The 56309-nt window shown below is 61.7% G+C and carries 50 protein-coding genes, 2 tRNA genes and 8 pseudogenes (2 of these 60 cut by a window edge); 27 read left to right on the forward strand and 33 right to left on the reverse strand.

Going from position 1 to position 56309, the window contains the following annotated elements:
• Together ppk1 and hemB are read right to left on the reverse strand one after the other, a co-directional pair.
• Positions 1-673: the start of a polyphosphate kinase 1 gene (gene ppk1, locus ACFQDL_RS10375; RefSeq protein WP_379908952.1), read on the reverse strand. The gene continues 1514 nt to the left of window position 1, outside the view; only the first 673 of its 2187 coding nucleotides appear in the window; it begins with the start codon at positions 671-673; the stop codon falls past the left edge of the window.
• A 208-nt stretch (positions 674-881) separates the two neighbouring features.
• Entirely contained in the window at positions 882-1895 is a 1014-nt protein-coding gene (hemB, locus tag ACFQDL_RS10380; RefSeq protein ID WP_379908953.1) for a porphobilinogen synthase, read from the reverse strand.
• A 142-nt stretch (positions 1896-2037) separates the two neighbouring features.
• Here hemB and elbB point away from each other — a divergent pair.
• The 5 genes and pseudogenes from elbB to ACFQDL_RS10405 all read left to right on the forward strand — a co-directional run bounded on the left by elbB (position 2038) and on the right by ACFQDL_RS10405 (position 5807).
• Positions 2038-2690: pseudogene (gene elbB, locus ACFQDL_RS10385) on the forward strand (isoprenoid biosynthesis glyoxalase ElbB).
• Positions 2691-2806: 116 nt separating this feature from the next.
• Positions 2807-3688 carry a phosphate/phosphite/phosphonate ABC transporter substrate-binding protein gene (locus ACFQDL_RS10390; RefSeq protein WP_379908954.1) on the forward strand — a complete coding sequence of 294 codons (882 nt, stop codon included), beginning with the start codon at positions 2807-2809 and terminating at the stop codon, positions 3686-3688.
• Positions 3682-4347 (forward strand): hypothetical protein, encoded by a 666-nt coding sequence (locus ACFQDL_RS10395; RefSeq protein WP_379908955.1) that lies wholly within the window; start codon positions 3682-3684, stop codon positions 4345-4347. Before ACFQDL_RS10390 ends, ACFQDL_RS10395 begins: the two co-directional genes overlap by 7 nt.
• A gap of 17 nt (positions 4348-4364) precedes the next feature.
• Positions 4365-4424: pseudogene (locus ACFQDL_RS10400) on the forward strand (hypothetical protein); the annotation flags it as partial.
• An 18-nt stretch (positions 4425-4442) separates the two neighbouring features.
• On the forward strand, positions 4443-5807 hold the full coding sequence (locus tag ACFQDL_RS10405; RefSeq protein WP_379908956.1) for a putative bifunctional diguanylate cyclase/phosphodiesterase: 1365 nt from the start codon (positions 4443-4445) through the stop codon (positions 5805-5807).
• Positions 5808-5818: 11 nt separating this feature from the next.
• Here ACFQDL_RS10405 and ACFQDL_RS10410 read toward each other — a convergent pair.
• From ACFQDL_RS10410 to hisB, 6 genes and pseudogenes are all read right to left on the reverse strand, one after another.
• A pseudogene (locus ACFQDL_RS10410) lies at positions 5819-8913 on the reverse strand (efflux RND transporter permease subunit).
• 3 nt (positions 8914-8916) lie between these two features.
• Complete coding sequence (locus ACFQDL_RS10415) at positions 8917-9939, reverse strand: efflux RND transporter periplasmic adaptor subunit (protein ID WP_379908957.1); 1023 nt, start codon at positions 9937-9939, stop codon at positions 8917-8919.
• Between the two features lie 354 nt (positions 9940-10293).
• A pseudogene (hisF, locus tag ACFQDL_RS10420) lies at positions 10294-11066 on the reverse strand (imidazole glycerol phosphate synthase subunit HisF).
• An 11-nt stretch (positions 11067-11077) separates the two neighbouring features.
• Positions 11078-11815 carry a 1-(5-phosphoribosyl)-5-[(5-phosphoribosylamino)methylideneamino]imidazole-4-carboxamide isomerase gene (hisA, locus tag ACFQDL_RS10425; RefSeq protein WP_379908958.1) on the reverse strand — a complete coding sequence of 246 codons (738 nt, stop codon included), beginning with the start codon at positions 11813-11815 and terminating at the stop codon, positions 11078-11080.
• A gap of 113 nt (positions 11816-11928) precedes the next feature.
• Positions 11929-12579 carry an imidazole glycerol phosphate synthase subunit HisH gene (hisH, locus tag ACFQDL_RS10430; RefSeq protein ID WP_379908959.1) on the reverse strand — a complete coding sequence of 217 codons (651 nt, stop codon included), beginning with the start codon at positions 12577-12579 and terminating at the stop codon, positions 11929-11931.
• Between the two features lies 1 nt (position 12580).
• Positions 12581-13174, reverse strand: a complete 594-nt coding sequence (hisB, locus tag ACFQDL_RS10435; protein WP_379908960.1) for an imidazoleglycerol-phosphate dehydratase HisB — start codon at positions 13172-13174, stop codon at positions 12581-12583.
• A gap of 159 nt (positions 13175-13333) precedes the next feature.
• Between hisB and ACFQDL_RS10440 the strand changes: the two genes are divergently transcribed.
• From ACFQDL_RS10440 to ACFQDL_RS10485, 10 genes are all read left to right on the forward strand, one after another.
• A complete protein-coding gene (locus tag ACFQDL_RS10440; RefSeq protein ID WP_379908961.1) occupies positions 13334-15490 on the forward strand; it encodes an AsmA family protein in 2157 nt (718 codons plus the stop codon).
• Positions 15490-16530, forward strand: a complete 1041-nt coding sequence (mutY, locus tag ACFQDL_RS10445) for an A/G-specific adenine glycosylase (RefSeq protein ID WP_379908962.1) — start codon at positions 15490-15492, stop codon at positions 16528-16530. The genes ACFQDL_RS10440 and mutY overlap by 1 nt, the downstream gene beginning before the upstream one ends.
• A 92-nt stretch (positions 16531-16622) precedes the next feature.
• Complete coding sequence (locus tag ACFQDL_RS10450; protein ID WP_379913005.1) at positions 16623-16904, forward strand: oxidative damage protection protein; 282 nt, start codon at positions 16623-16625, stop codon at positions 16902-16904.
• Between the two features lie 55 nt (positions 16905-16959).
• Positions 16960-19755: a monovalent cation/H+ antiporter subunit A gene (locus ACFQDL_RS10455; RefSeq protein ID WP_379908963.1), complete on the forward strand. Its 2796-nt coding sequence runs from the start codon at positions 16960-16962 to the stop codon at positions 19753-19755.
• Positions 19755-20105: a Na+/H+ antiporter subunit C gene (locus ACFQDL_RS10460; RefSeq protein ID WP_379908964.1), complete on the forward strand. Its 351-nt coding sequence runs from the start codon at positions 19755-19757 to the stop codon at positions 20103-20105. The genes ACFQDL_RS10455 and ACFQDL_RS10460 overlap by 1 nt, the downstream gene beginning before the upstream one ends.
• Positions 20106-20217: 112 nt before the next feature.
• Positions 20218-21735, forward strand: a complete 1518-nt coding sequence (locus tag ACFQDL_RS10465; protein WP_379908965.1) for a monovalent cation/H+ antiporter subunit D — start codon at positions 20218-20220, stop codon at positions 21733-21735.
• Positions 21735-22226, forward strand: coding sequence for a Na+/H+ antiporter subunit E (locus tag ACFQDL_RS10470; protein WP_379908966.1), 492 nt, complete (start codon positions 21735-21737; stop codon positions 22224-22226). The genes ACFQDL_RS10465 and ACFQDL_RS10470 overlap by 1 nt, the downstream gene beginning before the upstream one ends.
• Positions 22220-22489, forward strand: coding sequence for a K+/H+ antiporter subunit F (locus ACFQDL_RS10475; protein WP_379908967.1), 270 nt, complete (start codon positions 22220-22222; stop codon positions 22487-22489). The genes ACFQDL_RS10470 and ACFQDL_RS10475 overlap by 7 nt, the downstream gene beginning before the upstream one ends.
• A 9-nt stretch (positions 22490-22498) precedes the next feature.
• A complete protein-coding gene (locus ACFQDL_RS10480) occupies positions 22499-22849 on the forward strand; it encodes a Na+/H+ antiporter subunit G (RefSeq protein WP_379908969.1) in 351 nt (116 codons plus the stop codon).
• A gap of 106 nt (positions 22850-22955) precedes the next feature.
• Positions 22956-23031, forward strand: a tRNA-Phe gene (locus ACFQDL_RS10485).
• 375 nt (positions 23032-23406) lie between these two features.
• Here the strand turns inward: ACFQDL_RS10485 and ACFQDL_RS10490 are convergent.
• Positions 23407-24306, reverse strand: a complete 900-nt coding sequence (locus ACFQDL_RS10490) for a LysR family transcriptional regulator (RefSeq protein WP_379908970.1) — start codon at positions 24304-24306, stop codon at positions 23407-23409.
• Between the two features lie 104 nt (positions 24307-24410).
• Between ACFQDL_RS10490 and ACFQDL_RS10495 the strand changes: the two are divergent.
• Both ACFQDL_RS10495 and ACFQDL_RS10500 read left to right on the forward strand, forming a co-directional pair.
• Positions 24411-24811, forward strand: a pseudogene (locus ACFQDL_RS10495) (GlcG/HbpS family heme-binding protein).
• On the forward strand, positions 24808-25842 hold the full coding sequence (locus ACFQDL_RS10500; protein ID WP_379908971.1) for an LLM class flavin-dependent oxidoreductase: 1035 nt from the start codon (positions 24808-24810) through the stop codon (positions 25840-25842). The pseudogene ACFQDL_RS10495 and the gene ACFQDL_RS10500 overlap by 4 nt, the downstream one beginning before the upstream one ends.
• A 517-nt stretch (positions 25843-26359) precedes the next feature.
• Here the strand turns inward: ACFQDL_RS10500 and ACFQDL_RS10505 are convergent.
• Both ACFQDL_RS10505 and ACFQDL_RS10510 read right to left on the reverse strand, forming a co-directional pair.
• The gene (locus tag ACFQDL_RS10505) at positions 26360-27172 is read right to left on the reverse strand and encodes a transposase (RefSeq protein ID WP_379908972.1); all 813 of its coding nucleotides are present in this window, start codon (positions 27170-27172) and stop codon (positions 26360-26362) included.
• The gene (locus ACFQDL_RS10510) at positions 27169-27633 is read right to left on the reverse strand and encodes an IS110 family transposase (protein WP_379908973.1); all 465 of its coding nucleotides are present in this window, start codon (positions 27631-27633) and stop codon (positions 27169-27171) included. The genes ACFQDL_RS10505 and ACFQDL_RS10510 overlap by 4 nt, the downstream gene beginning before the upstream one ends.
• 170 nt (positions 27634-27803) lie before the next feature.
• On the opposite strand from ACFQDL_RS10510, the gene ACFQDL_RS10515 reads away from it, so the two are divergent.
• On the forward strand, positions 27804-28433 hold the full coding sequence (locus ACFQDL_RS10515) for a ceramidase domain-containing protein (protein WP_379908974.1): 630 nt from the start codon (positions 27804-27806) through the stop codon (positions 28431-28433).
• Between the two features lie 264 nt (positions 28434-28697).
• Here the strand turns inward: ACFQDL_RS10515 and ACFQDL_RS10520 are convergent, their stop codons facing one another.
• The gene (locus ACFQDL_RS10520) at positions 28698-29117 is read right to left on the reverse strand and encodes an Lrp/AsnC family transcriptional regulator (protein WP_379908975.1); all 420 of its coding nucleotides are present in this window, start codon (positions 29115-29117) and stop codon (positions 28698-28700) included.
• 228 nt (positions 29118-29345) lie between these two features.
• Between ACFQDL_RS10520 and ACFQDL_RS10525 the strand changes: the two genes are divergently transcribed.
• Both ACFQDL_RS10525 and yjeH read left to right on the forward strand, forming a co-directional pair.
• Positions 29346-29570, forward strand: a complete 225-nt coding sequence (locus ACFQDL_RS10525) for an amino acid permease (protein ID WP_379913494.1) — start codon at positions 29346-29348, stop codon at positions 29568-29570.
• Positions 29570-30637, forward strand: coding sequence for an L-methionine/branched-chain amino acid transporter (gene yjeH / locus ACFQDL_RS10530; protein WP_379913007.1), 1068 nt, complete (start codon positions 29570-29572; stop codon positions 30635-30637). Before ACFQDL_RS10525 ends, yjeH begins: the two co-directional genes overlap by 1 nt.
• Before the next feature lie 532 nt (positions 30638-31169).
• On the opposite strand, the gene ACFQDL_RS10535 is transcribed toward yjeH, so the two are convergent.
• The 10 genes and pseudogenes from ACFQDL_RS10535 to ilvC form a co-directional block, all read right to left on the reverse strand.
• On the reverse strand, positions 31170-32780 hold the full coding sequence (locus ACFQDL_RS10535) for an alkaline phosphatase (protein ID WP_379908976.1): 1611 nt from the start codon (positions 32778-32780) through the stop codon (positions 31170-31172).
• Positions 32781-32926: 146 nt separating this feature from the next.
• Complete coding sequence (choV, locus tag ACFQDL_RS10540) at positions 32927-34120, reverse strand: choline ABC transporter ATP-binding protein (RefSeq protein WP_379908977.1); 1194 nt, start codon at positions 34118-34120, stop codon at positions 32927-32929.
• Positions 34121-34122: 2 nt separating this feature from the next.
• Positions 34123-34968, reverse strand: a complete 846-nt coding sequence (gene choW, locus ACFQDL_RS10545; protein WP_379908978.1) for a choline ABC transporter permease subunit — start codon at positions 34966-34968, stop codon at positions 34123-34125.
• Between the two features lie 84 nt (positions 34969-35052).
• Positions 35053-36000 carry a choline ABC transporter substrate-binding protein gene (locus tag ACFQDL_RS10550; RefSeq protein WP_379908979.1) on the reverse strand — a complete coding sequence of 316 codons (948 nt, stop codon included), beginning with the start codon at positions 35998-36000 and terminating at the stop codon, positions 35053-35055.
• A 139-nt stretch (positions 36001-36139) separates the two neighbouring features.
• A pseudogene (betB, locus tag ACFQDL_RS10555) lies at positions 36140-37596 on the reverse strand (betaine-aldehyde dehydrogenase).
• Positions 37593-38222, reverse strand: a complete 630-nt coding sequence (betI, locus tag ACFQDL_RS10560; RefSeq protein ID WP_379908980.1) for a transcriptional regulator BetI — start codon at positions 38220-38222, stop codon at positions 37593-37595. Before betI ends, betB begins: the two are co-directional and overlap by 4 nt.
• A 245-nt stretch (positions 38223-38467) precedes the next feature.
• A pseudogene (locus ACFQDL_RS10565) lies at positions 38468-39068 on the reverse strand (DUF938 domain-containing protein).
• Positions 39069-39385: 317 nt separating this feature from the next.
• Positions 39386-39727 (reverse strand): annotated as a pseudogene (locus ACFQDL_RS10570) (diguanylate cyclase domain-containing protein); the annotation flags it as partial.
• Positions 39709-40914, reverse strand: a complete 1206-nt coding sequence (locus tag ACFQDL_RS10575; protein WP_379908981.1) for a sensor domain-containing diguanylate cyclase — start codon at positions 40912-40914, stop codon at positions 39709-39711. The gene ACFQDL_RS10575 and the pseudogene ACFQDL_RS10570, both read right to left, overlap by 19 nt.
• 194 nt (positions 40915-41108) lie before the next feature.
• On the reverse strand, positions 41109-42125 hold the full coding sequence (gene ilvC, locus ACFQDL_RS10580; protein ID WP_379908982.1) for a ketol-acid reductoisomerase: 1017 nt from the start codon (positions 42123-42125) through the stop codon (positions 41109-41111).
• Positions 42126-42300: 175 nt separating this feature from the next.
• Here ilvC and ilvY point away from each other — a divergent pair, with 175 nt between their 5' ends.
• Positions 42301-43191: an HTH-type transcriptional activator IlvY gene (gene ilvY / locus ACFQDL_RS10585; protein WP_379908983.1), complete on the forward strand. Its 891-nt coding sequence runs from the start codon at positions 42301-42303 to the stop codon at positions 43189-43191.
• Between the two features lie 65 nt (positions 43192-43256).
• Here the strand turns inward: ilvY and ACFQDL_RS10590 are convergent, their stop codons facing one another.
• Positions 43257-43679 carry a c-type cytochrome gene (locus ACFQDL_RS10590; RefSeq protein ID WP_379908984.1) on the reverse strand — a complete coding sequence of 141 codons (423 nt, stop codon included), beginning with the start codon at positions 43677-43679 and terminating at the stop codon, positions 43257-43259.
• Positions 43680-44360: 681 nt separating this feature from the next.
• Here ACFQDL_RS10590 and ACFQDL_RS10595 point away from each other — a divergent pair.
• Positions 44361-44437, forward strand: a tRNA-Arg gene (locus tag ACFQDL_RS10595).
• A gap of 254 nt (positions 44438-44691) precedes the next feature.
• Here the strand turns inward: ACFQDL_RS10595 and ACFQDL_RS10600 are convergent.
• The 9 genes from ACFQDL_RS10600 to ACFQDL_RS10640 all read right to left on the reverse strand — a co-directional run bounded on the left by ACFQDL_RS10600 (position 44692) and on the right by ACFQDL_RS10640 (position 51358).
• Positions 44692-45087 carry a terminase small subunit-like protein gene (locus ACFQDL_RS10600; RefSeq protein ID WP_379908985.1) on the reverse strand — a complete coding sequence of 132 codons (396 nt, stop codon included), beginning with the start codon at positions 45085-45087 and terminating at the stop codon, positions 44692-44694.
• Between the two features lie 802 nt (positions 45088-45889).
• Entirely contained in the window at positions 45890-46108 is a 219-nt protein-coding gene (locus tag ACFQDL_RS10605) for an AEC family transporter (RefSeq protein ID WP_379908986.1), read from the reverse strand.
• Positions 46090-46824, reverse strand: coding sequence for an AEC family transporter (locus ACFQDL_RS10610; RefSeq protein WP_379908987.1), 735 nt, complete (start codon positions 46822-46824; stop codon positions 46090-46092). The genes ACFQDL_RS10605 and ACFQDL_RS10610 overlap by 19 nt, the downstream gene beginning before the upstream one ends.
• 158 nt (positions 46825-46982) lie before the next feature.
• Entirely contained in the window at positions 46983-48068 is a 1086-nt protein-coding gene (locus ACFQDL_RS10615) for a Bug family tripartite tricarboxylate transporter substrate binding protein (RefSeq protein WP_379908988.1), read from the reverse strand.
• The gene (gene aroQ / locus ACFQDL_RS10620) at positions 48058-48486 is read right to left on the reverse strand and encodes a type II 3-dehydroquinate dehydratase (RefSeq protein ID WP_379908989.1); all 429 of its coding nucleotides are present in this window, start codon (positions 48484-48486) and stop codon (positions 48058-48060) included. The genes ACFQDL_RS10615 and aroQ overlap by 11 nt, the downstream gene beginning before the upstream one ends.
• Before the next feature lie 23 nt (positions 48487-48509).
• The gene (locus ACFQDL_RS10625; RefSeq protein WP_379908990.1) at positions 48510-49778 is read right to left on the reverse strand and encodes a TRAP transporter large permease; all 1269 of its coding nucleotides are present in this window, start codon (positions 49776-49778) and stop codon (positions 48510-48512) included.
• Positions 49775-49969, reverse strand: a complete 195-nt coding sequence (locus ACFQDL_RS10630; protein WP_379913009.1) for a hypothetical protein — start codon at positions 49967-49969, stop codon at positions 49775-49777. The genes ACFQDL_RS10625 and ACFQDL_RS10630 overlap by 4 nt, the downstream gene beginning before the upstream one ends.
• 26 nt (positions 49970-49995) lie before the next feature.
• Positions 49996-50253 carry a TRAP transporter small permease gene (locus ACFQDL_RS10635; RefSeq protein WP_379908992.1) on the reverse strand — a complete coding sequence of 86 codons (258 nt, stop codon included), beginning with the start codon at positions 50251-50253 and terminating at the stop codon, positions 49996-49998.
• An 88-nt stretch (positions 50254-50341) separates the two neighbouring features.
• A complete protein-coding gene (locus ACFQDL_RS10640; RefSeq protein ID WP_379908993.1) occupies positions 50342-51358 on the reverse strand; it encodes a DctP family TRAP transporter solute-binding subunit in 1017 nt (338 codons plus the stop codon).
• Positions 51359-51854: 496 nt separating this feature from the next.
• Between ACFQDL_RS10640 and ACFQDL_RS10645 the strand changes: the two genes are divergently transcribed.
• Positions 51855-52709, forward strand: coding sequence for a shikimate dehydrogenase family protein (locus ACFQDL_RS10645; protein WP_379908994.1), 855 nt, complete (start codon positions 51855-51857; stop codon positions 52707-52709).
• A 137-nt stretch (positions 52710-52846) separates the two neighbouring features.
• On the opposite strand, the gene ACFQDL_RS10650 is transcribed toward ACFQDL_RS10645, so the two are convergent.
• The gene (locus tag ACFQDL_RS10650) at positions 52847-53767 is read right to left on the reverse strand and encodes a LysR family transcriptional regulator (protein WP_379908995.1); all 921 of its coding nucleotides are present in this window, start codon (positions 53765-53767) and stop codon (positions 52847-52849) included.
• Between the two features lie 152 nt (positions 53768-53919).
• Here ACFQDL_RS10650 and ACFQDL_RS10655 point away from each other — a divergent pair, with 152 nt between their 5' ends.
• The 4 genes from ACFQDL_RS10655 to ACFQDL_RS10670 form a co-directional block, all read left to right on the forward strand.
• On the forward strand, positions 53920-54855 hold the full coding sequence (locus ACFQDL_RS10655) for a ketopantoate reductase family protein (protein ID WP_379908996.1): 936 nt from the start codon (positions 53920-53922) through the stop codon (positions 54853-54855).
• A 25-nt stretch (positions 54856-54880) separates the two neighbouring features.
• Positions 54881-55162, forward strand: coding sequence for a hypothetical protein (locus ACFQDL_RS10660; protein WP_379908997.1), 282 nt, complete (start codon positions 54881-54883; stop codon positions 55160-55162).
• A 150-nt stretch (positions 55163-55312) separates the two neighbouring features.
• A complete protein-coding gene (locus ACFQDL_RS10665; protein ID WP_379908998.1) occupies positions 55313-55813 on the forward strand; it encodes a MaoC family dehydratase in 501 nt (166 codons plus the stop codon).
• Position 55814: 1 nt separating this feature from the next.
• On the forward strand, positions 55815-56309 hold the 5' portion of the coding sequence (locus tag ACFQDL_RS10670; protein ID WP_379908999.1) for a CaiB/BaiF CoA transferase family protein. It continues 750 nt past the right edge of the window; only the first 495 of its 1245 coding nucleotides appear in the window; it begins with the start codon at positions 55815-55817; its stop codon lies beyond the right edge, outside the window.

Consider the following 56309-nt stretch of genomic DNA (forward strand, 5'->3'; position numbering starts at 1 on the left):
GCGCCGGAATGATCGCCAGCCCGGTCTCGCGACCGAAGGCATCCTTGCCGTCGAGCTGCACGATGAAGTTCAGGCTCTTGTTGACCAGACGCGGGAACGGATGCGACGGGTCCAGCCCGATCGGACTGATGACCGGCACCACGTTCTGCTCGAAGTAATCCTTGACCCAGGCACGCTGCGCCTCGCTCCAGTCGGCGCGGCGGATAAAGCGAATGCCCTGGGAGGCCATCTCCGGGAAGATGATCTCGTTGAGGATCTTGTACTGGCGCGCGACATTGAGGTCGCAGATCTCGCGGATACGTTCCAGCACCTTCTGCGGATGCATCGCATCGGGGCCGACGGCCTCGCGGCCGTACTTGAGCTGTCGCAGCTGATCGGCGACGCGGATCTCGAAGAACTCGTCCAGGTTGCTGGAGAAGATCAGCAGAAACATCAGCCGCTCGAGCAGTGGATAGTTCGGATCCAGTGCCTGCTCCAGTACCCGCACGTTGAACTGCAGATGGCTCAGTTCGCGGTTGATATAAAGTTCGGGCGCCTTCAGATCGACCGGCAACTGCTCCACCGGCTCGGTAATGGCCAGGCTCTCGCGCGACTCCAGCAGCGCCTGGGTCGCCTCGGCCTGATCCAGTAGTACCACCTCTTCGCCGGCCGCGTCCGCTATCGGATTATTCATCCCCTGTACTCCTCGCTATCCATTGCTCCGGCCCCGCGAGCAACGGGTTATGACACCGCAGCGAAACCGGCGTCCCAGCCTGTTTCGCTGTCGCCCTGAAAATTGGGCGGGATTTTGCGAAATCCCTTTATTTTCAAGGGCTCGCATTGGCTTCCAGCCAATGGCGATGCATCCTTGCATCGCTCTTGGCCCAGTATTTCATACTGGGCTAAGCTTCGTTCAGCAGCTGCGCTGCCTTCTTGGCAAAATAGGTCAGCACGCCGTCGGCGCCGGCACGCTTGAAGGCCAGCAGCGACTCCAGCATCACGGCGCGCTCGTCCAGCCAGCCATTCTGGAAGGCCGCCATGTGCATCGCGTATTCGCCGCTGACCTGATAGACAAAGGTCGGCACCTGGAACTCGTCCTTCACCCGGCGCACGATATCGAGATAGGGCATACCGGGCTTGACCATCACCATGTCGGCGCCTTCGGCCAGGTCGAGGCCGACTTCGTGCAGCGCCTCGTTGCTGTTGGCCGGATCCATCTGGTAGCCGAACTTGTTGCCCTTGCCCAGATTCGCCGCTGAGCCGACGGCATCCCGAAAAGGCCCGTAGTAAGCGCTCGCATACTTGGCAGAATAGGCCATGATTCGTGTATTGACGTGACCTTCCATTTCAAGCTCTTCCCGGATCGCGGCGATGCGGCCATCCATCATGTCGCTCGGGGCCACCACATCGGCACCGGCGGCGGCATGGGAGAGCGCCTGGCGCACCAGCGTCTCGACGGTACGGTCGTTGATCACATAACCGCGCTCGTCGATAATGCCGTCCTGACCGTGAATGGTGAACGGATCGAGTGCCACATCGGTGATCACGCCCAGGTCCGGACAGGCATCCTTCAGCGCCTTCACCGCACGCTGCGCCAGGCCGTCGGGATTATAGGCCTCCTCGGCGAATTCCGACTTGGCGCCGGCCGGTGTCACCGGGAAAAGCGCCATGGCCGGCACTCCGAGGGACTCCAGCAGGCGCGCTTCCTTCACCAGGCGGTCGATGCTCATGCGCTCGACACCCGGCATCGACGCCACCTGCTCGGTGCGGTTGTCGCCTTCGATGACGAACACCGGATAGATAAGATCGTCCGGGGTGAGGCGGGACTCGCGCATCAGCCGGCGGGAGAAATCGTCGGCGCGCATCCGCCGCAGGCGGGTATCAGGAAAGTAACGCTGGCTGTCGTTAAAGGCCACGGGGCAGGCACCTCTCGTTGGACTGGCAATTGGACGCAAATCTGATGACAGAATAATGACAGCTCCGGCCAGGTGCCGGAACAGGCTGTATCTGGACTATGATAAGCCAGCCTGCGTGAACCAACCAACAGGGAGATTCAGGATGAAAAAAGTCGCAGTCATTCTTTCGGGATGCGGCGTCTACGACGGCTCCGAAATCTACGAATCGGTACTGACGCTGCTGCGCCTCGAACAGCAGGGCGCACAATACCAGTGCATGGCACCGGACATTCCCCAGCTGCATGTGATCGACCACCTCAGTGGCGAGCCGTTGCCGGGGAAAGCCGCAACGTGCTGCAGGAAGCCGCACGCCTGGCCCGCGGCCGGATCATCGATATCAGCACCGCCAGTGCCGACGACTACGATGCCCTGATCGTGCCGGGCGGTTTCGGCGCCGCCAAGAACCTCTCGGATTTTGCCCTCGCGGGCGACCGGTGCAGCGTCAACCCGGATGTCACGCGTTTTGCCCGGGCGATGCACGGGGCCGGCAAGCCGGTCGGTTTTATCTGCATCGCCCCGGCCCTGATTCCGCAGCTGCTGGGCAAGGGTATCCGCTGCACCATCGGAAACGACGAGGGCGTTGCCGGAGCGATCGAGCGCATGGGCGGCGTGCATGAGAACTGCGGTGTCGATGCCATCGTCGAGGACCAGCAGGCCCGGGTCATCACCACCCCGGCCTACATGCTGGCCGGCTCCATCCTCGAGGCCGCTTCCGGCATCAACAAGCTGGTCGACCGGGTTCTGGAGCTGGCCTGAACGCCGGACGGCCCCCTGCCCGCCGGAATTGATCGCAAATCCGGCGGGTCTTTTTTAGCGACAGGTTTCCATTACTTTTGTAGCTTCGGCAGTGCTGCAGTGACATGGAACCGACGTTGCGACTTTTCAAACAGCTTCTCCTGATTATGCTGCTGGTCGCCAGCCCCTTGGGGCAGGCCAAACCCCTCGTGCTTGGCCAGATCAGCGACCGCCCCGGCAAGGATCTGGACGAACTGAGACCGATGGTCGACTATGCTGCGGCCCACCTGACCTCGCTGGGCATCAGCAGCGGCGAGGTTCGACTCTTCGACAGCGCCGAAGCCTTGATCGCCGCAATGCAGGCAGGAGAGGTGGACTGGGTGACAGAGACCCCCTACACCGCCGCGCGACTGGTTCGCGAGGCCGGCGCCCGGCCGCTGCTGCGCAAATGGAAACGGGGCCAGCAGTACTATCAGACCCTGATCTATACCCATGCCGACTCCGCGATTCGGGAAATCGGCGATCTGGCCGGCAAGCGGATCGCGTTCGAGCATCCCGAGTCCTTCAGCAGCTACTTCGTGCCGCGCCTGATACTCGAGCAGGCGGGGTTGCAGCTGACCGCGCTCGAAACCATCGGTCAGGCACCGGATACTGACCGGGTCGGCTACCTGTTCAGCCGCAACGAAAAGAACAATGCCCTCTGGGTGCACAAGTCCCTGGTCAGTGCCGGGGCCCTGAACAACAGTGACTGGGAGAACCCGAAACGAGTGCCCGACGCCCTCCGGCAGGACCTGCGGATTATCTACCGTTCTGTGCAATATCCCCGCGCCATGGAGCTGGTTTCACCCGGTCTTGCCCTCGAGCTGGCCGACGGGCTGCGCAAACTGCTCCTCGGCATGGCGGGCTCCGGCGCCACCGATATTCTGGCCCGTTACGAACACACCACCGGCTTCGCCCCCTTGCAACCGGGCGATCTGCAACTGCTGCATGATATCTATGAGAACAGCCGTTCATGGTAACGCCGCTGCGCCGATCTCTCAGCACCCGCTACGGCGCCACGCTGGCGCTTATCACTTTCGGCACCTGCAGTCTGTTGCTGCTGTTCGCGCTCTATGTGCTGCAAACCGTCTATGAACAGGTCAACCTGACAAGTCAGCAGGCGATCGAGCAGAGCGTTGCCCGGCAGCTGGCACGAGACGCGCTGCTGCTGGGGGAAACGCTCGCCGAAAACCTGGAGCAGCCGCTCTACCACAGCGACTTCAGCGCCATCGAGGAAATCCTGCAGCATCTGAGGGAAAAGGCGGATATCGGTTACATCTATGTCTACGGCTCCGATCGCCACGTCATCCATGACGGCACCGCGGAAATACTCCACTACGGCGCACCGGTCGACCAGATGATCCCGTCCGGGCTCGGCGACGACTTCAGTCCCTCGGCACGGGAACTGGACCGGCTCATGCACGTTGCCTATCCGATCCGCTCCGACAGCACCACCTTCGGCGCCGTGCGCTTCTCGGTGTCCTACAGCGATGCCCAGGCCGATATCGAGTCAATGTCGACACGGCTCAGGCTGTCATTCGAGACCGTGCGACAGCAGGTCATGGCCGGGTTGCTGCTGGCGTTCCTGGCGCTGATGGTGCTGACGCTGCTGCTTTCCTCGGCGCCAGCCGGCGCCTGACCCAGCCACTGCTGGAGCTGGCATCGCGCAGCCGCAACTTCAAGGCCAACGACGACAGTATCCGCTTCAGCCTGCAGCGGGACGATGAAATCGGAGTGCTGGCGGACGCCCTCGAGCAGATGCGCCTGCGCGTGCATCACAGCCACAAGACCATTTCCCGCATGGCCTACCGCGATCCGCTCACGGGATTGGCGAACCGGCATTTGCTGCAACAGGAGCTGGAGCGCCTGATCGACTGGGGCGGCGAAAGGCTGGCAATGCTGTTTATCGACCTGGATCATTTCAAGCGTGTCAACGACAGTGCCGGGCATGCCGTTGGCGACCAGGTATTGAAAACCGTCGCCGCCCGGCTGGAACGCCTGGTGGAAAGCCTGCAGCGGGAAAGCCCGCCGCTGCTGGCGCGCCTCGGCGGCGACGAATTCACCCTGGTGATACCACACCTCGAACATCCGGACAGCGCCGGCACCATTGCCGATCGCATCGCCGGGCTGCTGGCCGAGCCGCTTGCAGTCTGCGGCCAGCAGTTCCAGGTCACGGCCAGCATCGGCATCACCCTCTACCCGGACGACAGCAACAGCCTGATTGACCTGATGCGACATGCCGATATCGCCATGTACGCAGCCAAGCAGGCAGGCAGACACCGTTTCTGCTTCTTCGAACCGACAATGAACCTGCAGGTGCACGAGCATTTGACGGTGCTGCAGGGAATAGACCGGGCGCTGAGCGAAAACCAGCTGTTCCTGGAGTACCAGCCGATATTCGACCTGCAGCACGACCGCCTGACCGGTGCCGAAGCGCTGCTGCGCTGGCGGCACCCGGAGCAGGGGCTGATTCCGCCAGGACGCTTTATCCCCATCGTCGAAGAAACCGACCGTATCGAAGCCCTCACCCTCTGGGTGCTGACACAGGCCTGCCGGGAGTTGCGCGATCGCTTTCTGCCGCAGGCGCCGGACTTCAAGCTCACGTTCAATGTTTCGGGAGTCGCACTGCAGTCGGACAGTCTGCGGGATGGCGTGCTCGAGATCCTGGCGCACGAGGGGGTTCCGGCGGCCAACCTGCGTATCGAGATCACCGAAACAACGATGATGCGCGATGTCGGCAAGAGCAGTGAAACCCTCCGGCACTGGCAGCAGGCCGGGCTGCGGGTGCTGATCGACGACTTCGGCACCGGCTATTCGTCGCTCAGCTACCTGACCAACCTGCCCATCGACGGTCTCAAGATCGATCGCAGCTTTATAGACGACCTGCACCCCGGCGGCCAGTTCCCGGTTGTCGAGGCGATCCTGGCGCTGTCCCGTTCACTGGGCATCGAGACCATTGCCGAGGGCATCGAAACCGATGCTCAGCTGCAGGCGCTGCGCCAGATGCAGGCAAGCCACGGCCAGGGCTACCTGCTCGGACGGCCGATGCCTGCGACGCAGCTGCTGGCACGGCTGGACGAGGCCCGGCGGGATTCGTGACGCGTAACGCGTCACCGACTACCCGCCCGGCGGCGACGCACGGCGCCGGTCATCGAGAGCCGGTACAGCGTCGGGATCACCAGCAGCGTCAGCACCGTCGAAAATGCCAGGCCGCTGACGATGGCGGTTGCGACCGGCCCCCAGACCAGGGACTCGCCGCCGAGCCCGGTCGCCAGCGAAAACAGCCCGGCGATGGTGGTCAGCGAGGTTATCAGGATCGGTATCACCCGTCGGCGGGCGGCATACAGCGTCGCATGCAGCACGCTCATGCCGCTGTCGATGCGGCTGTTGGCGGCCGAGATCAGCACGATGGCCGCATTGACCGCGATGCCGGCCAGCGCCACCACGCCGTACATCGTGAACAGACTGAGCGGATTCTGGCTCAGCAGCAGCCCCAGCACCACCCCGGTAAAGGCCATCGGCACCGTTGCCAGGATCATCACCGGCTGCCAGTAGCTGCCGAACTGGGTGCCCAGTATCAGGTACATCAGTCCGACGCCGAAAATGAACAGCACCGCGATCGCATCGATGCTCTCCTGGATATCGTCCAGCTCGCCGGAAAAGTCGAGATCGACATTGGCGAATCGCCCCTGCAGCTCCTGCTCCCAGTAGTCCTGCAACAGCCGGTTGGCGGCCACCGTATCGAGCTCCCCGTCCTTCGCCAGATCCGCCTCGAGGGTGATGGCGCGGCGAAAGTTGTAGTGACGGATATTGCCGAGCCCGGGCCTGCGTTCTGCTTGCACCAGGGTCGACAGCGGCACCGGCCTCCGTCGGGCGTCGGCAGACGGAAATCGAGCCACTGATCGATCTCCTCGTAACGCTGCGGCCGGGCACGCACCCGCACCTCGAGTTTGTCGCCCTGGTACTGCATATCACCCACGACCTCGCCGTCCACCAGCAGGCTGGCGCTGCGCAACACCTCGGACGGCGACAGTCCCGCACGGGTAATGGCATCGTAATCGGGCGTCAGGTGCAGCGTCATGCGCCCGCCCCCGGCATCGTCGCTGATATCGATGATCGCCTCGATGGTCGCCATCCGCGCCAGCAGCGCATCGGCTGCGGCCCGTATCTCGCCATAATCGTCGCCCCGCACCTTGATGTTGATCGGTTTCGAGACCGGCGGCCCTCCGGCCAGGCGCAGGAAGGAGACGTTGACGGGACCTGCCAGGGTATCGATATCGGGCCGGATCGCCGCGATCAGCTCATCGACGGAGCGGTTGTCGTCACGCCTGGGCTGCAGCCCGACCAGTACCTGGCCGTAGTGCTCGCCGAACTGCGGTGCCGTCTCGGTGAACTGCTGGCCGGCATAGCCGACCACGGCGCGCATGTCCGCCGGTTGCAGGTGGGCGCGCACCCGCTGCTCGGCCTCGCGCACCTTGTCCAGGGTCTGTTCCAGCGGCGTCTGGGGCGGCATCTCGATATTGACGTAGAACAGCCGCAGCGGATCGGAGGCGAAGAAATCCATCTTGATCAGCCCTGAGCCGACCACCCCCAGCGAACCGGCAAAGAGCGCCACCATCAGCGATAGCGTCAATACCGGGCGGCGCAGCGCCCTGATCAGTACCCGGATATAGAAGATCTGCACCCGACGGGTCGTGCGGATGCGCCAGCGCTGCATGCGCCCGGGGTGACTCAGGTCGATACGCGCCACCGTGATATGGGCCGGCAGCATCCAGAACGCCTCGATCAGCGAGATCGCCAGCGCGATGGTCACCACCATCGGAATCACCCGCATGAAATCGCCGAGAATGCCGGGCAGCAGCATCAGTGGCAGGAACGCCGCCATCGTCGTCAGCACGGCACTGGTCACCGGCGGACCGACCTCGCGCAGCGACGCCACCGCGGCGTCGAGCACCGGCTCGCCCTGCTGCAGCCGCTGGTAGATCGACTCGACCACGACCACCGCATCGTCCACCAGCATGCCAAGCACGATCACCACGCCGAGCAGCACCGTGACATTGAGGGTCTCGCCGATGCCCCAGAGCACCCAGAAGGTGCCGGCCAGCACGAACGGAATGCCGATGGCGGTCAGCAGCGCAATGCGTGTGCCCAGGAACAGCCAGGCGACCAGCAGCACCAGCAGCAGGCCGATGAGGGCGTTGTTCTGCATCAGGCCGATGGCATTGCGGGTGGGAATGGTCTGGTCGTCGACCATCACCAGCTCGACGCCGGTCTGAACGCTCAGCTCATTGCGCTCGTCCATATAGGCCTGGACCCGCTCGACCAGTTCCAGGGTATTGGTTTCACCCTGCTTCATCACCGCCATCACGACCGCGGGCCGACCGTCGATGACGGCGTCCTGACTGGCCTTTTCCCGTGCCCGCACCACCTCGGCAACCCGCTCCAGCGCGATCTCGCTGCCATCGAGGCCCACCAGCGGAATCTGCTTCACACGGTCGGGGGCGGCGTCCCTTCCGGCCAGGCGCACCAGCCAGCGGGTGCCGCCGACATCGACGGTGCCGGCTGAAATATCGCGGAACCAGAGCGCCACGCTGTCGGCGAGCCGCGTCGGCGACAGCTGCAGTGCCTGTAACGCGGCGGCATCGAAGTTCACTTGCAGCTCGGGATCGTCGAGGCCGATCGGATCGACCCGGTCGACGCCGGCCAGGCTCTCCAGGTCGCGCTCGATGCTGCGCGCCTGCAGGCGCAGGTTCTCGTCGTCGGCCTCGGCGGTCACCGCCAGGGTGACGCTGGGAAAGGCATTGGCAGTGGTCAGCTCGAGGATCACCGGATCGACCGCCGCGGCCGGCAGTTCATCCTCGACGTTCTGGATTTCCCGACGCAGGTCGTTGACCCGCTTGTCGAAGGTGCGCGCATCGATATCCTCGAAGCGCACCAGCAGGCTGGAAACGCCTTCGCGGCTGTTGGACGACGCGAACTTTATATCGGATAACCCCTCGATCGCTTCCTCGAGGGGGTCGGTGACCCGGCGCTCGACATCCTCGGCCGAGGCGCCCGGCAGCACCGTGGTGACGACGATCCAGTTGAAGTTGATGGTCGGGTCCTGCTGCCGCGGCAACAGGTTGTAGGCCAGGGCGCCGACGACGAGTACCAGCACGAACAGCAAGTTGGCCAGCACATGGTGGCCGATCAGGCGCCTGAGCATTCCCTACTCCTTCGCATCCATCACGGCACCTTCCTGCCGCTCGACCGCGTCGCCGTCGGTGACCGCGTGCTGGCCTTCGATGATGACCAGGGTGCCGGGCGGCAGATCCACTGCCGCCGCCTGTCCCTCCAATGCCCGCGGCAGCGGCGCGAAGCGAGCCCTGCCGGTGTCGAACAGCATCAGTCCGAGCTGGCTGTCACGCCTCACCAGCAGCGACGCCGGTACGCGAGGCTCGCGGGGCTGCCAGACCAGCCGGCCGCTGGCGCCGGCCAGCGCAGGCTCGTCCGTGAACTCCAGCCGGACCCGCCGCGTGCGGGTCCGGCTGTCGACCAGCGGCAATATCGTGCGCAGCTTCAGCGGGTAGCGGTGACCGCCATTCTCGAAAAGAACAGAACCTGCCTGGACCAATGTTTCCGTTCGGTCCAGCGGCAGCTCGGCCTCCACCTCGAGCCCGGTGTCGCGCAGCAGCCGCAGCAGCGGCGTGCCCGCCGAGGCCAGACTGCCTTCGGTCGCCAGGCGTTCGCTAACGACGCCATCGAACGGAGCCTTGACCAAGCAACGTTTAACCGCGAGACGGGCGCTGTCGATCTGCAACCGGGCACTGGTTTCGTCGGCAACGAACCGGTCCAGCTCGCTGCGGCGCTGATCCAGCAGTTCCTCCGAAACATTACGTTGCTTGGCCAATGTTTCGGCACGATTGAGCTGTTGCCGTGCAAGACGGATACGGGCCAGCAGGGACTGCAGTGAACTTTCGGCCTGCTGCAGCGCCAGTTCGTAGTCCCGGCAGTCCAGCCGCACCAGCAGTTGTCCTTGCCGCACGGCATCACCGACCCGTACCGGAATCGACAGGACCTGAGCGCCGATCTGAGCACTGAGCAGGCTGTGATCCTCTGCCACCACTCGCGCCGGGGCATGGTACTCGACCCGGATCACCAGACTTTCGAGCGACGCCACCCGCACCGTGGCCGCCTGGGCGACGCTGGCCAGCAGACCAAGTACCAGCGGTAAGATGCCGCGATAGTGCATAACTAGTCCTTCAGTTTTGCGGTTAAAGTAGGATGGGTGGAGCCGCAATGGTACTGCGTTTTCGGATTGCAGCGGACTATTTGCGGCGCAACCCATCGATGCCTGCGGCCTCCGAGGTGCTGAACCGGCACAGCACAGCGAACCGTCCAAAAGCCCGGCTCAATCCTGTCCGTGCCGGTCGAAAACGAAGGCGCCGTTGGCATCTATGATGGGTTTCACCGCCGTCAGGGCTCGATCCAAATCGCAAGGAATGTGCCGATGGCGGCTCCACCCATCCTACATCCTGTTGCAACAAAAAAGCCGCTTTCGGCGAACCTGCAGCGGCTTCTTGTACGCAGGCAACAGCGGCCCGGCTCAGAGCCGCACTTCGATGCCGTGTTCCCGCATATAGGCCTTGGCCTGCGGAATCGTGTATTCGTTGAAATGGAAGATCGAGGCGGCGAGTACCGCATCGGCCTTGCCCTCGATGCAGCCGGCAACCAGATGATCGAGGTTGCCGACGCCGCCGGAGGCGATCACCGGCACATGGACGGCTTCCGAGATCGCACGGGTGACGCCAAGGTCGAAGCCGTTCTTGGTGCCGTCGCGGTCCATCGAGGTCAACAGGATCTCGCCGGCGCCGTAATCAACCATCTTGCGCGCCCATTCGACCGCATCGAGACCGGTCGGCTTGCGCCCGCCGTGGGTGAATATCTCCCACCTGTCCGGTTCGCCCGGCATCGATACCTTCTTGGCGTCGATGGCGACGACGATGCACTGGGAGCCGAAGCGCTCCGCCGCCTCGCGCACGAACTCGGGGTTGAAGACCGCCGCGGTATTGATCGAGACCTTGTCGGCGCCGGCATTGAGCAGCTTGCGGATATCCTCGCAGGTGCGGATACCGCCGCCGACGGTCAGCGGGATGAACACCGGGAGGCCATGCGCTCGACCGTATGCACCATGGTGTCGCGACCTTCATGGCTGGCGGTGATATCGAGGAAGGTGATCTCGTCGGCGCCCTGCTCGTCGTACTTGCGGGCGACCTCGACCGGATCGCCGGCATCGCGGATATCGACGAACTGGACGCCCTTGACCACACGGCCGTTCTCGACGTCGAGGCAGGGGATGATGCGTTTCGCCAGAGCCATGGGGTCTCTCCTCAGTTGCCGGACCGGTCGCAGTACTGCTGGGCTTCGGCCACGTCAAGCGTGCCCTCGTAGATGGCACGGCCCGTGATGGCGCCGAGAATGCCCTGGTCGGCAACGGCCGCCAGTGCCTTGATGTCATCCATGTTGGTCACGCCGCCGGAGGCGATGACCGGGATACCGCCTTCGCGCGCCAGCTCCACGGTGGCCTCGACATTGACGCCCTGCATCATGCCGTCGCGGCTGATATCGGTATAGACAATGGACGAGACGCCGTCGTTGCGAAAGCGCCTGGCCAGATCCACGGCCTTGACCTGGGAGACCTCGGCCCAGCCGTCGGTGGCGACGAAGCCGTCCTGAGCGTCGAGGCCGACGATGATGTGGCCCGGGAACTGTCTGCACATCTCGGTCACGAAGTCCGGCTCCTTCACCGCCTTGGTGCCGATGATGACGTAATCGACGCCGGCCTTGAGGTAGGCTTCGATGGTCTCGGCACTGCGGATCCCGCCGCCGATCTGGATCGGCAGCTCCGGATAGGCCCGGGCGATGGCGCTGACGATTTCGCCGTTGACCGGGGTGCCGGCGAAAGCGCCATTCAGATCCACCAGGTGCAGGCGCCGGCAGCCGGCCTCGACCCACTTGGCCGCCATATCGACCGGGTTATCGGAGAAAACGGTGGAATCGTCCATCCGGCCCTGGCGCAGGCGCACGCACTTGCCGTCTTTCAGATCAATCGCAGGGATAATAAGCATGTTGGTCTCGCTGTTTGAGATGAAGTTAACAGTGTCCAGTTACCAGTTCGAGTTTCAGACACGGCGCCCTTCTGTAAGCTGTTTTCTGTAAACTGTTAACTTTCTTCTAGCTGTTAACTGTCTTTGCCGTCCCAGTTCAGGAAGTTCCTGAGCAGCTGCAGTCCGGGTTTGGCGCTTTTCTCCGGGTGGAACTGCACCGCGAACACATTCTTGTGATGCAGCGCCACGTCGAAGTCCAGCCCGTAGTTGCAGGTACCGGCGACCTGGTCGCGGTTGTCCAGCCTGACGTAGTAGCTGTGAACGAAATAGAAGCGGCTGCCGTTCTCGATACCGGTCCAGAGTGGATGGTCGAGGCTCTGCTCGACGCAGTTCCAGCCCATGTGCGGAACTTTCAGTTTCTCGCCGGCTTCGTCCTTGAGGTTGTCGCCGAAAAAGCGCACATGGCCGTCGAACTGGCCGAGGCACTGGACGCCATTGTTCTCTTCCGAGTCCTGCATCAGGGCCTGGTAGCCGACGCAGATGCCGAGAAAAGGCTTGCCGGAGGCAATGGCCTCGGCCACTTCCCGGTCGACGCCAAGGCGACGGATCTCGGCCATGCAGTCGCGGATCGCACCGACGCCCGGCAGCAATACACGATCCGCGGTTCGGACCTGTTCGGGATCGGCAGTCACCCGCACCTCGACGCCGGGCTGGACGAACTCCAGCGCCTTGGCGACCGAATGCAGGTTGCCCATACCGTAATCGATTACCGCTATGCTCGACATCTTAGAGGCACCCTTTGGTCGACGGCATCTGATTCGCGGCGCGCTCGTCGATCTGCAGCGCGAAGCGCAGCGCCCGGCCGAAGCCCTTGAAGATGGTTTCGGCCTGGTGGTGGGCATTGAAGCCCTTGAGGTTGTCGATGTGCAGCGTGACCGCCGCATGGTTGACGAAGCCCTGGAAGAACTCCCAGAACAGCTGGGTGTCCATCTTACCGATGGCGGCGCGGGTGAACTCGACGTCCATGTGCAGGCCCGGGCGTCCGGAAAAATCGATCACGACCCGGGACAGCGCTTCGTCGAGCGGCACATAGGCATGGCCGTAACGCATGATGCCCTTCTTGTCGCCCACCGCCTGGGCGAAAGCTTGGCCCAGCGTGATGCCGATATCCTCGACGCTGTGGTGGTCGTCGATATGGAGGTCGCCGTCACAGTGGATCTCGAGGTCGATCAGGCCATGGCGCGCTATCTGGTCCAGCATGTGCTCGAGAAAGGGCACCCCGGTGTCGGCTTTCAGTTTGCCGGTGCCATCGAGGTTGACCGAGACGGTGATCTTCGTCTCGAGGGTATTGCGGGTGACCGTGGCGGTACGCTCTGCCATGGGGCTCTCCAGAAAGCGTGAATCAGGCGGGGAATTATACATCTAAGTGGATCGCGGCGCACGAGCTGAGGACCCCGGGCCGGCAACATCAGGCACAACCGTTGCATCCTTGCGGGAACCCATTATGCTGGCGCCCACTGAACTTGAATGGAGGCAGGCATGAAAGGTTTGACGAAACTGCTGGCGGGCCTGGTGGGCCTGGCGGTCGTACTGATCGTGGCAGCAGGGATCCTGCTCGGTTTTTTCATCGATCCCAATGACTACAAACCCCAGATCGAGAAGCTGGCGCGCGACAAGGCGGGCCTCGAACTGTCGATCGGCGGCGATATTCACTGGACCTTTTATCCCTGGCTCGGTCTTGAGATCAACAAGGTCCAGCTGCATTATCCGGACCAGCCGGAGTTGGCAAAGCTGGAGCAGGCGAAGGTCTCCGTCAAGCTGTTGCCGCTGCTCTCCAAAGAGGTGCAGATGAGCAGCCTCGAACTCTCCGGGCTGAACCTGAACCTGGTGCGCGGCGAAGACGGTGGCAGCAACTGGGCCGCGCCGCAGGCGCCGGCTGGCGCCGAGGCGCAAACCGACACCGAAGCGCCGTCAGACACGCCGACGGCAGCAGTCGCCCCGCCCATCGCCCTGGATATCGAGGCGATAAACATCGTTGACGGCCAAATCCGCTTCGACGACCGCCAGGCAGGCTCCGAATTGACACTGCAGGATCTGTCGCTGACGTCGGGCCAGGTGCTGGCCGGCGCCTGGATTCCGCTGGAGGTTGGGTTCGCTCTGCAACGAGTCAGCGAGGGCGCCGACATCCAGTCCAACGTCCATCTAAAGGCGGTAGTCCAGTTCGACCCGCAGAACCGGCAATACCGTCTGCGCGGCCTGGACAGCACCTTGCAGGTACAGACGCTTGCCCTCGGCGAGCAACCGGTCAATATCAGACTCAGCGGCGATGTCTCGGCCGACCTGGCCACCGAGCAGGCGCGCATCGACAACCTCTATCTGAAGCTGGCAGACCTCAGTGCCGCCGGCAACGTCTCGCTGCAGAACTTCGCCGCACCGCAGTTCGGCGGCGAGCTCAAGGTGGCCCAGTTCAACGCCCGCAGCTGGCTCGAATCCCTCGGCCAGCCCGTACCCGAAACCGCCGACCCCAAGGCCCTGACAAGGGTCTCGCTCGGCGCGGCCCTGAACGGCCCGGCCAACAGCCTGACGCTGAAGCCGCTGACACTGACCGTCGACGACAGCCGCTTTACCGGCAGGCTGAGCTATGACCTGAACAACGGCTCGATCAAGCTCGACCTCGAAGGCGATCAGCTCGATATAGATCATTACCTGCCTCCGGAAGCAGAAAAGACAACCAATGACGGCCAGGCATCGCCGGCTCAGCCCCAGGAGGGTGGCGAGCGCTACTCGACGGAGCCGGTGATCCCGGTCGAGCCGCTCAAGACGCTGAATCTAGATGCCCGGCTGGCGCTGAAGCAGCTGCAGGCCTCCGGCATCCCCATGCGCGACGTCGAGCTCGCCGTCAGCGCGCACGACGGCGTGGTCAACCTCAGCCGCATCCATGCCAACCTGCTCGGCGGCAGCGTGCGCAACAGTGCCATACTCGACGTCCGCGCCACACCTGTACGCCTTAGCGCGAAGAAGAATATCAGCGGCCTGCAGATCGGCGACCTGCTTCAGGCGCTGAACGGCGAGGAGCCGGCCATCACCGGCACGCTCAGCAGCCAGTCCGATGTGCGGGCCACGGGGCGTTCGGTGCACGATATCGTCAACAGCCTCACCGGCACTGCCAGCTTCAATGTCACCGACGGCACTCTCCAGGGTATCGACATGGCGCAAACCGTCTGTCAGGGCTTCAACACCCTCGGCAGTCTCGGTATCAACACCGAGCAGGTCGACCGTTCGACGCCGTTCGCCAACCTCGGCGGCAGTTTCCAGATCCGCAATGGCGTCGTCAGCAATCAGGACCTGGCCGCCTCGCTCGACGCGATGGCCGTCAAGGGACGCGGCAGCGTCGATCTGCCGCAGGCGCTGATCGACTATCGCCTGGGCCTGACGATCGAGGAGAACCTGTTCAAGCAGAGCTGCTCGGTCAACAACAGAATCCAGGGCGTCGAGTGGCCGGTCAACTGCAAGGGCTCCTTCGACACCCCGCCGGCACAGCTGTGCCGCCCGGACCTCAGCGTTTTCGAGGACCTGATCAAGCAACAGGTAAAAGAGAAGGTGCAGCAGAAGGTCGAGGAAAAGGTGGAGCAGAAACTGCAGGAAAAACTCGGTGAAGAGGCCAAGGGCCTGCTGAAGGGGCTGTTCGGAAACTGATGACCGCAGAACAGTTCCACGGTGCAGTGCTCGACTGGTTCGACCGTCACGGCCGACACGACCTGCCCTGGCAGGCCCGGAAGACCGCCTATCACACCTGGGTCTCGGAGATCATGCTGCAGCAGACCCAGGTGGCGACGGTGATACCCTACTTCGAGCGCTTCATCGCCCGCTTTCCCGATGTGCACAGTCTCGCCCAGGCCCCGCAGGACGAAGTGCTGCATCTCTGGACCGGGCTTGGCTACTATGCCCGGGCGCGCAACCTGCACAAGGCCGCGCGCATCGTCGCCAGCGACTTCGGAGGCGACTTCCCGGACAGCGTCGAGGGGCTGGAGGCACTGCCGGGAATCGGCCGCTCGACCGCCGGCGCCATCCTGTCGATTGCGACCGGCAAGCGGGCGGCGATACTGGACGGCAACGTCAAGCGTGTACTGGCGCGCTTCTATGCCGTCGAGGGCTGGCCCGGCGCACCGGCGGTGATGAAGGAGCTGTGGCAACATGCCGAGCGCAACACTCCTCGGCAACGGGTCGGTGACTACACCCAGGCGATGATGGACCTCGGCGCCACCCTCTGTACCCGCAGCAAGCCGAGCTGCCTGCTTTGCCCGCTCCACAGCCGCTGTGAAGCCCTGGCACAGGGCCGCACCGCAGAGCTGCCGGCGCCGCGGCCGAAGAAGACCCTGCCGGTGCGCCAGACGCTGATGCTGCTGATCCGCAACGGAGCCGGCGAGGTGATGCTGCAGCAACGCCCTCCGAGCGGCCTCTGGGGCGGCCTCTGGAGCCTGCCGGAGGCGGCCGACCTGAGGGACGCAGAGGGTGAAACAGGGCTCGCGCTTGACCTCGAGTCGGTCCGCCCGCTGGCGCCATTGCGGCATACTTTCAGCCACTTTCATCTCGATATCACGCCGGTTCTCATCGAACTGCGGGATGCCGAGGCTGTCATGGAAGGCGTGCCACGACTCTGGTATAACATACGCCGGCCTCCCAGCATCGGCCTTGCCGCGCCCGTCAAGCGCCTGCTGGAATGCCTGCCTGATTGAACGACGGCCCCGCACGCCTGCCGGGTGGCGAAGGTCCGTCCAGACCTCTGGCCGGCATTGCACAACAGTCGATAACATCTTCGGAGATTCTGATGACCCGTACCGTATTCTGCCGCAAGTACCAACAGGAACTGGAAGGGCTCGCGCGCCCGCCCTATCCCGGTCCGAAAGGTATGGACATTTACGAGCATGTCTCCAAGAAGGCCTGGGAAGAGTGGACCGCCCACCAGACTATGCTCATCAACGAAAAGCATCTCAGCATGATGGACCCGTCGACCCGCGAGTTCCTGCAGAAGGAGATGGAGAAATTCATGAGCGGGGAAGACTACGCCAAGGCCGAAGGCTACGTTCCGCCCAGCGACGACCAGACCTGAAGCATGGAGCCAGGGACGGCTCCCAGGAAGATCAACTGGCTAACAAGAGCACAGCATGACTCTATTGTGGATACCTCTGCTGCCACTGCTGGGGGCCTTTGTCCCTCTGCTGACGGCGAGATTCGGACGGACCCGCTGCGCCTGGGCGACAGCCGTGTTGCCCGCACTGGCGCTGGCGATGATACTCAGCCTGGTACCGCAGCTGCGCGAGCTCGGCAGCTTCAAGGCGGAACTGCCCTGGATACCGGCGCTGGACCTGGTCATCAGTTTCCGTTTCGACGGTCTGGCCCTGCTGTTCTCGATCCTGATTCTGGGCATCGGACTGCTGGTGATTCTCTACGCCCGCTACTATCTGTCCGCCAAGGACTCGATGGGGCGTTTCTACTGCTACCTGATGCTGTTCATGACGGCGATGCTCGGCATCGTGCTGTCCGGCAACCTGCTGCAGCTGTGGCTGTTCTGGGAGCTGACCAGTATCAGCTCCTTCCTGCTGATCAGCTTCTGGTGGCACAAGACCGAAGCGCGACGCGGCGCCCGACTGGCATTGACGGTGACCGGCGCCGGCGGCCTGGCGCTGCTGGCCGGCATCCTGCTGCTGGGCAAGATCACCACCAGCTTCGACCTCGACGTCATCCTCCAGAGCGGCGACCTGATCCGTGCCCACCGCTGGTATCCGGTGGCCCTGGTGCTGATCCTGCTCGGCGTCTTCACCAAGTCGGCCCAGTTCCCGTTCCACTCCTGGCTGCCCCATGCGATGGCGGCCCCGACCCCGGTCAGCGCCTACCTGCACTCGGCCACCATGGTCAAGGCCGGCATCTTTCTGATGGCCCGCCTCTACCCGGCGCTGTCGGGTACCGAGCTCTGGTTCATGATCGTCAGCATGACCGGGCTGATGACGCTATTGGTGGGCGCTTACTTCGCCTTCTTCAAGCATGATCTCAAGGGTCTGCTGGCGTACTCGACCATCAGTCACCTGGGCCTGATCACCCTGCTGCTCGGCCTCGGAACCAAGCTGGCCGCAGTCGCGGCGGTGTTCCACATCATCAACCATGCCACCTTCAAGGCCTCGCTGTTCATGGCCGCCGGCATCATCGACCACGAGTGCGGCTCCCGCGACATGCGCCGCATCAACGGCATGTGGAAGTACATGCCCTACACCGCGGCCCTGGCGATGATCGCGGCCTCGGCGATGGCCGGCGTGCCGCTGCTCAACGGTTTCCTGTCGAAGGAGATGTTCTTCGCCGAGACCCTGGAACAGGAGTTCCTCGGCTCGCTGTCCTGGATGATCCCGGTGCTGGCGACCCTGGCCGGCGTGTTCTCGGTGGCCTACTCGGTGCGCTTCATCCACGACGTTTTCTTCAACGGCGAACCGATCAACCTGCCGAGGACACCCCATGAGCCACCCCGCTACATGAAGGTGCCGGTGGAGATTCTGGTCGGCCTCTGCCTGCTGGTCGGCATCCTGCCGAACATCGTCATAGGCCCGCTGCTCGCCATCGCCTCCAGCGCGGTGCTGGGAAGCGAACTGCCGGAGTACAATCTGGCGATCTGGCACGGCATCAACCTGCCGCTGATCATGAGCCTCGTTGCCATGAGCGGCGGCCTCTTCGCCTATTTCAACCGCGCCCACCTGTTCAAGTTCCAGAAGCAGTTTCCCGAGTGGAACGCCAGCGAAGCGTTCGAGGCCGCGATGAAGCGCGTGGCCTACGGCAGCAACTGGCTGCTCGAGCGGCTCGAGAACGGTTCGCTGCAGCGCTACATGGTGCTGATGCTGGCACTGCTGATTCTGATGGTCTGGCCGACCCTGATCGACCTGACCCAGCTGGCCGGCAGCCGGCCACTATTGCCGCTCGATGGCGTCACCCTGGTCGCCGGCGGCCTGCTGGTAGTCGGCGGTCTCGCCACCGTGATCTACAACCGTCACCGCCTGATCGCGCTGCTGATGCTGTCGGTGGTCGGGCTTGTCGTTTCGCTGGCCTTCGCCCGCTTCTCGGCACCGGACCTGGCGCTGACCCAGCTGGCGGTCGAGGTGGTGACCATCATCCTGCTGATGCTGGCGCTGTTCTTCCTGCCGCAGAAAACGCCGAAGGAATCGAGCCCGCGACGGATCCTGCGCGACATCTGCATCGCCGGCCTGATCGGCGGCATCATCGGCACCATCGCCTTTGCGATGATGACCCGTCCGCTCGACACCATCGCCGACTACTTCATCGCCAACGCCAAGACCGGCGGCGGCGGCACCAATGTCGTCAACGTCATCCTGGTGGACTTCCGCGGTTTCGATACCCTCGGGGAGATCACCGTGCTGGGTATCGCGGCGCTGGGCATCTACAACCTGCTGGCGGGACTGCGACTGTTCATGCCGTCCGGTGACGCCGATGGCCGCCAGTGGGCGCCGGACCGTCATCCGATGATCCTCGCGGTTATCTCCCAAAGCCTGCTGCCGCTGGCGCTGCTGGTGTCGGTGTTCATCTTCCTGCGCGGTCACAACATGCCGGGCGGCGGCTTTATCGCCGGCCTCGTGACCGCGGTGGCGCTGATCCTGCAGTACATGGCCCACGGCGTCGACTGGATGAAGGCACGCCTCGATATCCATTACCACCGCCTGATCGCCTGCGGCGTTCTGATCTCGGCGTTCACCGGCATTGCCAGCTGGCTGTTCGAACGCCCCTTCCTGACGTCCTGGTTCGATCATTTCCACTGGCCGGTGGTCGGCGAATTCGAACTGGCCAGCGCCATGGTCTTCGATCTCGGCGTCTACCTCACCGTCGTCGGCGCCACCCTGCTGATCCTGGCCAACCTCGGCCAGATGACCACCAGCGAAAGACCCGTGACCAAGGAGCAAGATTGATGGAAGCCCTGTACGCCTTCTGCGTCGGACTCTTGACGGCCTGCGGCATTTTCCTGACCCTGCGCGGCCGCACCTTCCCGGTGGTGGTCGGCCTGACCCTGCTGTCCTATGCGGTGAACCTGTTCCTGTTCGCCTCCGGCCGCCTGCATGTCCAGGGCGCCGCAGTACTCGGCACCAGCGAGCAGTATGCCGACCCGCTGCCCCAGGCGCTGGTGCTGACCGCCATCGTGATCGGCTTCGCGATGACCGCCTTCGTGGTGATCCTCGCGATGCGTGCCCGGGGCGACCTGGGTAACGATCACGTCGACGGCAAGCTCCCGGTACATACCATGGGAGGGGATCGCTCATGACGACCCGACTTTTGACCGCCGGCCTCGCCATGCGGCAATCCCGGTTCAGAGACCTGGATAACGATCACGTCGACGGCAAGCTTCCGGTCCGGGACGGGGAGGGACGCAGCTGATGAACCATCTGCTGATCCTGCCGCTAATCCTGCCGCTGCTCGGCGGCCTGCTGATGCTGCTGCCGCCGCTGACCCACAGCCGCGTGCGGCAGCGCAACTTCGCCCTGTCCCTGGCCGCCGCCATGGTGCTGGTCAGCATCCTGCTGGTACTGCAGGCGCAGGACGGCATCATCGACGTTTACGCGCTGGGCAACTGGGCGCCGCCCTTCGGCATCGTGCTGGTCGCCGACCGCCTCAGCACCCTGATGGTGCTGCTGACCTCGGTGCTGGCGTTCTGCTCGCTGCTTTACACCTTCGGCCCCAGCGAGGAGGAAGGCTCCTTCTTCCAGCCGTTGATGCAGTTCCAGCTGCTGGGCATCAACGGCGCCTTCCTCACCGGCGATCTGTTCAACCTTTTCGTCTTTTTCGAGGTCCTGCTGATCTCCTCCTATGGCCTGTTGATGTTCGGCGGTGGCAAGCGGCGCACCCGCGCCGGCCTGCACTACGTTATCCTCAACCTGGCGGGCTCCGCGGTCTTCCTGTTTGCCCTCGGCATCCTCTACGGCACCCTGGGTACGCTGAACATCGCCGATATGGCGCTCAAGATGAAGATGATCGACAGCACCGAACTGCCGCTGGTCCGGGCTGGCGGCATGATGTTGCTGATCGTCTTCGGCCTCAAGGCGGCGATGCTGCCGCTGCAGTTCTGGCTGCCGGCGGCCTACTCCGCCGCGGCGCCGGCGGTCGCGGCACTGTTCGCCGTCATGACCAAGGTGGGTATCTACGCGATCCTGCGGGTATTCACCGTGATCTTCGGTGCCGAAGCCGGGTCGCTGGCCGGCATGGCCGGTCCCTGGCTCTGGCCGCTGGCGCTGCTGACCCTGCTGATCGGCGCGATCGGCATCCTCGCCGCCAAGGACCTGCGCCGGCTTGTCGCTCACCTGATCATCGTCTCGGTCGGCACCCTGCTGGCCGGCATCGGACTGGAACGGGAAGCCGCCACCTCCGCCGCACTCTATTACCTGATCCACACCACCCTGGTCAGCGCAGGCCTGTTCCTGCTCGCCGATCTGATCGGACGCCAGCGCGGCAAGGCCGGCGACCGCCTGATCGCCGCTCGCCCGATGCATCAGGGCAAGCGCCTGGGCATACTGTTCTTCATCGCCGCCGTGGCGGTGATCGGCATGCCGCCGCTGTCGGGCTTCGTCGGCAAGGTCATGCTGATGAAATCGGCGCTGGCGGTCAGGGAAATGCAGTGGTTCTGGCCGGTGCTGCTGGGCAGCAGCCTGCTGGCGCTGATCGCGCTGTCCCGCGCCGGCAGCAACCTGTTCTGGAACATCAATGGCGAGAAGCCGGTTGCCACTGCGGTCAACCCGGCTCAGCTGACCGCCGCGGTCCTGCTGCTGTCGACGCCGGTACTGATGTCGTTGTTCGGCGGCCCGCTGACCGAACTCACCGACGCCACCGCGCGGCAGCTGCATGACGTGCCGGTGCAGATAAGCGGCGTGCTGCAGGCGAATACCGGGGAGGGAATCTGATGCTGCGTGCGATTTTGCCGACGCCCTTTCACAGTCTGCTGCTGCTGGTCGTGTGGTTATTGCTCAACAAGTCCGTGTCGCCCGGCCACCTGCTGCTCGGTTCGGTACTGGCGATCCTGATTCCGCTGATCACCAACCGTCTGCGCAACCCGCATCCGGGGATCAGGCGGCCGTTCAAGGCATTCCTGTACTTCTGGCGCGTCATCGGCGATATCCTGGTGGCGAATATCCAGGTCGCGCGCCTGATCATCAGACCGCGCATGGCGCTGCGCCCCTCTTTCGTCGAGGTGCCGCTGGACATCACCCGGGATCTGCCGATCACCATCCTCGCCAGCACCATTACCCTGACACCCGGCACCGTCAGTGCCGATGTCTCGGACGACCGCAGCCGACTGCTGCTGCACGTGCTGCACCTCGAGGACGAAGAAGAGCTGGTCCGCACCATCAAGACGCGCTATGAAGCGCCGCTGAGGGAGATTTTCGGATGCTGAACTGGGTCCTGCCGCTGGTGCTGACGATGGTCAGCCTGGCACTGATACTCAATCTCTGGAGCCTGCAGGCCGGCCCCAGCCTGCCGGACCGCACCCTGGCACTGGATACCATGTATATCAATAGCAGCGCCCTGATCATCCTGTTCGGCATCTGGAAAGGCACCGCGCTCTATTTCGAGGCCGCGCTGCTGATCGCGATGCTGGGCTTTATCGGCACGGTGGCGGTATGCAAATACCTGCTGCGTGGCGACATCATCGAATAGGAGCTGGACATGCCATTCTGGATCGAACTGATCGTCTCGCTGTTCCTGCTGGTCGGCGGCGTTTTCGTGCTGCTGGGCTCGGTCGGCCTGGCGCGTCTGCCGGATTTCTACACCCGGCTGCACGCCCCGACCAAGGCCACCACCCTCGGCGTCGGCTGTCTGCTGATCGGCTCGATGATCCTGTCATCCTGGGCCAGCGGCACCCTGAGCATCTACGAGGTGCTGATTACCATCTTCCTGCTGATCACCGCGCCGGTCAGCGCCCACATGCTCGCCAAGAGCGGCCTGCACCACCGCCTTGAACACGCCGACCGGACCGGCCACACCGAGCTGATGGACAAGCCGATGCACAAGGAATAAACAGCCGTAGACTGCGTTTGAAATTAAACGCGAAGTCCATGAAAAATCTGAAGAAATTGCGTTGACGACCAGAAAATCACGGGGCATAATACGCGCCTCTTGAGTTGCCCGGATAGCTCAGTCGGTAGAGCAGGGGATTGAAAATCCCCGTGTCGGTGGTTCGATTCCGCCTCCGGGCACCACCTGATTCTAAGGCCTAGTCATATGACTGGGCCTTTTTCGTTTCTGGATCGACCGCTGTGCGTCATCGAACCGGGGTTCGATTGTCAGCCACGTCCCTGTGGCTGACCCTTCGGGCTAACGCGCAAATTTGTTCCAGACAAATTTGTACTGGATACCATCCATGGTATCCACCCTGCGGGTTATCGCCGCAAGCGACGATATGCCAAATCGTTCCCGACGATTTAGTCCGCCTCCAGTCCACCTGTTAGTCGAGACTGCCGTAGGGTGCCAATAAGCGAAGCGCATTGCACCATCCCCGGAATTCGCTGCGCTCATTCCAGGCTACCTTCGAGCGTCCGCTAGTTGGAACGCGCGCAGCGAATTCCGACAAAGGGTCAACCGCTGGCCTCGTCGCCCCGGTAACCCTCGATCCTTTCCATGATGAAATCGATGAACAGCCGCACTTTGGCGGGCAGGTACTTGCGGTGCGGATAGAGCATCTGCACCTCGCGAGACTGAGGTCGGTAGTCGGGCAAAAGCGAAACGAGGCGCTGTTTCTCCAGGGCATCGTCAACGACATAGTGGGGAAGGTTGGCGATCCCGATACCGGCGGCCACGGCATCGGCGGCGGTCCGAAGCTCGTCGAAGATGAGTCGCGGTCTGATCTGCAACTCGTGCGACGTGCCCTCCCGGTCCGTGAAGATCCAGCTTGGCGAACGCCTGGAAGCGATTATCGGATAGCGGGCAAGGTCTTCCAGACTGGCCGGCATGCCAAGACGTTCGACCAGGTCCGGACTGGCGCACAGGCAGAAGCGGGAGCTGAACAGGGGGCGGGAGATCCAGTCGGGAATACCGATCTCGCCAATGCGAAAGGCAATATCGACGCCTTCATCCTTAAGGTCGATATTGCGGTTGAGCAGCATCAGGTCCAGCTCGATACCCGGATGCTCGGTCATGAACTCGAAGAACCAGGGATTGAGCAGCTCGTTCGCCAGGCTCACCGGGGCGGTGATCTTAAGCTTGCCGCTCGGCGAGGTCAGCTCGCTGTCGATGCCGGAGGTCGCGTCCACCAGGTCCGCATACAGCGAATGGCAGCGGTTGTAGAACAGCCGACCGGCCTCCGTCAGCGACAGCTTGCGTGCGCTGCGGTAGAGCAGCTTGTAGCCCAGGTCCTCCTCGAGCTGCTGTATCCGGCGACTGAGGGTCGAGGTCGGAATCTGCAGCTCGGTGGCGGCTGCGATATAGCTGCCCCGCTCGACCACCCTGACGAACAGATATAGATTCTGGAAGTCCATCGCGTCATCCCAAATACGGAATTTGATCTCCCAAAGATACCTGTAAATTTCGCTTTTCGCATTTTATAGAATACTCCGAAGCCATTACCGGAGATAGAAGCCCCATGACAGCCCTGACAGAGGCTCTTGCCACCGCGCTTATCGAAAGAGCCGAAGAAAAAGCCAGGGAGATCGGCGTCAGTGTCTGTATCGCCATAACCGACAGCGGCGCTCATCTTGCCGCCTTCAAGCGCATGGACGGGTCCTTCACCGGCTCGATCGATGTCGCCATCGGCAAGGCCCGGACCTCATCGCTGTTTCCGCTGCCTTCCGGCGATTTCGGCAGCCTGATCCGGCGCGAACAGCTGACCGGCATGGAGCTTTCCAACCAGGGGCTGATCGGCTTTGCGGGCGGCCAGCCCTGCGCATCGAAAACGCCCTGATCGGGGCGATCGGCATCTCCGGTGCAACGGCCGAGCAGGACGACACCATCGCCCGCCACGCAATCGCCGAGGTGACCACATGACGGCATTGAAACTCAGCATTGTCGACCAGTCGCCGGTCCACGACGACAAGACCCAGGCGGCGGCGCTGTCGGACAGCGTCAGGCTCGCCCGGCTGGCGGACGGTCTCGGCTACCATAGATTCTGGGTCGCCGAGCATCACGGCACGCCCTCCTATGCCAGCTCCGCACCCGAAATCCTGATCGGGCAGATCGCCGCCGGCACGCAACGAATCCGGGTCGGCAGCGGCGGGGTCATGCTGTCCCACTACAGTCCCTACAAGGTCGCCGAAGTGTTTCGCACCCTGGAGGCCCTGTTTCCCGGCAGAATCGATCTCGGGGTCGGGCGTGCGCCCGGCGGTGCCGGGCAGACGGGCGCGGCTCTGGCCTATCCCGATCTGCCGACGCCTGTGAACCACTTTCCCTACCTGCTGGAGGCCCTGACCGGCTTCATCGACGGAGGTCTGCCCGAGGGGCACGCCTTCGATAACCTGCCGACAACCCCGCAAGGAGGCGATACCCGGCCGCAGCTCTGGGCGCTCGGCTCCAGCGACGGCAGTATCGAGCTGGCGGCGCAGCTGGGCTGGGGATTCGTGCTGGCACTGTTCATCGGCACCCACGAGCGTCCGGCGGACATCATCAGCCGCTACCGCAAACTGTACCGTCCGCGACCGGACACCGTCGGCACGCAAGGCAGCGCCATGACGGCCAGCGCCGTCATCTGCGCCGAAACCGCCGAGGAGTCGGAACTGCTCGCGGCCTCCCATACCTACTGGAAGCTGCAGGCGCATCGCCACGGCATTCGTGAAGGGATCCTGCCGCCCGAACGCTGCATGGACCTGTACGCCAGGCTGTCGCCCTCCGACAAGGCGTTCTTTGACGCGACCCGCGACAGCATGATTACCGGTACGCCGGAACAGTGCCGGGCACAACTGGAAGCCCAGGCCGAGTATTACGGCGTAGACGAAATACTGATCGTGGCGGTTACCCACAGCTTCGAGAAACGCTGCGAGAGCTACCGCAAGCTGGCGGCCGCATTCGACCTCGGCGCGTAAGGACCAAAGCCCGAAACCGGCGGGCACCTCGGTGCCGAATTGACACCCCTGATGGGCTGCGCGACGCCCTGACTGCAGAGGGATCGGATATCCCGTGCACCAGCGTCGCTCAACCCATCCTCTCATAGCTTAGTCAACTCCTGTTTCTCACTGTTTTACGGTGTCTCTTGGCAACACGGATTTGTGACCTGCGGTTAGACTGCTGCAGATTGAGGTCCGTGTTGTTTGCCAGGGTGCCAAGAGCGGTCTTTCTGTCCCGGATTGACCTTCATGGGGTACGCCTAACCTCTCAGTATCGGATGTCCGCTTGGTGGCATCGACTCAGTTACCTTGGGCATGTCGGTCCATGAAGTATCCCGGGGCGTGCCTCGTGACTCCGGAAGGGCCTGCAAGGGCCTCAGGATGGGTCGAAGGTCACGCCCAAGGACACAAAGGGTTGCTCGTATCGTCTGGTGTTAACGCATGGTCGATTGCTTCCGTTCGGTTGTAGCGTTTGGCGCCATTGTCGACTCAGTCGTCAGGCCGCCTTGAGTGCGGGTAGCGCCGCGACATTGAACAAGCGGTTCGGATCAAAGATCGCTCCGCGCCCGACGTGCCAGAGTGCCCGCACCAGCTTGCGCATGATGGCGGTGATCGCCTTGCTCTTGCTGCCACCATCCCGTTGCGCCTTTGCCTCGGCCCAATGCTTCACCACCCGGTTGTGTTTGAGCCACCTGAGCGCCGCCCAGTACAGGTAGCGGCGGGCAATACTGGGGCCGCGCTTGGTGATCTTCAGCTGACCCTTGTGTTTGCCGCTGCTGCGCTCTTTCAGGTTGAGGCCCAGTGCCTTCAGGTAATGGGCCGCACTGGGATAGTCCTGTGGCGAGCCTAGCTCAGCCAGCAGCATCAGGGCTGTGACACGGCCCACGACGGTGTGCAGGCGTGACAGCATCTCATCATCGGCCAGGCGGGCCTCCAGACGCCGCTCCAGCTCCCTAATCGCCAAACGCTGGGCCAGCAGGTCCTCGGCCAGTGTCTGCAGCAGGTACCGCTCGGCGTCCTCGCACGCCCTCCCAATGGTGGTCTCGGCACTGGCCAGCAGCTGTGCGCTGGTCTCGGGCTTCAACCCGGAGCGCCCGGTTCGGCACATCAGCTGCAGCGCCTCCTCCGGAGCTGCCCGCACGGCGGCAGGAGAGCCGTAGTGTGCCAAGGTTTGCAGCAGCGTGACGGAGTCCAGTGACAGGATGTGGGGCGCCTCCGGCCAGTGCCGGGCCAGTAGCGCCTCCAGCCGATTCAGGCTGCGCTGGCTGCGTTCCTGGTACATCTCCAACAACTTCAGCTCGGCTTTCAACTCGCGTTGCTGTGCCGTCGGCTCGATCCAGCGCTCGGTGTTATTTTCCGGTGCAGCCGGCCGATGACGTAGCAGGCCTTGGCATCGTGCATGCTAGGCACGCCATCGTAGAGTTCCGCCGCCTTATTAGTGCGATTGGGGGCCGCTCGGTAGACCGGGATCCGGGCCTGATGCAGCAGATCGAATAGCGGGTCGCCATAGGTGCCGGTCGGCTCCATGACGACCACGAAGTTCATGCCTGCCAGCTGCGCCTGCAGCGTCTCCACCAGGGCCCGTGTCTGGAGCGGGTGCTTCCAGCGCAGGATGACGTGCATCTGACGATCAGGCGTCATCAGGGTGGCGTAGAAGTCAATCTTGGCAACATCGACAGCCACCACGACCGGCTGGTTCTTCAGCTTCTCACGGACATTGGCCCAGTCAACATCTTGCAAAGCTGTGCTGCGAAATTTACGCTTGCTCATCTGGGGGACACCTTCTGCTTCCTTACTTCGCTTGGAACGGGTCGTTATTTCGATGACGACCCTCGAGGGTCCCCCTTCCTACCAGAATTTCTCCCCAGTTATAACTGACTACTATTTGGTTCGTGTGAACTGGCATACACTGAATCCGGACGGCCCTGGAAGCGGATGCGATGCTCGACGAATACTGCGAACGCCTCGGTCCCGGCCTGCTGGCCGAGCCGCTGAACGTGCTGAGCAACCTGGCGTTTTTCATCGCCGCCTGGTACCTGTGGCGGCTCGCGAACACGCGGGGTGGCGCCGGCGCCGAGGGCGGCCTCCTGCTTGGGCTGCTCGTCTGCATCGGCAGCGGCAGCAGTCTCTACCATACCTTCGCGACGCACTGGGCACGCTGGCTGGACGTCATCCCGATCCTGCTGTTTCAGCTCTTCTTTCTGTGGCTCTATGCACGCAGGATCATCGGCCTGGGTCGGTTGTGGATCTGCGTCCTCGAAGGGCTGTTTCTGGCGGCCGGTGCCCTGATGTACCTGGACCCGACACTGCTGAACCGCTCGATCCTCTACCTGCCGGCGCTGGCCTTTTTGCTCGGTCTCGGGCTCTGGCACCGCAGGCATGCGCGGGAGCCCCGGCTGCTGCTGCTGTCCGCTGCCGTCTTCCTGCTGTCACTGACGTTCCGTACCCTGGATCTTGCGCTTTGTGACCGGCTGACCGTTGGCACCCACTTCCTCTGGCACCTGCTCAATGGCCTGGTCCTCTACCTGGCCGTTCGGGCCTGGCTGGTGAACCGTCCGCCTGCCCGTTGAACTGTGGGTAATCAGACTGTGAATAACTTCGAACCGGCTGCTCGTTGAAACTGCACACAATAACTGTTTGCGGTTCTGTGCATAAGCTTGTGACAAGCGTCTGACAGTTACCCACAAAGCCCGCTGTCACTGGGGCTGAGAAAATTGATCAACAGATCGTCCAATCCGGGAAAAAAGACCTGTGGAAAAAGGTCCGGCGAAGGGCTGCGGGCATCATACCCACAGTTTCCACAGAGTTATCCAACGCGAAGCATCGATGAGCGATTACATATCCCACTCTTTCATGACGATATGAGTCTTGACCCGCACCATCTTGGGAAACTGTTCGATGATGGCCCGGATCTCCAGCAGACGTTCCATCGTAGCGGTCTCGACGTAGAGCAGCATGTCGGTCTCGCCGCTGATGCCGCAGCAGCGTTTGACCTCGGGCAGCGTACGGATCTGCGCCACATACTCCTCGCAACGGCTGTTCCGGTAGACCAGTTCCAGAAAGGCCCGCACCGCCGGGCGCTCGGGCGAAGCGATGCGGGCATGATAGCCACGGATGATTTCCTGCTGCTCGAGATGGCGGATGCGCTCGCTGACCGCCGTGCGCGACAGGTTGACCTCGCGCGCGATCCGGGCGACGGGCATCCTGGCGTCGTTGCGCAGCAGGGCGAGAATCTGGTGGTCGAACTTGTCCAAGGTGTTTTTCCGATGCCGATTGTCCATTGTCCCGGCGGCGATACGCCGCCTGACAGATCGTCGCCGGTTTCCGACGATGTGCCGGTCAATGACGCCGCTTTGCCAGCTCCGCATCCGCCGGGGGCTCCCTAATATATATCAGCAACCTCCCAACACCTATGGACCGGGCTTTCGCGCCGTGCCGGCGTTCGTGGGGAGGGCAACAACTATCCGATCGAGAACCCGACCATGAGCCGTTTGACCCAGGAACTGAGCCTTCTGCAGGGGATCGGTCTGCTGACCACCTCGCTGCTCGGTACAGGCATATTCATCGTTCCCGCCGTTGCCGCGAGTCTGGCCGGCCAGGCCTCGCTCTGGGCCTGGCCGCTGCTGATCCTGCTGGTGCTGCCCATCGCCTTCACCTTCGCCCAGTTGGGCAGGCGCTACCCGCATGCCGGCGGAGCCCTGCCCTGATCGGTCGCGCCTTCGGTGCCCGCATGGAGCTGGCCACAGCCTTCCTGTTCCTGGCGGTGATACCCGTGGGGCTGCCGGCGGCCCTGAAGATCGCCACCGGTTTCGGCCACGCGCTCTTCGATCTCACGCCGCTGCGCGAATTGCTCGTCCAGCTTGCGACCCTGGGCCTTATGCTGCTGCTCGGTCAACGCCCGGCCCGCGCCTCCGGCCTGGTACAGACCGCGATCGCCGTGCTTATCACCGCCACCGTGGTATCGGTCTGGTGGCGAGGCGGATTGCCGCGGGAGTCGCAGGCGCTGCTGCCGGTGACGAATCTGGAGTGGCAGGCGATCCCGGCCGCACTGGCGGTGATGTTCTGGTGTTTCGTCGGCATCGAGGCCTTTACCCATCTGGGCGAGGAGTTCAGGCATCCGCAACGGGACTTCCCGCTGGCATTGCTGGCCGGCGTGCTGCTGGCGGGCCTGGTGTACTGGGGCGCTTCGGTGGCCGTTCTGAGTTTCGGCACCTACGGCGACGAACAAGGCAACGCCACCTCGCTGCCGCAACTGCTGACGCTGTTGTGGGGAGACGGGCTGAGCTGGCTGGCGGCGTTAATCGGCTACCTGGCCTGTTTCGCCTCGATCAATATCTATCTGCAGGGGTTCGCACGCCTGGTCTGGAGTCTGGCCGACGAGGGCAAACTGCCGCGGGCGCTGGCGCTGCGCAACGGCCAGGGGGTACCGGCGCGGGCGCTGGCGCTGGTAACGGCCGGTTGCGGCTGTTTCGTGCTGTTGTCCTGGTGGCAATCGCTCTCCATCGAAGAGCTGATCCGCTATGCCAACGGCAACTTCGTGCTGGTCTATCTGCTGAGCATGGCGACAGGCTGCGTCCTGCTCAGGGGCGTCTGGCGCCTGCTGGCCGCGATCAGCACCCTGTTGTGCGGCCTGACGCTGGCACTGCTCGGTATCCAGATGCTCTACGCACTCGGATTATTGGCCCTGTTCCTCGTGCTCGGCAGAGTCTGGCCGAGCGGTCTGTTCGCACCGGGGCGGCGCTCCTACCGGGAAAGCCGTGGCACCTTGCCGTAGGAGCCTCGCCCCCGAGGCGAACAACGTTGGCACAGAGGTCGTTCGCACCGGGGCGGCGCTCCTACCGGGAAAGCCGTGGCACCTTGCCGTAGGAGCCTCGCCCCCGAGGCGAACAACGTTGGCACAGAGGTCATTCGCACCGGGGCGGCGTTCCTACAGGGAAAGCCGCAGCACCTTGCCGCAGGAGCCTCGCCCCCGAGGCGAACGAAGTCCGCAATATATGCTGTGCATAAAACGCCTGTACATAACTGGCTCAGAAAACAGCTTTAAACTATGCACAGTATCTGTTGGCGATATTGTGCATAACCCTTTGACAACCCCCTTGAAGTATCCTGCAAGGCCCGTTTCTAAAGGCTTTGTGGAAATTGATCAACAGACCAGCCAGATATGAAAAAACCGGCCTGTGGAAAACACCGGCCGGCAAAGGGTGAGACTTGATACTCAGCTTATCCACAGAGTTGTCCCGGATAGCATTGATCAGGGGGAATACTCTGAAGCAACCCCGCCCTGGCGGCGGGCAGGTCTACGTCGCTTACTGCTGGGCAACGGCCTCCGAGGGGCTGTCGAGTACCGCCTGCAGATGGTGCCCGAGATCGGCATGGTGGATCAGGCCGGAAAGCGGGCGAATCGCTGCGTCCGGTCCCCAGGCGATGACATTGACCGGTGTATGGGTATGAGTGCCGGTTCCCCAGACAACATTCTGCGCCTCGGCCAGCTCGCGGCCGATCAGGTTGTGCTGGATCTCGTCGCCATAGACATAGAACGCCTGAAAGTCCCGCACTTTCGGAAGACGCGCCGCGGCCAGATAATCGTGATCCGGAGTCAGGTAGGGATTCTCGGTGGTTTCGAGTATCCGTTCGGCCTGCTGCTCGGTAACCGGAAACGCATTATCCGCGCTGATGACCCGGGCCAGGGAGGCCGCGTTGCGCTCGTCTTCCGGCAGCCCCGCATACTCGCTCATCATGTCCGGAAAGCTCTTCTGCTGGGCATAGATGGCGTCGAGCAACGAGGTGGCGCCGAAGTTGAAATTGGGCTGGTAGTCCTGCGAGGCGAACGCCGGGCCCGGCAGGGCTTTACCCTTGGGCAGGCCCGCGGCGGAATAGCTGAACCCGAACGAGCCGGTCTCGTGGTCGGCGGTGACGATCACCAGGGTGTCGTCGCGACCTTGGACCCAATCGTGAACGTAGCCGATCGCCTCGTCGAACTTGACCATCTCGTGCAGCATGGTGCCGACGTCGTTGTTATGGCCGGCCCAGTCGATTTGACCGCCCTCGACCATCAGAAAGAAACCGTCCTCGTCCTGGCTCAGCACCTTAAGTGCCTCAGCCGTCATCTCGGTCAGGGTCGGTTCCCGGCGGGCCTCGTCGTCGCGGCTGTGGCTGTAGCGGATACCGTCCATCATGCCGGAATAGGCGAAAAGACCCAACACCTTGCCGCCATCAACGGCCGCCAGCTGATCGCGATTGAACGCCAACTGATAGCCCTGGGCCTGCGCCTCTGCCAGCAGGTCGCGGCTGTCCTTGCGCTTGGACTTCAACGTCAGGCCCTCGCCGGTCAGCGCCTGCAACTGCCGATAGACTTCGCCCTTGTCGTTGATCTCCTTCGGTATCCAGTGGCGCAGGCCACCGGAGAGCATCACGTCCGGGCCGGTTTCCAGCATCTGCACGGCGATCTCGTTTTCCAGCGAACGGTGCGGCTGGTGCGCGGCGAAGGCTGCCGGGGTCGCATGGGTGAGGCGGGTGTCCGACACCAGGCCGGTCGCCTTGCCCAGACGCTTGGCCTTTTCCAGGACGGTTTCCTGCGGATACCCCTGATTGTCGACGCCGATCACTTCCGATACCGCAGCGCGGCCCAGCGCCAGCTGGGTGGCAGAGCAGGCGGAGTCGACCACCAGAGCGTCGTGCGGATAGGTCATCGAGATCCCGGCCATACCTTCGGTCGCCAGCTGATGGATCGCCGTATCACGCCCCTGATAGATCGAATGCGGCGCCAGCCGGGCATAGCTTTCCAGCAGGCCCACCTGTTGCGGCCCCATGCCATCGCCGATCATCAGGATCACGTTCTTGACCGGCGCCGCCAGCACCGCGCCCGAAAACAGGCAACCGCAGACTGTCGCCAGGCCAAGAGAGTTGAGTCGTTTCATAACAGTTCCTTCTTGTTGTTGTTGAAACAAAGCGGGATCCGCAGGGCTCCCAAGGGAAAAGCTTAAATCCGTATCGGCACTTGCCGTTCATCATGAACGGCCGTGCCGATACTGCAGCATTGGAATTTCCGATGGTGCACCGCGAATCAGGCGGCTGTGGCACCGAAATGCTTGCCCAGCAGGGCGTGGTAGAAGTCGCGGTCGCGCAACACCCCGACCAGGCTGTCGCGCTCCTTCAGCAGTACCGGCTGGCCGGTCTGATAGCGGATCTCCAGCGCCTCGCGCATCGAGATCTCGGGGCTGGCCACCACCAGGGTATCCTGATCGAGGCTCCTGACATCGGCGCCTTTCTGCCACTGCTGCACCTGCAGTGCCTGTTCCTGGCGGCCGGCACCGATCAATTGACCGGCTTCGTCCATGCGCAGCCAGGTGTGCTCCTGACGGTTCAGCACCACCAGCTCGTCCAGACGTTCCAGTTCCGCCATGCCGGTCATCAGCGAGCGCCCGCGCAGCACGTTGAGCGGGTTGGTGTGGGCAACGAAGTTCTTCACGTAGTCGTTGCAGGGGTTGAGCACGATGTCCTCGGGGCGGCCGTGCTGGATGATCCGCGCCGACTCCATGATGGCGATATGGGAACCGATCTTCAGCGCCTCGTCGAGGTCGTGGCTGACGAACAGAATGGTCTTGTTGAGCCTGCGCTGCAGCTCGATCAGTTCGTCCTGGAGCTGGTTGCGGATCAGCGGGTCCAGCGCGGAAAAAGGCTCGTCCATGAGCAGAATGTCGCTGTCCATTGCAAAGGCCCTAGCCAGGCCAACGCGCTGCTGCATACCGCCGGACAGCTCGTGGGGCAGCTTGCTGCTCCACTCGGCCAATCCGACCATTTCCAGTTTCTCCATCGCCCGCTGCTGTCGCTCGGCCTTGCCCATACCCTGCATTTCCAGACCGAAAGCGACATTCTCGAGCACGCTGAGCCAGGGCATCAGCGCGAATTTCTGAAACACCATCGACACGCGCTTGCTGCGCATATGGCGAAGGGTTTTGGCATCACAACTGGCCATGTCGACCATGCGCTCGCCATCCTGCACCAGCAGCTCGCCGCGGCTGATGGGGTTGAGTCCGTTGACCGCGCGCAGCAGGCTGGATTTGCCGGAGCCCGACAATCCCATCAGCACGCAGATTTCGCCGCGCTGCACTTCCAGACTGGCACCGTGAACACCGACCACCTGGTTGGTGCTGTCGATGATCTCCTGCCGGGTCTTGCCCTGGTCCAGCAGCGCCAGGGCCTGGTGTGCTTTCCTGCCGAACACCACATCGAGGTTGCGAATACTGACAGCCGCCATGATCAGGACTCCTCTTTGGCGCGGGGATTCTTGCAGATGCGGTCGAGGATGATGGCAACCAGCACGATGGCCAGGCCCGCCTCGAAGCCCTGCGAAATATTGACGGTATTGAGCGCCCGCACCACCGGCTTGCCGAGTCCGTCGGCACCGACCAGCGCCGCGATCACCACCATCGACAGCGACAGCATGATGCACTGGGTGATGCCGGCCATGATGTTGGGCATCGCCGCCGGCAGTTCGACCTTGAACAGCAGCTTCATCGGCGTGGCGCCGAAGGCGCGGCCGGCCTCGAGCAGCTCTTCCGGTACCCGGCCAATGCCGAGACAGGTCAGGCGGATCGGCGCCGCGATGGCGAAGATGATGGTCGAGATCAGACCCGGGACGACACCGAGGCCGAACAGCACCAGCGTCGGAATCAGGTAGACAAAGGTGGGGATCGTCTGCATCAGGTCCAGTACCGGCCGCAGCAGGGTATAGACCCAGGGCTTGTGGGCCGCCAGGATGCCCACCGGAATGCCGATGAGTATCGAGATGAAGGTCGCGCTCAGCACCAGCACGAAGGTCTCGAGCATCTCCTGCCAGTAGCCGAGATTGAGGATCAGCAGCAGCGAGGCGACGACGAAGAGCACCAGCGGGATACTGCGGTGCAGCAGCCAGGCGATTGCCGCGGTCAACAGGATGGGGACCCAGACCGGGAACCACTGGAACAGTGAAACCAGGTTCAGGATCAGCCATTCCAGCGAAATGGCGACGGTATCGAAAAAGCCGGCGGCATTGAAGGTCAGCCAGTCGACGAACAGCTCCATCCAGTGGCCGAGGGGTATCTTGTGATCGGTTAACCAGTTCATAGCGCGGTTTCCTCAGGGCGAACGAATCCAGGCGCCATGCCCGGGGGCATGGCGACGGGTTTTCTGACAGTCATCGGAAAGCGATCAGAGCTCGAGATGAGTCCTGAGTGCCGCCAGACCCGGCTGGCCATCGCGGGTCATGACACCCTCGAGCCAGGCGTCTAGCACCTGCGGATTGCGCTGCAGCCAGCTGCGGGCCGCATCGCGCGGCTTCTGGCCGTCATCGAGAATGGCCCCCATGATCTCGTTCTCCATCTGCAGCGAGAACGCGAGGTTGGTCAGCAGCTTGCCGACGTTCGGGCACTCGGTAGTGTAGCCCTTGCGCACATTGGTATAGACGGTGGCGCCGCCGAAATCGGGGCCGAACCAGTCGTCGCCGCCGCTGAGGTATTCGATCTCGAAATTGGAGTTCATCGGGTGCGGCGCCCAGCCGAGGAAGACGATCCACTGGTCGCGCCGCACGGCGCGGCTGAGCTGGGAGATCATGCCCGCTTCGGACGACTCCACCAGCCGGAACCCCTCGAGGCCGAAGGCGTTGTCGTCGATCATCTTCTGGATCAGGCGGTTGCCGTCGTTGCCCGGCTCGATGCCGTAAATGGTGTCCTTGAACTTGTCGCGGTATTTGGCCAGATCCGCAAAGCTCTTCACACCGCCGTCATAGGCCGCTTTCGACACCGCCAGGGTATATTTGGCACCCTCGAGGTTGGCGCGCAGGGTCTCCACCGTACCGGCCTCGCGATATTTGGCGATATCGCCTTCCATCGTCGGCATCCAGTTGCCGAGGAATACATCCAGATCGTTGGCCGCCAGCGAGGTGTAGGTCACCGGTACCGACAGCAGATCCGTACGGCTCTTGTAGCCGAGTCCCTCGACGATCTCCGAGGCGACCGCGGTGGTCGAGGTGATATCGGTCCAGCCGACATCGGCGAAGCGCACGGTCTCACAGCTGTCGGCCAGGGCCGTGGTGCTGATACCCGCCGCGATTGCAGTGCTGAAAAGGGCGTTGCGAAGTTTCTTCAGGGAGGTGTTCATAGTCATTCCTGTTGCTGTTGTTATGGGCCTGTACCTCCAGGGCAGCCCGGCAAAGGGTCTTTCGACCTGCGTCCGGGCTGGCGTGGAGCCACAGTTGCGCAGGCTTGCGCCTGCGCACCGTTAAGGCTGTGTTGAAAAATCAATAAGGACTTTCGAGTTCTCCAAGTTCTACGAAGACGCTCTTGGTCTGGGTGTAGTGATAGAGGCTCTCGATGCCGTTTTCGCGGCCGATGCCGGACTCCTTGTAACCGCCGACCGGCATTTCGGCCGGCGAAGCCCCCAGGTATTGATCCAGCAGATGCCGGCCTGCAGCTGCGCGATCACGCGGTGGGCGCGTCCGATATCACGGGTGAATACACCGGCGGCCAGGCCGACGCGGGTATCGTTGGCGCGGCGGATCACCTCGTCCTCGTCGCTGAAACGCAGCACCGACATCACCGGCCCGAAGATCTCGTCGCGCACGTTGGGCATATCGTCCGAGCAGTCGGCGAAGACGGTCGGTTCGACGAAGCAGCCGTTGTCGAGGCCTTCGCCGGTGGCGCGACGGCCGCCGCAGAGCAGACGGGCACCGGCCTGCCGTGCCGCTTCGATATAACCAAGCACCTTGTCGAGGTGCTTTTCGGAGATCAGCGCGCCGATCTGGGTCTCGGGATCCAGCGGATCGCCGATGCGCAGCGCGCGGGTGCGTGCTTCCAGCTCCTCGAGGAAGGCATCGTAGATCTCGTCATGAACGAAGACCCGGGTGCCGTGGGTGCAGACCTCGCCCTGGGTATAGAAGTTGGCCAGCAGGGCGCCGGAGACGGCGGTCTCGACCTTCGTGTCCGGGAACACGATCATCGGCGACTTGCCGCCCAGTTCCATGGTGACCGACTTGAGGGTACCGGCCGCCGCCGCCATGACGCGCTTGCCGGTACCGCATTCACCGGTGAATGAGACCTTGGCGATCTCGGGGTGATTGGTCAGCAGGGCACCGGTACGGCCATCGCCCTGGACGACGTTGAAGACGCCGTCCGGCACGCCGGCTTCGCTGAAGATTTCGGCCAGCTTCATCGCCGTCAGCGGCGTCTCCTCGGACGGCTTGAAGATCATCGCATTGCCCGCGGCCAGCGCTGGCGCGGCCTTCCAGCAGGCGATCTGGATCGGGTAGTTCCAGGCGCCGATGCCGGCGCAGATACCCAGCGGCTCGCGACGGGTATAGAAGAAGTTGCCGTTGCCCAGGTCCTGGTAATCGCCCTGAATCTTGCCGGCCAGGCCCGCGTAATACTCGATGACGTCGGCGCCGGTGTGGATATCCACGGCCAGCGCTTCCTGCAGCGGTTTGCCGGTATCCAGCACCTCGAGCCGCGCCAGCTCCTCGTTGCGCTCGCGCAGCAACTCGACGGCGCGCAGCAGGATGCGACTGCGCTCGGTCCCGGTCATCGCCGACCAGCGGGCAAAACCCTCTTTGGCGGAGGCGATCGCAGCTTCCACATCGGCCTCGGCGGCCTGCTGTACCTGCGCCAGCACCTCGCCGGTCGCCGGGTTGCGGGTCTCGAAGGTCTCGCCGCTCGCCGCGTCCCGGCAACGGCCATGAATGTATTGAGTAATGATGTTCATGATGTCTGTGCAGTCCTGGTTGGGAGTCGCGACTCGGTGAATTCAGACGGCAGTTGCCGCTCCAGATAGTCGGTGATGATGCGCTGGGCCAGATTGCTGTTGATACCGTCCGGCGTCAGGGCTCCGCGCAGCCAGATGCCGTCGATCAGGGCCGCGATGCCCTGGGCGACGAACTGCGCCCGCTGCGGCTCCATCACCCGTTTAAGCTCGAGACGCAGGTGCGAGAGCAGCCGCTGCTCGTTGACCCGCTGCAGCCGGAACAGCGCCTCGTGGTGCATCGCCTGGGACCAGAACGCCAGCCAGGTCTTGACCACCTTGCGATCGAGCTGGCGGGGGTCGAAGTTGCCGCCGACGATCGCCTTGATCCGGGCCTTTACATCATCGGGATCGGTCTCGGCGAGGCGCTCGCGCACACCCTCGGACAACTGCTTGAGCACCGAACGCATCGTTGCCTCGAGCAGCCCGTCCTTGCCGCCGAAATAGTGATTGATGATTGCCGGCGAAACCCCCGCATAGCGACTGATGATCGCCACGCTGGCCTTCTGCAGACCCTGCGAGTCGATCGCCTCCATGGTGGCGCGTATCAACTGCGGTTTTCTGATTTCCGGCATCCCGACTTTGGGCATGGGAAACCTGCCTCTCTTTTTTAATTAAACGACCATTTAATAACAGCCTGACGTTTTCGCACCGCACTGTCAACCCGGGATCGGGCGATGTGCGCAAACAGACAGGAAAAATCACGAAAATCGACAAAATTGTCGGTCATGAATATGAAGGCGTCGTTTATTGGCATGCGTGAGGCATGAGGCATGAGGCATGAGGCCACGGTAGGATGAATGGAGCGGCGCAGCCGCGCAACCCATCAGCGCAATCAGCGCCCGTCGCGCCGCCAGACGATCAGCTGGTTGTTCGCCGGCATCGCAAAGTCGTGCTCGAGAACCAGCCCCTCGGCAGCCGCCAGAGTGTCGACGGCCTCGAAATCGCGGATGCCGCTGCGGGGATCACGACAGCGAAGCCAGCGGTCGAATTCGCCGTTGCTGTCGCTGGTATAGTGACCGCCATAGCGGAAGGGACCGTAGATGCACAGCAGGCCACCCCGCTGCAGTACCCGACCGACACCGCTGATCAGCGCCTCGACTTCCGTCCAGCCGACGATATGCAGGGTATTGGCGGTAAAGACAGCATCATAGGGCGCTCCGGGCCAGTGCGGCGCCGCCACGTCCAGCACGCGGGGGCAGTATATTGTCGCCGCCATGACGCTGCAGGTTGGCCGCCAGGGATTCGAGGTGGACATCCAGTTCGGTCGGCTGCCACGACAGATGCGGCAGCGAGGAGGCAAAGTGGGCCGCGTGCTGGCCCGAACCGCTGCCGATCTCCAGCAGCCGGCGGCTTTGCGCCAGCAGCGGGGCCAGCCGGGCGAGTATCGGGGCCTGATTTCGGGCGCAGGCCTCACTGTAGGTCAACCAGGTCAAGGCAGCTCTCCACTAGTGTACTGTTTCACCCTTAAAGGCACTTATAGCGAGTCGCCAAGGAGCTGGCCGCAAGGCGCATTTTTGAAGGCATAGTGGACCTATGTCGAGAAAATGCAACACCGCGGACAGCCCCTTGGCGGCTCGCCCGGAGGAGACCGCCAATTCGCGCCCCGCGGCGTTGCCGTTCTTGGCAAGAGCGCCACTATTCCCAGCGAACGGCGCCTTGCTGGACACGAATTGGCGGGCTCTATAAGTATCTATTAGGGTGAAACAGTACACTACGGGGCTTCCATTCTCCCCAGCGCAAAAGGGAGCTGTCAACCGACCGCCGCGCTGACGTCGATGCCGCCGCCCTTGGTCTGCTTGTGCAGGTACATCTGACGATCGGCCAGCCCCAGCAGCCCCTCGGCATCGTCGGCATCGTCCGGGAAGACCGCAAGGCCTATGCTGCCGCCCTGCGTCAGCGCGATATCGCCAACCCGGAAGGGCGTATCGAACAGCAGCTCGAGCTTTTCCCGCACCTTGTTGAGCTGGTGCTCGCCGTCCAGCACCGGGATCAGGACCACGAACTCGTCACCATGGATACGGGCCACGGTATCTTCGCCGCGCATCGATTCGCGCAGGCGGACACCGATCTGGATCAGCAGCTGATCGCCGACATCATGGCCCCAGCGATCGTTGACCTGCTTGAAATCGTCGAGATCGAGGAAAAGACCGCCACCCGGCTCGAGGTGCGCTGTGCCGAACGGATCGCCTGTTCGAGCCGGTCGAGCAGCAGATTGGTGTTGGGCAGGCCGGTCAGATGATCGAAGTGAGCCTTGTCATAGAGGCTTTTCTGCTGCTCGAGCAGGCGGAAGCGGGCGCGCAGGATCCGCAGGACCACCCAGCCGCCCTGCAGCATCAGCAGAACACCGCCCCCGAGCAGCCCGGCCAGCAGCCAGATATCCAGTGCCTGCCAGGGTGGCTGATAGCTCAGCTCGAGCCGTAGCGGCTGCATCAGACCGGTGTAGCTGTGGCTGTAGCGGAACGGTCTGATCGGCAGCGACCGGCTCAAATCCGGCTGCAGCCTGGCCAGCAACCCGCGCTCGCCGAGATCCCCGTCCGGATGGATCAGCTGCACGTCCAGACCCGGAAGGTCCTGGGCCCAGCCGGGCAGCAATGCATCGGCGCGGATCACGAGCAGCGCATAACGGGAATACCCCTGGCCGGCCACCGCGTCCTCATCGTCGAGCGGCGTAACGGCATGGTAAAGCAGATAGCCGCGGCTGTTGCCCAGTATTATCGGGCGCGAGATGCCATCCGGCCTGACCGCGCCGCTGATCAGCCCGCTCAGTACCGACGTTTCCTGGGCCAGGTCCATGCCCAGCAGAGCCCGCGCCTCGGGCAATTCCGGCTCCAGCAGCACCACCGGGTAATAGTCGTCCGGCTGCGCGCCGGCATCCGCCGGGCGCAGCGGATGGATATCGAAACCGCGCGACTCCCCTGCCCGCATCTTCGCCTCGAAGCCCTCGCGCTCCACAGCGGGTACGCGACTGGCAATGGCAAGCATGTAAAGGTCGGAATGATGCTGATGAATCAGGTTTGCGAACGCACGCGCCCGTGCAAGATCGAGCTCGGACTGGGTGGAAAGGTAATGGGCGAAGCTTTCCAGCGCCATCTGACGTGACCGGAGCTGGCTGTCGACTTGATGGGTGAGATCGCCGGCGAGGGTTTCGAAACGGGTTTCGAGGCGGCGATATTCCAGGCTGAGTGCGCTGCCGATAAACAGGAGCACGGCAAACACCCAGACGACCAGATTGCTGATCAGGTGGGCTCGCGGCATCAGGTCAACGGGTGAGCGCTCCATGCTGTTATCCCGGCACTGTTGATTCGAACTTGAATGATGTCTCCGAAAAGCGGCCGAATCAAGAAAAACCGGTAACGGCGACGTCGCTTAACCGCCGCCTGAAAGCACGAAACCGGTAACGGGAAGGCCCGCTACCGGTTTCGTCAGCACCGGACCTGATCCAGGCCCGGCGGCATGCCGATCGATCAGAGAACTCAGTTCTTCTCTTTGTCGACCAGCTTGTTCGCGGAGATCCACGGCATCATTGCACGCAGACGCTCACCGACCTGCTCGATCGGGTGAGCCGCGTTGTTGCGACGGTAAGCGGTCATCGAAGCGTAGTTCGAAGCGCCTTCCTGTACAAACATCTTGGCGTATTCGCCGTTCTGGATGCGCTTCAGCGCGTTGCGCATGGCAGCACGGGATTCGTCGTTGATGACCTCCGGACCGGTCACGTACTCACCGTACTCGGCGTTGTTGGAGATCGAGTAGTTCATGTTGGCGATGCCGCCTTCGTACATCAGGTCGACGATCAGCTTCAGCTCGTGCAGACACTCGAAGTAAGCCATTTCCGGCGCGTAACCGGCTTCGGTCAGGGTTTCGAAACCGGCCTTGACCAGCTCGACGGCGCCGCCGCACAGGACCGCCTGCTCACCGAACAGGTCGGTTTCGGTCTCGTCCTTGAAGGTGGTTTCGATGATGCCGGTACGACCGCCGCCAACACCGCTGGCATAGGACAGGGCAACGTCCTTGGCCTTGCCGGAAACGTCCTGGAAGATCGCGACCAGGTCGGGGATACCGCCGCCCTTGACGAACTCGGAGCGCACGGTGTGGCCCGGGGCCTTCGGCGCGATCATGATAACGTCCAGATCCTTGCGCGGCACGACCTGGTTGTAGTGGATGGAGAAGCCGTGGGCGAAGGCCAGGGTGGCACCTTCTTTCAGGTTCGGCTCGATCTCTTCACGGTACAGCTGGCCCTGGAACTCGTCCGGAGTCAGGATCATGACCAGGTCGGCGGAAGCAACGGCATCGGCGACGTCAGCCACCTTCAGACCGGCACCTTCGGCCTTGGCGCGGGAAGCGGAGCCGGCACGCAGACCGACAGTCACGTCAACGCCGGAATCCTTCAGGTTGCAGGCGTGGGCGTGGCCCTGGGAACCGTAACCGATGATGGAAACTTTCTTGCCCTGGATGATCGACAGATCACAGTCTTTGTCGTAATAGACTTGCATGATGAAATCCTGAATGGGGTGGCTTCTGTTCGCACGCCGTCACAGCGGCGGCTCGATGGCGACAAAGATAAGCGATAAACGCCATTGCGTAAAATGATATATATGCAACGTTATATTTCGCTTTGTGCAATAATAAGCGACATCATCGTTGCACCGGCACGACCGGAGACCCCAGGTGGATACAAGATCCCTCCAGCTGTTCCTGAGCCTCTCGGAAACCCTGCACTTCGGACGCTCCAGCGAGGCCTGCCATATCAGCCCCTCGACCCTGAGCCGCACCCTGAAACAGCTCGAGGAAAGCCTCGGCGTACAGCTGTTCGAGCGCGACAACCGCACCGTCACCCTGACCCACGAAGGCCGGCTGTTCCAGCAATATGCCCGCGAAGCCCTGGCCCAGTGGGACCTGATCCGCAACTCGCTGCTCGCCGAAGCGGCCGAGCTGCACGGCGAGATCAGCATGTACTGCTCGGTGACGGCCAGCTACAGCTTCCTGTACGAGATCCTCAGCCGTTTCCGCCACGACTACCCGCGCATCGAGATCAAGCTGCATACCGGCGATCCGGACCAGTCCATTGCCCGCGCCCTGGCCGGCGACGAGGATATCGCCATCGCCGCCCGGCCCGACAGCCTGCCCGCCGGGCTCGACTTCAAGCCGATCGCCGCCTCGCCGCTGCTGTTCATCGCCCCACAGGGCGATCTCGGCTTTGCGCTGCCGCCGGCCGGCGAGTCGGCCGCCGAACACTGGTCCGACGTCCCGATGATCCTGCCCGAAGGTGGCGTCGCCCGGGACCGGGTCGACGAATGGTTCCGCGCCATCGGCATCCGGCCCCATATCTACGCACAGATCGCCGGTAACGAGGCCATTGTCAGCATGGTCAGCCTGGGGTTCGGCATCGGCGTGGTACCGCGCCTGGTGCTGGAGAACAGCCCGCTGGCCGAGCGGGTGCAGATTCTGGATGCAAGACCGGAGCTTGCACCGCTGGAGGTCGGCCTGTTCGCGCTGGAACGAAAGCTGAAGAACCCGCTGATTCAGGCCTTCTGGGCGCAGTTGCCGGGCGAGGCGTGAGGCGCCACCAATAAAAACACGAAGCCCCGCAATTGCGGGGCTTCGAAGATCGTCACACCGGGGAATTAACCGGCGCTGTTGACCATATGCTCGATGGCGGCCTTGATCTCGTCGTCGGAGCAGTCGGCGCAGGTACCGCGCGGCGGCATCGCATTGATACCGTTGATCGCATTCTGCAGCAGGGTATCCATGCCCTTGGCGCTACGGTCGGCCCAGTCGCTGGTGCCGAACTTCGGTGCGCCGGCAACACCGGTGCCGTGGCAGGCCATGCACTTGGTGTTGTAAACCTCTTCGCCGCTGCGTGCGCCGCCGGCGGAAGCCGTGGCCGCAGCAGCCGCGCCGCCGCAGCTGTCGTCGCCGACCATGCAGACGGAACCTGCCGGCTTGATACGCTCGATGATCTTCTCTTCGTCGGTAGCCGCCTGAACGGAAGCCACCAGCGCAACACCCAGACCCAGGGCGCAGAGCGCGGACGCAAATTTATTCACAGTCGGGACCCTCATTACTTTGCAAGAATTCGGCGCCTCGGCTCACCCGTTGCAGGCCCTGGCCTCACTGTGGACGCAGGGCAGATCACCGGTGCGCTGACGCATGGCGTAATTGGCGCAAAAGTATAACGGCAAAAGCCCCTAACGGAAACGGGACTTTTAGCGATACGCCGCGGATATACCGGCGACTCGCGCCGTCCGGAAGCCGATACGGGAACGAACGGTGCCCGGAGCCTGTACGGTCAGACAGATCGCAGGTTGACCAGAAAGCGAAGGCGCGATAGCCGGCAACCGCCGTCGTGCTGCGCCCGACATGGAGGGTTACGCGGCGCCCGAATGGCGCAACGCCACCCGGGCTCGCTGGACCTGGCCCCCGAACGTATGACGTAGCCTGGAATGAGCGCAGCGAAGTCCGGGGATGGTGCAATGCGCTTCGCTTATTGGCACCCGACGACGGGCACAAAAGAAAGGGGTGCAGGGTCGGGAAGGCGCCATCCATGGCTTGCTCCCTGCCGATACGTGTCCTGATCGGTCTGCGAACAACTCTAACGCACACCGGTGACAGAACCGTGACAGCCCCCGGCTGATCAGCATTCGATCAGTGCGCGTTCCGCAACGAAAAGGGCTTGGCAAACGCCTTTGCAATCCGTAACATAGCCGCCTGCAAACAACTTCCTTTGCGCGCCCGTAGCTCAGCTGGATAGAGTAGCAGGTTCCGATCCTGTTGGTCGGGGGTTCGAATCCCTCCGGGCGCGCCATCTTTTATAAGCCTCCTAGCGATAGCAGTCACTAACAAAGCATCTAGATATTTAAATTTGGTTCCCCCTCAGGTTCCCTCTGCATAACTACTGCCTATCCTCCCGATACTGCAAGAACGCACTGGCGTGGTTCAGCGGCGAGCGCGTGATGTACTCACTTCCCGCTGATAGCAGCTTTACAGGAATATCAACAGAATGACATAGGCGCCCACGCCATACCTGCACGAATACTCGGGTCCTGAGAAGCCCCCAGCTTATTGCAGCAAGGCCAGCGCCTGCTCATGCGGCATACTTACCGACCCACTATGCTGCACCTCCTGGCGCGAACTGTAGGCTTTGGGTGCCATCCGCTCGGCACACCACTTCAGATTGTCGGCCATCGCCCTGGCCACCGACGCTTCGATCTCGCCGGCTTCCAGCTTGTCCACCAGCTCCACCAGGCGGTCTGCATGCGCATATCCTGCAGCCTCGCGAGCTAGCCGGTACTGGTCCGAAAACTCCTTGTGGCGGCCATCGACAATCCACAGCAGCACGGTGCTCTTGCTGGGCATATCAGAGTCCGCGCAGATGGAGCGCAGGGATTCTCCAGCTGCGAGCCGTTCACAGATCTTGTTGCCGAGTGCCGATTCGTAGCTGGACGGGCGAGACATTTGAATATCCTGATCGAAATCACGTTTCGTTATAATATAACATATTTTGATGGTCCTAAAATTTCTGCGAGACAAAAGGGTAAAGAGGATTCGCAACCCCCGCTCTCAAAATCGGGGGCGTACTATTTAGAGGTACCCGCGGCCCACTACCGTTTTCAGAAGGCGACTGCTCGGAGTGCCAAGAGTTGGATGTAATCTCCGCTTGCAAGGCTGCGGATACACTCTTATCAGCCTTGGGTCGCGCGGTGGCCTCGTGGACATTCACCTGCTGGCGATATAGTCCCACACTAAACCACGCCACACCGGCAATTTGCCTTTGGTGATGACAGATTTTCGCCCCTCCTTCGCGCCCGCGAGCAACGACAGTGGCCGACCCGGCCCCGCAACTTTGGTGCGGTCGCGGGTTAAGTCTTACTCGCACTGGCCTAATGTGCCGAATACCTGAAAGATAAGCCGCCGGTACGACTTAGTGGTGTCGATGCATTTCGTTAGCGAACGGACCCGACACCACGCGCTTCCAATGCGCCAGTTACCTCGATCAGATGAGGAAAGTAGTATCCCGAGCTGAATCAGCGGCCACACGACCAGCACGTACCGGTCGCGCAGATACGACAAGGCAGCAGCCAGCCAGACCCGAAAGTTCCAACTTTGCCCCGGACGCCGCGCCCTCGAAAACTCCTTCGCAGCTCGCTTTTCGAAGCGCATCCGTCTGCGAGGCGGTGTCCTGTTCCGACGGTCGATTTGCCCATTGCCGGTAAGTTCCATTTTTCGCCTGCTTGTCCGTTAACGCTTACCACTTCCGTTAAATTACCAACCCCAATGTGACACTTATGGTGACGAACGACAGCAGTGTCGTAGCCAGCAACATACTCGAGCAAATGGAGCGATAGCCGTAGTTGCCTCCGATGATCGGGTAGATGCTCATCATCGGCATCGAGGCCATCAGTACGGCTGCGGCCTTCAGCTGAGGTTCCAGCCCGGGTATCAGCAGGATCATCAGGCTCACCAGCAGTGGGTGCATGACGAGCTTGCCGGTGACCACGGTGCCGATTTCACCGAGGTTGCCCCGCAGGTTGGTGTTGACCAGCGCCCCCCGACAACGAAGAGTGCGATACTGGCCGCGGTGCGCGCCAGCATGTCCAGGCTCCTGGCGATTACGTCGGGCAGCGTCAGGTCCAGGGCCGATATCAGAAGGCCACACGCAATCGCGATGATCAGAGGGTTGCGCGCCACCCGAGAAATCACGGCCTGCAAGGCCTCCTGCAGGCGAGTGCCGTTCTTTCGCCCGACACTGTACTCGATGGTCACCAGTGCCAGCGGTAGGATCAGGATATTTTCGATCATCAGGCACATGGCGAAGGCATTGGTCGGCGGGTGGTCGAATATCAGCAGCAGTACCGGATAGCCGATAAAGGAGCTGTTGGACATGGACATGCCGATGCCCTTGACGCCGCTGCCGGTGAGGTCATTGCGCAGCAGGGTTTTACTGATGGTGATGCCGAACAGAAGCGCTAGCACGGACCCCAGTCCGTAAACCAGCAGATAGGTCGGTTCGACGACATTGCCGAACTCCATAGTGCCGAGCGTGCTGATGATCAGCGCCGGCATCGCGAGGTAGAGCACGAAGCGGCCAAGTCCCGGGATGGCGTCCTGCGGCATCAGCTTCGTTCTGACCGCGACGAAACCGAGAGCGATCAGCAGGAAAATGGGAGCCGTCGTGGCCAGGATCTCAAGCATGCTTTCTCTCCGAAAAGGATAAATTGGGCAGGTGCCCTTCATTGGTACAGAAGCGCGGGCTGGGGTGGTGGGCAACGCTGTCAAGCGATTATCGGTCGGAGGCGAGCATTTGCCGATCAAGCCCGGCAGACCTATTTAGCGTCCGCCGGAACAGGGGTTCAGGGTTTGGGGATGCCAAACTCTTCTGGTGACATCTTGGTTTCACCGACGTTGTGCAATGACCAGGTGGTTACCGACTGGTAATGTTTTAGATAGGCATCGGCTACCTCACCACTGATATTTACCATCACGGCCCCGAAGTCTGCCATGAACCTTCCGAACGCTTCCTCCGAAGCGGCCTTGCTGAAAGCATCCGTCAGCTCGGTCTTAGCATCATTCGGAATGTCACGTTTGGCGAAAATGCCATAGAAGGGCCCCCAGGGCAGAAATTGTTTGAAATCCGGCAGGTCCGTGGTGATCAGAGGGATATCCTCGAGGCCAGGTATCGGCTCATCGGAAACCACCGCCAGTGGCTTCACACGGCCGGCGCGTATATGTTCACGCACGGCGGTCAGCCCCGCAGGCATAAAATCGACGTGACCGCCTTGAAGGGCGGTGATACCCGGGCCTTCTCCATCGAATGGCACAGCGCGGACGTCGAAATCGGTGGTCGACTTCAGCATGGCACCGACGACAAAAGGCAGACCACCCGGCCCGGTCGAGCCCATCTTGACTTCACCCGGATTGGCCTGGACGTCGGCGACAAGGTCCTTGAGCGAGTTCCACGGCTTGTCGTTATTCGTGACGATCACGGCCACTCCGCGGGCGAGAATATTCACCGGGTAGAAGTCGGCATAGTCGATCTTCGACAACCCGAGCACCTTGTGCAGCTGCGGATTTTCGGCCCCGTACAGCAGCGTGTAGCCATCGCTGGGGCGGGAATTGACGAAGTTAGTGGAAATAGCGCCGGCGCCGCCGGCGCGATTCGTCAATACAATGCTTTTGCCCAGCTCCAGTTCGACAATTGGCGTGATGGCCCGGGCGACGTTGTCCATGGCACCGCCGGCGCCCCACATAATCACGCCCTGAAAGTCTTTTTCCGGAAAGTCCGCGGCAAAGCTGGCGCCGGCCATTGTACCCGTAAGTACGGCAGTGCTCAGGATTCTGTATAGTTTCTTCTTCACTTTATGTGCTCCTCTCTTGTTGTCGATGAATCGCTGGCGGATCGGGCTAGACTGCTTCTGGTCATCGTCTTCAGCCAGCAAAGTATTCCAGCGCGACCAGGTAGCCGAGCGTTCCGAAACCGGCCACAATCCCTTCAGCACGACCGGATACAAACGAGTGGTGGCGGAACGCCTCACGCGTGTGGATGTTGGAAATATGGACTTCGATCACAGGATGCTCGAACGTGTTCAGCGCATCCAGGATTGCCACCGAGGTGTGGGTGTAGGCCGCGGGGTTGATGATGATACCGGCCGCCTTTTCACGCGCCTCGTGTATCTTCTCGACAATCGCCCCTTCGTAATTGCTCTGGAAGAACTCGATCTCAAGACCCAGTTCCTGGGCCTTTTTCGCCATCCGCGCTTCCACATCGGCCAGTGTCTCGAGGCCGTAGATCTCCGGCTGACGCTTGCCCAGCAGGTTCAGGTTGGGGCCGTTCAGCACATAGATAGTCTTACTCATAATCACAACTCCAAATCCGTTGATTAGTAGCCAAATAGTCGTGGCAAGAACGTGACCGTTTCCGGAATGAAGGTCACGATTGCGAGTACGATCAGCTCGACGACAAACAGAGGCATGATTCTGCGGGACAGCGCGCCGACGCCCACGTTAGCGATCGAGTTGGATACGAACAGGCAGATTCCCATTGGCGGCGTCACAAGTCCGATCATCAGGTTAAATATGACGACGATACCGAAATGAACGGGATCCAGACCAAGGTGCATGGCAATGGGATGCAGGATCGGCAGCAGAATCAGCATGGCTGCAATCCCTTCCAGGAACAGGCCCACGATCAGCAGGATGAGGTTCACCGCGAGCAGAAACACCCAGGGACTGGTGATTTCCGCCAGTACCATCTCGCTCACTTTCTGCGGAACCTGCGAAAAGGTCAGCAGCCAGTTCGCCACGGAAATGACGCCGATGATGATCAGGATCACTGAGGAGTCCCGCATGGCGCGGATGAATACCCGTGGCAGCGCGCTAAGATGCAGGCTCTTGAGCACGAACATGCCCGCCAGCAGCGCGTAGCCCGCTGCCAACGCCGCAGCTTCCGTGGGTGTGACGATACCGGTCAAGATCGAGCCAACGATAAAGATTGGCATGCACAGCGGTACCCAAGCCTCCTTAAGAGCGATTAAACGCGCCTTTAGCGACAGCCTGTCGTGCATCGGTGCATAGTGGGCCGCTTTGACGCGCACGTAGACTGATAACCCGATCGCCAGCAGGATGCCAGGCGCGACGCCAGCGAGGAACAGCGCCGGGACCGATACTCCGGAGGTGATGAGGGCGTAGATGATCACCGGAATACTCGGCGGAATCATCGGACCGATCACCGAAGAGGCTGCGGTCAGCGCGGCGGCGAAGTCGCGTGGATAGCCCTCCCTCTCCATTTCAGGAATAAATATGCGCCCCAGTGCCGAGGTATCGGCAACGGCGGAGCCTGACAAGCCAGCGAAGATCACTGATGCCCAAATATTCACGTGGGCAAGCCCCGCCTTCATATGGCCAACACAGGCGTTGGCAAACTTGATGATGCGAGCAGTGATACCGCTCTCGTTCATCAACTCGCCCGCGAGAACGAATAGCGGGATCGCAAGAATTGCGAAGGAGTCAAGCCCAGAGAAGAGTCGCTGACTGACCAGGCTAACGGAAAACGGTGTTTGAGAGAGATAGCCCAGTACTGCCAGAAGAATAGCAAAGGCGATCGGGCTGCCGATGAGCAGCAGTACGAACAGAGTAATAAAGCCGGTCATATCAAACGCCCTTTACACTGTATTGCTCGGCCTTTCAGGTTATCGGGGAGCTTCAGCAGAGCTGCGATCACAAGGGCTACACCGCCTATAATCATGGCGGACTGAAACACACCCATCGGTATGCCTGTGCCCGGCGCATCGATACTGCCGCGCTTGAGAACAAACAGGTATCCGGACCAGACCAGTACCACACCGGTTCCGAGGGCGACAAGGTCGGTCAGAATGTCCAAGAGCTTTTAAGCGAGCCAGAGATCTTCTCCATGAAACCGAACTTGATATGGGTATCGTCCATATAGCACAGCGTGCTACCGAACATGGCGCCATAGATCATGGCGTAGCGAGCGACCTCGTCACTCCACTGAATCGAATAATTAAGCAGGTATCGGCTCATACTGGCGACCAATACCACGGCAAAAACAATAAACAGGGAGCCGCCGGTCGCCCAGGCCAGGAGTTTTTTATAGAGATCTTTCATCGGGGTTGTCCCAGAAAAGCAGGTGCGGCTACCAACGTCGGGAGTGGATTACTCCACCCCCGCCCTCAGAAGCAGCCCGCTTGTCGGATCAGTTTACGGCGGCTTCCTGAACAGCATCCCGGGCTTTGGTGATCCAGGCTGCGTCGATCTCACCCTTAAGCCACTCGATAACGGCGGGCTGTGCCGTTTCGCGGAACGCTGCCAGCTGCTCCGGTGTAGGAGAGGTAATCTCCATACCGGCTTCGGCCAGCTTGCTCAAACCTTCGGCGGAGTTGAACTGCTGGATCGCGCGGCCGACGGTACCGGCCACTTTCGCAGCACGATCAACGATGTCACGATCTTTCTCACTGAGGCTCCCGTAAAGTGCGTCGTTCATGACGAAGAAGTCCGTACCATAGACGTGACCGTCCAGGGTCAGGTACTTCTGCAGTTCATAGAGCTTGTTGTTGTAAATCACACTCACCGGGTTTTCCTGGCCATCAACAACGCCCGTGGCCAAAGCAGACGGAACTTCCGGCCAAGAGATAGGGGTCGGATGACCACCGAGTGCCTTGACCATCTCGACGTAAAGAGGCGCAGTCATGACGCGGAGCTTCAGGTCTTTCAGGTCGTCTGGGGTTTGAATCGGACGCTTGGAATTGGTGAAGTTACGGAATCCGGTTTCACCATAGGCCAGTGTCCGGAGCCCGGTTTTCTCGTAACAGTGTTGGCTAAGATCCTTACCGAACTTGCCGTCCAGTACTTCCCACGCCACCGGCGCGGACGGAAACAGATAGGGAATTTCCAGCACAGCCGCTTCCGGGCACAGATTGGAGAATGCCCCGGATACCATCGCCATACTCAGGGTGCCGTCCTGAGCGGACTGAAGTAAATCAGTTTCACCACCGAGCTGACTGGATGGATAAACATTGACTTCGATACGACCGCCGGACTCGCCCTCTACCAGATTTTTGAACACAATCGCGGCAGCACCTTTCTTGGAGGTTGTCCACTCTTGCGGGTCAACATGCCCCACCGTAAGCGTCACCTCAGCGGCCTGCGCCTGCATAGAGATAGCGGCGGCTACAGCCATGCCCAGTGTTATTTTTTTTGTACGCGGTTTCATGCTAATTTCCTTCTTTTTTTCAGGGCTATGAGCACCCCGATTGCTTTATTATTGGAGAGCAATTAACTGATTAATATTTTGCGATTACTCAGGTTAAAGCCCTACCAAACAAGGTCATAAAAATTCTTTATCGACTTTCTATTACTAAAAAGTCATTCATCATTATTTACGTTCAATAAAACATACACACAAACAATACGATAAACGCCAAGCTGGTTTTACACAAAAACAAAGTGCTAATTGCAGTTAAAGCCAATCATGTATCGGCATCGATGCAGATTATTTATCAAGTTGGTTATGTATTGGTATAGGCCGATCCCAATAGACAATATTGAGATTCTAAATAGGTAATAACCACGCGCGTACATTAGGATAGCGACTTCACTTTCATCCCAGCTGTTATCAGTATTGGGCACGATCATCACCGTCAATTTTCTCTCGCTGTTCGTTATCCCTGTGGCGCCGTCGAGCGCCAAAAATAAGCAGGAGGACAACAATGTTAAAACTAGGTCTGATTGGCCAGTCTATCGCCAGATCACGCGCCCCCTCGCTACACATCATGCAGGGCGAGCTACACAACGTAGACGTCAGGTATGACCTTCATGAACCGCGTGATACTACTCCCGAAACGTATGCCGAAACGCTGCATCAACTGCGGCACGAAGGCTATCGGGGCTGCAACGTGACGTTCCCGTATAAGCAGCTGGCGGTTACCCACGCGACCGAAGTGAATCGCGCCGTCCGACTGGTCGGTGCCACCAATACACTACGGTTCAATGGAGAGGAGGTTTTTGCTGCCAATACCGACTACACGGGCTTCATTCGTGGCTATCGCGGACGTGTAGGCGAGCAACCAGCAGGCCGGGTATTGCTGCTGGGCGCAGGCGGTGTGGGGCGTGCCGTTGCATTTGCGTTGTTCGAACTCGGCGCCAGCGAAGTCGAAATCTATGATATTGATCAGTCAGGTGCACGGTCCCTGGCGCGGTCGCTGCAAGAAGCCGGTTACTCCGCGAAAGCCGTTACCGCTGGAGAACTTCCCTCAGCGGCCGCGTCGGCTGATGGCCTGGTCAACTGCACACCTGTCGGCCACTACATGACGCCCGGGACCCCGCTGGATGAGAAGATGATCGGAGGCCAGCGCTGGGCGTTCGATGCCGTTTATACCCCGATAGAGACCGAGTTTCTGGTAGCCGCCCATCGCCAGGGGCTGACGATCATATCCGGTTTCGATCTGTTCTTTTACCAGGGGCTGGATGCGTATGAAATCTTCACCGATACGAAAGTGGATCCAGCGGCGGTTATGGAGCGGTTCAAACAGCGCTTCGATATCGTCAGTGACCTGATCAAATAATGGTGGGTTGAATTTGTTCACCTTGCCTGCCCGGACGGTCAGCGGCAGGCACTTCGAGGCCGCGCAACAGGCTACAAAGAGCCTTGATCATACGTTGGCCTACCGGGTCTGCTGAGCAGACCCTTTTTTGCTTTCCACTATCTGTTCCGTTGAAACAGCTCGGCGATAACCCCTCTTAACCAGCAATTGCCGGCATCCCGATGAAAACGCTCGTGCCAGTGCTGCTTTACCGTAAAACCTGCCACTGGGACAGGGCAGTCATAGACGGCAATCTCGGCGTCGCGCGCCAGCGTCTCGCCAATATGGCGTGGGGTGGTGGCAATCAGGTCAGTGCTGCTGATCATATCGCGCAGTCCCAGAAAGCCGGGGAGGCGAAGTCTGACCTGGCGCTCCAGCTTCGCCGACTTCAACGCCTCTTCCAGCAACGGCAAGCCGGTCCCTGATACGATTCCGATATGCTCGGCACTGGCATAGGCATCGATATCGAGCGAGCCCTTGATTGCAGAATGATGCCGGTTGGCAAGGCAGACCCAATCCTGCGGAAAGAGCACTTGCTGATAGAAGCCTGCTTCCAGGCCTGGTATCAGCCCCACCGCGACGTCGATATCGCCTTCTAGCAGCATCTGGGGCGTCTCGTCGGTAATTCGCACAGCTTCCAGCCGAGACATAGGCGCACTGGCGCGTAGATAGGCGAGTATGCGGGGCAGAAGGGTAACGTGGCTCGCGTCGGTCATGCCAATCCGGAACTCACGCTCAGTACTGTTCGGGTTGAAATGCTCCTCTCGGCTGGAGATAGCCCGCAGGGCGCTCAGCGCGTCACGGACGGAGATAATCAGAGTATTGGCGCGTGCCGTCGGCATCATGCCCTCTGGCGTTCGCACGAATAGCGGGTCGTCAAGCTGCTCCCGCAGCCGGGCAAGCCAGATGCTGACGGTGGGTTGGCTCTGGCCCAGCAGCTCCGCAGCTCGGGTGACACTGCGGGTGCTGTAAAGCAGATCGAACAGCCGCAGCAGCTTCACATCGATCAGCCTGCTGTCGACCTCATGAATCTCGGGCATAGGACCTTATTCCTAGCTTGACCCATCAACATAATAAAACGCAATGATACGTATAACAAGCATAAAATTTACGAAGTATTGCTCGCGTTTTAATCTGTCTACATCGAATACAGACGGCGTCAAAGGCCGCAGCGGTGTCGGAGAAGTCAGGTATGAAAATTTGCGTAGTAGGCGCGGGCGCGCTTGGGTGCTCGATTGGCGGTGTGTTAACCGAAGCGGGTGAAGAGGTTTGGCTGATTACCCGCAACAAAGCCCATGTTGATGCGATGAATCGCGAGGGACTGAAGATGCGCGACGGGGATCAGGTCCGCACCGTCGCGGTCAAGGCTGCGACTAGCTGCGCGGGACTGGAACCGATGGATCTGATCATCGTTCTGGCCAAGTCCTACGACACTCGTTCGGCGATCGAGGCAGCAGCACCGGCGATTGGTCCCAACACCCAGATACTTTCGTTACAGAATGGTCTGGGTCATGAGGAAATCCTGGCCGAGATCGTCGGTAGGGAGCGTCTGCTGGCCGGAAAAACTTATGTCGGTGGGGTGATGACAGCGCCAGGCTGCATCACCATTGGCACCAGTGGGAAGCAAACCATTATCGGCGAGCTCGACGGGGCGATCAGCGACCGGGTTCAAAAGGTGGCGAGCCACTTCAACCGTGCAGGGCTTGATACCCGAGTCAGCGACAACATTATCGGCACCATCTGGGATAAGTTGCTGATCAACGTGGCGACTGGCGCGCTTGCTGGTATCTCTGGCCTCCCCTACGGGCACCTCTATGCCGTTCCGGAAATCGAAGCGGCAGCCTTGGACGCCGTGGCCGAGGCAATGACAGTCGCGCAAGCCAACGGCATAGCACTGTCGATCGCGACACCGCGACAGGCCTGGGAAATGGCTTCTGCTAGCCTGCCGTTCGAGTTCAAGACCTCGATGCTGCAGAGCCTGGAGCGCGGCGCCAAAACCGAAATCGACTTTATCAACGGTTCCGTGGTGCGTTGGGGCGAACGCTGCAACGTACCGACACCGGTCAACCGTACCCTGGTCGCCTGCGTGAAAGGGATCGAAACCCGCCAGCGTCATGGCGTCCAGTAACCGACTCAGAAAGAGGAATAGATCGATGGCTTACAACAAAGGCGCCTATGTCGAGCACGCGGCGATCCGGGTCAACGACATTCACTGGCATATCCGTTTCTTCAAGGAGGTGCTGGGAATGCCTGTCCGTGAGATCGATGGCCCCGAAGACAACCCCAATCAGTACTGGACGGTCGGTGGGATTCAGTTGATCGCGACGCCGGGGTTCGAAGCCCCCCGAGCAATGATGCCGGTTGGTTGGCGCACCTGGGAATCATGGTTGACGACCTGGATGCCGCGCTTTGTGAAGCCCGGCAGTGGGATGTGAAGGAGCTGCCACAGGGCTACAACTGGCTGCAGCTGCCCGATGGGCTCGCCGTTGAGTTGATCCAGGCCAGTGGTGACTCGGTCGCCGAGGTATTGGCCATCAATCCGCGGGCCTGAGAGCCACCCTCGCTAATACACCAGGAGCTACATCATGAGCAGTGCAACCAATCAGTTCGATAGCCCGGAACTTTACTGGGATGACGCTAACGAGGGTGACGTCTGTATCAGCCCGACGTACACCGTTACCGAAGAACGTATCAACACCTATGCCGACCTCACCGGCGACTTCACTCCGGTTCATGTGGATGAGGAATATGCCAGAACGACACCCTTTGGCACCCGCGTCGCCCACGGGCTGCTGGGGCTATCCATCGCCGACGGCCTCAAGACCATGAGCGAGTATCGCTTCGTACCCGGCATGTCACTGGGCTGGAGCTGGGACTTCGTACGCCCGATCAAGATCAACGACGTTGTGCATGTGCGATTCACAGTGGGAACCAAACGGCTGTCCAAGAGCCGCCCGGGTTGGGGAATCGTGATTCTGCCGTCCGAGCTGATCAACCAGCACGGTGAGGTGGTACATCGCGGCGAGCATCGGCTGATGGTTCCGCGCCGCCCAGGAACGTTCGAAACCGCCGAGCAGGAGGTCTGAGATGAATCCATTTGCCATGGGACGCCCGCTCGAGGGTGTCCGGGTTATCGATTACAGTCACTTCCTGGCCGGTCCCTACCTGTCGCGCTGTCTGGCGGCACTGGGTGCCGAAGTGATCAAGGTCGAACGGCCTAAAAACGGCGATGCCGGCCGCGACCACCCTTACTTCATCAAGGGTCAGAGCGGCTATTTCATTCAACAGAACATGGACAAGCGGGGCCTCTGTATCAACGTCAAGGACCCCAAGGGCCTGGAGCTGATGCACAAGCTGGTCGAAAGCGCCGATGTCTTTGTCGAGAATTACCGCCCCGGGGCCCTCAACAAGCTCGGCCTCGGCTACGAGCAGCTCAAGGAGATCAATCCGAAGCTGGTCTACTGTTCCGTGTCCGCCTACGGTCATACCGGACCGGATTCCCACCGTGCAGGCTTCGGTCTGATTGCCGAGGCCAAGAGCGGCATCATGGCAATGGTCGGCAACCCCGGTGAAGCGCCGCCG

Source organism: Marinobacterium aestuariivivens (genome assembly GCF_042661465.1).
GTDB classification, from domain to species: Bacteria; Pseudomonadota; Gammaproteobacteria; order Pseudomonadales; family Balneatricaceae; genus Marinobacterium_A; species Marinobacterium_A aestuariivivens.

What these genes read in the sequence shown, in the direction of transcription:
- ACFQDL_RS10395 (WP_379908955.1), top strand. Translation starts at nt 3,682, where the DNA reads ATGGTAACGCCGCTGCGCCGATCTCTCAGCACCCGCTACGGCGCCACG.
- ACFQDL_RS10415 (WP_379908957.1), bottom strand. Translation starts at nt 9,939, where the DNA reads ATGCACTATCGCGGCATCTTACCGCTGGTACTTGGTCTGCTGGCCAGC.
- hisA (WP_379908958.1), bottom strand. Translation starts at nt 11,815, where the DNA reads ATGCTTATTATCCCTGCGATTGATCTGAAAGACGGCAAGTGCGTGCGC.
- hisH (WP_379908959.1), bottom strand. Translation starts at nt 12,579, where the DNA reads ATGTCGAGCATAGCGGTAATCGATTACGGTATGGGCAACCTGCATTCG.
- hisB (WP_379908960.1), bottom strand. Translation starts at nt 13,174, where the DNA reads ATGGCAGAGCGTACCGCCACGGTCACCCGCAATACCCTCGAGACGAAG.
- ACFQDL_RS10440 (WP_379908961.1), top strand. Translation starts at nt 13,334, where the DNA reads ATGAAAGGTTTGACGAAACTGCTGGCGGGCCTGGTGGGCCTGGCGGTC.
- mutY (WP_379908962.1), top strand. Translation starts at nt 15,490, where the DNA reads ATGACCGCAGAACAGTTCCACGGTGCAGTGCTCGACTGGTTCGACCGT.
- ACFQDL_RS10450 (WP_379913005.1), top strand. Translation starts at nt 16,623, where the DNA reads ATGACCCGTACCGTATTCTGCCGCAAGTACCAACAGGAACTGGAAGGG.
- ACFQDL_RS10455 (WP_379908963.1), top strand. Translation starts at nt 16,960, where the DNA reads ATGACTCTATTGTGGATACCTCTGCTGCCACTGCTGGGGGCCTTTGTC.
- ACFQDL_RS10460 (WP_379908964.1), top strand. Translation starts at nt 19,755, where the DNA reads ATGGAAGCCCTGTACGCCTTCTGCGTCGGACTCTTGACGGCCTGCGGC.
- ACFQDL_RS10465 (WP_379908965.1), top strand. Translation starts at nt 20,218, where the DNA reads ATGAACCATCTGCTGATCCTGCCGCTAATCCTGCCGCTGCTCGGCGGC.
- ACFQDL_RS10470 (WP_379908966.1), top strand. Translation starts at nt 21,735, where the DNA reads ATGCTGCGTGCGATTTTGCCGACGCCCTTTCACAGTCTGCTGCTGCTG.
- ACFQDL_RS10475 (WP_379908967.1), top strand. Translation starts at nt 22,220, where the DNA reads ATGCTGAACTGGGTCCTGCCGCTGGTGCTGACGATGGTCAGCCTGGCA.
- ACFQDL_RS10480 (WP_379908969.1), top strand. Translation starts at nt 22,499, where the DNA reads ATGCCATTCTGGATCGAACTGATCGTCTCGCTGTTCCTGCTGGTCGGC.
- ACFQDL_RS10490 (WP_379908970.1), bottom strand. Translation starts at nt 24,306, where the DNA reads ATGGACTTCCAGAATCTATATCTGTTCGTCAGGGTGGTCGAGCGGGGC.
- ACFQDL_RS10500 (WP_379908971.1), top strand. Translation starts at nt 24,808, where the DNA reads ATGACGGCATTGAAACTCAGCATTGTCGACCAGTCGCCGGTCCACGAC.
- ACFQDL_RS10510 (WP_379908973.1), bottom strand. Translation starts at nt 27,633, where the DNA reads ATGAGCAAGCGTAAATTTCGCAGCACAGCTTTGCAAGATGTTGACTGG.
- ACFQDL_RS10515 (WP_379908974.1), top strand. Translation starts at nt 27,804, where the DNA reads ATGCTCGACGAATACTGCGAACGCCTCGGTCCCGGCCTGCTGGCCGAG.
- ACFQDL_RS10525 (WP_379913494.1), top strand. Translation starts at nt 29,346, where the DNA reads ATGAGCCGTTTGACCCAGGAACTGAGCCTTCTGCAGGGGATCGGTCTG.
- ACFQDL_RS10535 (WP_379908976.1), bottom strand. Translation starts at nt 32,780, where the DNA reads ATGAAACGACTCAACTCTCTTGGCCTGGCGACAGTCTGCGGTTGCCTG.
- choV (WP_379908977.1), bottom strand. Translation starts at nt 34,120, where the DNA reads ATGGCGGCTGTCAGTATTCGCAACCTCGATGTGGTGTTCGGCAGGAAA.
- choW (WP_379908978.1), bottom strand. Translation starts at nt 34,968, where the DNA reads ATGAACTGGTTAACCGATCACAAGATACCCCTCGGCCACTGGATGGAG.
- ACFQDL_RS10550 (WP_379908979.1), bottom strand. Translation starts at nt 36,000, where the DNA reads ATGAACACCTCCCTGAAGAAACTTCGCAACGCCCTTTTCAGCACTGCA.
- betI (WP_379908980.1), bottom strand. Translation starts at nt 38,222, where the DNA reads ATGCCCAAAGTCGGGATGCCGGAAATCAGAAAACCGCAGTTGATACGC.
- ACFQDL_RS10575 (WP_379908981.1), bottom strand. Translation starts at nt 40,914, where the DNA reads ATGGAGCGCTCACCCGTTGACCTGATGCCGCGAGCCCACCTGATCAGC.
- ilvC (WP_379908982.1), bottom strand. Translation starts at nt 42,125, where the DNA reads ATGCAAGTCTATTACGACAAAGACTGTGATCTGTCGATCATCCAGGGC.
- ACFQDL_RS10600 (WP_379908985.1), bottom strand. Translation starts at nt 45,087, where the DNA reads ATGTCTCGCCCGTCCAGCTACGAATCGGCACTCGGCAACAAGATCTGT.
- ACFQDL_RS10605 (WP_379908986.1), bottom strand. Translation starts at nt 46,108, where the DNA reads ATGCACCCACTGCTGGTGAGCCTGATGATCCTGCTGATACCCGGGCTG.
- ACFQDL_RS10610 (WP_379908987.1), bottom strand. Translation starts at nt 46,824, where the DNA reads ATGCTTGAGATCCTGGCCACGACGGCTCCCATTTTCCTGCTGATCGCT.
- aroQ (WP_379908989.1), bottom strand. Translation starts at nt 48,486, where the DNA reads ATGAGTAAGACTATCTATGTGCTGAACGGCCCCAACCTGAACCTGCTG.
- ACFQDL_RS10625 (WP_379908990.1), bottom strand. Translation starts at nt 49,778, where the DNA reads ATGACCGGCTTTATTACTCTGTTCGTACTGCTGCTCATCGGCAGCCCG.
- ACFQDL_RS10635 (WP_379908992.1), bottom strand. Translation starts at nt 50,253, where the DNA reads ATGAAAGATCTCTATAAAAAACTCCTGGCCTGGGCGACCGGCGGCTCC.
- ACFQDL_RS10640 (WP_379908993.1), bottom strand. Translation starts at nt 51,358, where the DNA reads ATGAAACCGCGTACAAAAAAAATAACACTGGGCATGGCTGTAGCCGCC.
- ACFQDL_RS10645 (WP_379908994.1), top strand. Translation starts at nt 51,855, where the DNA reads ATGTTAAAACTAGGTCTGATTGGCCAGTCTATCGCCAGATCACGCGCC.
- ACFQDL_RS10650 (WP_379908995.1), bottom strand. Translation starts at nt 53,767, where the DNA reads ATGCCCGAGATTCATGAGGTCGACAGCAGGCTGATCGATGTGAAGCTG.
- ACFQDL_RS10655 (WP_379908996.1), top strand. Translation starts at nt 53,920, where the DNA reads ATGAAAATTTGCGTAGTAGGCGCGGGCGCGCTTGGGTGCTCGATTGGC.
- ACFQDL_RS10660 (WP_379908997.1), top strand. Translation starts at nt 54,881, where the DNA reads ATGGCTTACAACAAAGGCGCCTATGTCGAGCACGCGGCGATCCGGGTC.
- ACFQDL_RS10665 (WP_379908998.1), top strand. Translation starts at nt 55,313, where the DNA reads ATGAGCAGTGCAACCAATCAGTTCGATAGCCCGGAACTTTACTGGGAT.